The sequence below is a fragment of the Actinomycetospora flava genome, assembly GCF_037400335.1.
GTDB classification, from domain to species: Bacteria; Actinomycetota; Actinomycetes; order Mycobacteriales; family Pseudonocardiaceae; genus Actinomycetospora; species Actinomycetospora flava.
On record NZ_JBBEGM010000016.1, the window covers coordinates 55,937 to 111,347 of the forward strand.

The window sequence follows — 55,411 nt, forward strand, 5'->3', positions numbered from 1 at the left end:
GACGACGACCGGCCAGTGCCCGCCCGACAACTCCATGATCGCTCCCCGCGTCGCTCGGCTTCCTCCTCACGATGGGCGGGGAGCGTTGCGGGGTGATTGCCTCCGGACTGCGCCGTTGTTGCCGCGTGTAACGGGTGCGGACGGATCAGGACGCCGCGGTCAGCGGCTCCTTCCGGAGCTCCGGGATGACCTCGCTCGCGAAGATGTCGGTGTTGCGCCGGACCATCTCGGCGGGCATCGCACCGATCGTCAGCATGGTCATGAGCTGGCCGAAGCCGAGCTCGTCGCGCAGCTCGCCGAGGCGGTTGCGGACCTGCTCGGGACCGCCGACCACGACGTAGCCGAGGTCGAGCAGCTCCTCGTACGACAGCTCGGGGAACGCCTTCATGTTGGCCTTGAGCAGCCCCTTCATCGCGGCGGGGCTCATGTACCCGGGCGGGAAGACGATCTCGAGTCCCTGGCGCAGCCCGCGGTGGAACAGCCATTCGACGTACGGGCGCGCCTCGCGGTGCGCCGACGCGTCGTCCTCGCCGACGAACACCGGCAGCGCCATCCCGATCTTCTCGGGCTCCGGGACGTAGCCCAGGTCGGCGGCCGCGGCGCGGTAGCCGTCGAACCACCCCTTCACGACGCGGGTCGGGGCGTACACCGAGACGTAGGTGTAGTGGTTCTCGGCGACCCACCGCATCGTCTCCGGGCTCCCGGCGCCGGGCACCGCGATCGGCGGGTGCGGCTGCTGCAGCGGGCGGGGCCAGATGTTGACGTAGCGGTACTCGTAGTGCTCGCCGTACCAGCTGAACGGTCCCGGCTCGGTCCACGCCTTCTTGATCAGGTCGTGGGCCTCGTTGAAGCGGGTCCGGGAGTCGGCGGGGTTGATGCTGTGCCCGAAGTGCTCCCAGCCGATCCCGCGCACGAACCCGGAGAGCAGCCGGCCCTTCGTCAGGTGGTCGAGCATCGCGATCTCCTCGGCCACCCGCAGCGGGTTGCCGCGCAGGGGGATCGCGTTGCCCAGCACCATGATCGTCGCCCGGCTCGTCCGGCGGGCCAGCGCCGCGGCCATGATGTTGGGCGAGGGCATCGTCCCGTAGGCCGACTGGTGGTGCTCGTTCACGACGACGCCGTCGAAGCCGACGGTCTCCGCGTACTCGAGCTCGTCGAGGTAGCGGTGGTAGAGGTCGACGCCGACCGCCGGGTCGAAGTGCGCGTTGGAGAACGTCAGCGACGGCGAGGGGTACTTCTCGACGTCGTCGAAGTCGTCGGGCAGGTACGGGTAGGGCATCAGGTGGAAGAAGTTGACCTTCATGTCTCAGCTCCCGTCTCCAGGTCGAGCTCCGCTTCGCTTCGTCTCCCGCCCAGGTGCTCGACGATCGCGGCGGTGACCTCGGCGGGCCTCTCGCCGTGCAGGGCGTGGCCGCAGTCCGGGATGTCTCTCAGCTCGGCGTCCGGGATGCGTGCCGCGTAGCGCTCGGCGTGCGCGCGGGGGACGAGGCGGTCCTCGCCCGCCGCGAGCACGAGGGTCGGCGCGGTGATGCGGTGCAGGCGGCGCTCGAGCTTCGGGTCGTTGAGGAACGGGTGCCAGCCGAAGCGGGCCAGCGCGCCCAGGTCGCGGTAGGTGGCGAGGATCCCCTCGGTCGTCGGCACCGCCGAGAGCGCCGCCGACACCAGGGCCTCGTCGTGGAAGAGCGCGCGCATCAGCTGCGGCGGGGTCATGAGGAACAGGTCCGCGATCGGCGCCTCGGGGATGCGCAGGCCGACCGCGGCGCCGAGGACGAGCCGGCGCACGCGCTCGGGGGAGTGCATCGCGAGCTCGGCCGCGACCCAGCCGCCGAACGACAGCCCCACGACGTCCACCTGCGGCAGGCCGAGGGCGTCGAGCAGGTCGAGGTAGTGGTAGACGAGGTCGTCGACGGTGTGCAGCTCGGGCAGGTCGTCCGACAGGCCGAAGCCGGGGTGGTCGGGCGCGATCAGGTCGGCGACGCCGGCGAGCCCCAGCTGCAGCGGGCCCCACTCGTTCGCGCCGCCCGCGGAGTGCAGGAGCAGCACCGGCCGGCCCGTGCCGACGCGGCGGTAGGCGACGGTGCCGCTGCCGGCGTCGTGCCGCTGCACCGCCGGTGTGGAGGGATCGAGATCGGTGACGGTCACGGGTCCTCCTGTCAGGATGTGATGGCGGACACTAGGAAGTGCGCCGCGCCCGGCACGATCCGCTGACCGCCGCCGTCGGCCGCTTCCTGCAGCGGATCCCTTCTCCTCGAGGGGGACATCGATGTCGCTGGCCTTCACCGAGGACCTGGCGCGCCCGGATCTGGGCGCCGACACCGTCGACATCCGCACCTCGCGCCCCGCGCTGGCGCGCTCGCGGACGATCGAGTTCCTCGGCTGCGGCCACGCGATGACCGTCGACGACGACCCCGAGGACTTCGACGCCGCGGTGTCGTGGCGGCGGGTCGGCGGGGTGGGGGTGCTGCGGTCGCGCTACCGGTCGCCCGTCACGGTCACCTGCACGCCGCCGATCCCGTGGGTGACGATCAGCTTCATCCCGCGCGGGGCGGTGTCCTTCTTGGCGGGCGGCGCCAGCACCGTCGGCGACCGGGGCCGCGGCGTCGTCCTCGACTACGGCGAGCGCGTCGACATGCGCTGGGGCCCGGGCACCGAGCAGTTCATGGTCGCGATCGACCGCGACCGGCTCGAGCGCGGGCTGCGCTCGCTGGTCGAGGACGTGCCCGACGCGCCGCTGGCGTTCGAGCCGGGGCTGGAGGTCGACAGCACCGGGCGCGCCGTGGTCGGGGCCGTGACGAGCCTGCGCGCCCTGCTCGCGCTGTCGCCCGGGCAGGTGCCGGCGGTGCTCGCGGGCGAGGTCGAGCACGCCGTCGTCACCGCGCTGCTGCTGGGGACGCGGCACAACCACCGGGAGCGGATCTTCCGGCGCTCGCCGCCCGCGCCGCGGCGGGTGCTGCGCCGGGTGCTCGAGCTCGTCGACTCCGCCCACGACCGGACGCTGACCGTCGCGGACCTCGCGGCGTGCGCCGGCGTCAGCGAGCGGGCGCTGCACGCGGCCTTCCGTCGCGAGCTGGGGACGACGCCGATGGCCTACCTGCGGACCCGGCGCCTCGAGGCGGCGCGGGAGGACCTGCTCACCGCGGAGCCGGGCGACGGCGTCACGGAGATCGCCCTGCGGCACGGGTTCTCGCACCTGGGACGGTTCGCGGCGGCGTACCGGGTGCGGTTCGGGGAGGCGCCGTCTACGACGCTCCGTCGCTGAGCTGCTTGCGGCAGATCACCTCGCCGTGCGGGATGCTGAACCACCCGTCGGGGTGGGCGGCCCAGGCGCGCCAGGCGTCGGCGATGTCGTGGAGCTCGTCGCGGGTGGCGAACCCGCCGTCGACGGCGCGCTCGGCGATCGTGGACGCGACGATGCGCTCGGCCCACTGCCCGCCCCACCAGGCACGTTCCCCCGGGGTCGCGAAGGACCAGATCGAGGCGCTCGGCGTCACGTCCGTCGCGCCGGCGGCGTGGGCCCAGGCCAGGAGGCGACGGCCGGCGTCGGGCTCCGTGCCGTGGGCGTGCGCGACGGCGCGGTAGATCTCCAGCCAGCGGTCCAGGCGCGGGTCGTGGGGCCAGAGGGCGATGGCGGCGTAGTCGCACTCCCGGACGGCGACGATCCCCCGGCTCACGCGCAGCATCTCGCGCAGCGCGGCCACCGGGTCGGTGAGGTGGAGCAGGACCTGGTGGGCGTGGACGACGTCGAAGGGCCCGTCGGGCAGGGCGTACGCCGTGCCGGTGCGGAAGTCGACGTTCCCGACGCCGTCCGCGTTCGCGCGGGCCTTCTCGAGCGTCGCCTCGTCGGGCTCGATGCCGGTCACCGCGCCGGGGGCCACCCGCCGCGCTAGATCCACCGTGATCGTCCCCGGGCCGCAGCCGACGTCGAGCACGCGCGCCCCGGCCGCGAGGTGGGGCGCGAGGTGGGCGGCCGAGTTGTCGACCGTCCGCCAGGTCTGCGACGCCAGCACGCTCGCGGCGTGCCCTTGACTGTAGGCAGTCATTGTTTCTCACATTCTGGGAATTCATCTCATCATCCGGTCCGACTCTAGCGTCAGAGGTCGACGAGCACGATCCCCACCACGACCACCGCGGCCGAGATCGCGCGACCCCGGCCGAAGCGCTCGCCGAGGAAGACCGAGCCGATGACGGCCCCGATGACGATGCTCGTCTCGCGCAGTGCGGCGATCGCCGCGGTGGCCCCGCTGGTCTGCGCGACGAGCACCAGCCCGTACGCGGCGAGGGACACGACGCCACCGCCGAGGCCGGCGAGGACGACGCCGCGGCTGAGCGTCCTGAGCCGTCGTCCCCGGCGCGCCAGGGCGACCAGCGGCATCACGGGGCCCTGGAGCAGGAACATCCACGCCGCGTAGACCGCCACCGGGGTCGTGCTCACGGCCGTCGCGTCGACGACGGTGTAGCCGGCGATGCTGACGCCGGTGGCCAGCGCGGCGCCCAGCGCCGGCAGCGAGGCGCGCGTGAGCCGTCCGCCGTCGAGGGCGAGGCTGATCAGGCCCAGCGAGATCACGCCGATCCCGAGGAGCTGCAGGGTCGGCACGTCCTCGCCGCGGGCGATCTCCACCAGCGCGACCACCCACGGCGCGGTCCCGCGCGCGACCGGGTAGACCTGGCTGAACTCGCCGAGCTGGTAGCTCCACCAGAGCAGCAGCGTGTAGATCACGTGGATGAGGGCTGAGGTCAGGATCGCCGGCCAGGCCGGCGCGGGCGGCAGACCGAGCACCAGCGCGGCGCCGCCGCCGATCACGACGTAGGTCGTGCCGATGAGCGCGAACCCCACCAGACGGTCGGGGACGCCGTGCGCGACGGCGTTCCACGTCGCGTGCAGGACGGCGGCGAGGAGGGTGAGGACTGTGATGGCGGGGGTCACCGAGGTGGCTCCTTGGCGTCGGTGCCCGCCGGGAGCGGGCACGTCGAACAGGAGCCCTCGGGGCTTCTCTCCCGTCAGGTGTCGGCCGGCCCGGACCGTGGGTCGGGGGCGGCCGTGGCGCCGCTCGGTCCAGACCCCGGCCGGCCCTGGTTGTGGGCTGGAAGGCGGGCGGCGGGCGGAACCCTAGGCGCAACCACGTGCTGTCCGGACCCTAACCCCGTCCGGCGCGCTCTGCCGAGGTTCGTGGGCTCCGGAGGGCGTCGCGACGCGGCTGATCATGGTGTCGGGCGTGGTCATCCTGCCGAGGACCGGCCGGCAGTCGGGCCCGCCGAAGCCGCGTCGATCGAGGCGCCGCCACCAACAGGGGCGGGACGATCTCTGGCACGGCCTGCGGAGTCTCGTCGATCGAGGCGGTTCCCCCGGTGCATCGCTCGTGCTCTCCAGCGGGCCGCCGCGGCGATCGCGATCAGCTGCGAGGTCGCCGCCGCCTACCGAGCCGAATCGATCATCCACCCGGTCCGTGAACCGACAGGGTGACCACCGAGCCGAACGGCGACTTCCAGCCCTTCACCGCCTCGACGGCGGCTCCAGCGAGGTCTGCGATCCGGGCGAGGACGAGTATCCGATCGCGAGGGGATGCGACTGTAATGCCCACAGCGGCGGTTTACCTGGTACACTCGAACACATGTTCGACAGCGGGTGGGCGGCGGTGGCCGAGGAGCCACAGTCCTCGGCCTCGCCGTGCTGGTCGCGGTGGGCGCCGGGTCCCGAGCTCGCCTCCGCTCTCGAGGCCTCCGAGCCGGTTGATCTCGCCGACGACGAGGGCTACGACGCCGCCGAGCGCCTTGCCGGGTGGGAGGCGCTGGTCAACTGGGCCACCGGGCGGCTCTACCGCGAGACCGCCGACTACCTGAAGGCGCGCCAGGCCCGCGCCCGCGGCGCCGGGCGCGGCGAGCTCGTCTCGGAGTCGGTGGCCATGGAGGTCGCGACCCTCGCCCGGGTCGCCCCGCGCACCGGCGAGATCCGCATCTTCCAGGCCGAGACGCTGGTCGACTGCCTGCCCCTCACCCTCGCCGCCCTCGAGGACGGCCGCATCTCCCTCGGCCACGCCCGGGTGCTGCTCGAACAGACCGAGGACTGCGACCCGGGCACCGCCCGCGCGCTCGACGCGGAGCTGTGGTCTCGGCCCTTCCGCGACCGGACGCCCACCCAGCTGCGCGACCTCGTGCGCCGCATCATCGCCCGCCTCGCGCCGGACATGCTGCGCCGTCGCCCCGAGCAGGCCCAGAAGAAGCGCGGGCTGCGCTACTGGTCCGACGACCACGGCGCCACCGGCGTCCTGCAGCTGCGCCTGCCCGCCGACCAGGCCCGCGGGGTCTACAGCGTCGTCGACGCCGTCGCCCGCCAGGCCGGCGACGATCCCGAGGGCCCGCAGCGCGACATGGAGCAGAAGCGCGGCGACACCACTCGCGACCTCATCCTCGACGGCGCCACGGCCTACGGCGAGCACTGCGACGGCGACTGCTGCCGGGAGGACGACCCGGCGGCGCCTGCTCCCGGCGACGTGACTGACGACGACGCGACTACCGGCGACGTGACCGGCGGCGACGTGACCGGCGGCGACGTGACCGGCGGCGACGTGACCGGCGACGAGCGCCCCGATGACGCCGACGACGACGGAGCTGCCGACGAGCGTCCTGCTGACGAGCGGCCCGCCGACGAGGGGGCCGCGAAGGGCGCCACCGATGACGCGCGCGACCCGGCGCGGGGCGTGCGGCGGGGGAGGCGTTCGCCGGTGCGGACCGAGGTGCGGGTGACCATCGCGTGGGACGTGCTGGCCGGGTTCTCCGACCGCCCCGGCGAGCTGGAGGGCCACGGCCCGATCCCCGCCGAGATGGCCCGGCGCCTCGCCGGCGACCCGCAGGCCTGGTGGCGCCGGTTGCTCACCGACCCGGTCACCGGCACCGCCGCCCACCTCGACGCCCGCCGCTATCGACCACCCGCCCAGATGGCCGATTTCGTGCGCTCCCGGGACATGACGTGTGCGGCACCCGGCTGTCGCGTGGCCGCCTCGCGCTGCGACCTCGACCACGTGGCGCCCTTCGAGCACCACCGCCCCGGTGGCGGCGCCGGACCCACCCGGGCCGACAAGCTCAAGCCCGCCTGCCGACGGCACCATCTGGTCAAGACGCACGGGGAGTGGTCAGCCGAGCTCGGGCCCGACCCCGAGGGCGGCACTGCACCGGTGATCGTCTGGACCTCGCCGTCGGGGCACCGCTGGTTCGTGCGCTCACCCGAACTCGATCCACCCTGGTGGGAGCGCGAGGGCCAACCTGACACGGGCCGTCATGATCATGACTCCGCGGACGGTCCACCCGCGGACGACACGGGGTCGCGGAACGCCGACGGCTGGCCCCGCGACATCGACTCCTGGCGACGCCGTGAGGCGCACCCGGCACCCGGTGATCCCTGGAAGCGTCGTGCCGTCTAGCCCGACACCCCGACTCGCCGAGGTCTCCGTGGCCCCGCCCGCCGACCCGGCCGCCTCCCCGCGAGCGATCTCCTTCCCGTTCGCCGGGAGTCGCGCTGCGGGCCGACCGCGCCGGGGGCGAGGGTGGCACCGTGCGGACGGACGTGGTCATCGTGGGCGCCGGGCCGGCGGGGTTGATCCTCGCGTGGATGCTGCAGCGGGCGGGCGTGGCGACCACGGTGATCGAGTCCCAGCCGCGCGAGGAGCTCGGGACGCTGCCCAAGGCCGGCATCGTCGAGTACCGCACCGTGCAGCTCCTGACGAAGGAGGGCCTCGGCGGCACGGTCCTGGACTTCGCCGCGGAGAACCACCGCTGCGAGTTCCGGACCGCCGACGAGTCGGTGCTCGTCGACTACGCCGCGCTGACCGGGGGCCGCCCGCACTACGTGTTCCCGCAGCACGCCCTGGTCGCCCGGGTGGCGACGTCGCTGCTCGAGGAGGGCGGCGAGGTGCTGTTCTCCCACCGCGTCACCGGGGTCGAGCAGGACGCGGACGGTGCGCGGGTGACGGCCACGGGACCCGACGGCACCCGCGAGCTGGAGGCGGAGATCGTCGTCGGGTGCGACGGCGCGGGCAGCGCGGTGGCGCGGTCGCTGGCCGGCCGGCTCACGCAGCACGACCGCCGCCACCCCCAGCGCTTCCTCGTGATCAGTGCCGCCATGCCGCCGTTGGTCGACCACACGATCTACGCCGCCCACCCCCGTGGCTACGCCGCCCACATGCGCCGGCTGCCGGAGGTCACGCGGCTGTACATGGAGATCCCCGGCGACCAGTCGCCCGCCGACTGGCCGCACGACGCGATCCGCGACGAGGTCGGCCGGCGTCTCGGGGTCGGATCCGCGCTCGACGGGGTCGAGCTGCCCGAGGTCGACGTGCTCGACCTGCGGACCCGGGTCACGACGCCCATGCAGCACGGGCGGGTGTTCCTCGTCGGCGACGCGGCGCACCTGATCACGCCGGCGGGCGGCAAGGGCATGAACCTCGCGATCTTCGACGCCGTGGAGCTCGCGCACGGGCTGATCGAGCGCTTCGGGCCCGAGCAGGACGGCGCCAGAGCGGCGAGCTACAGCGACACCCGTCTCCCCGCGATCTGGCGGACCCAGGCGTTCTCCGACTGGTTCCTGCGCATCATGACCGCCCCGCCGGGCGCCGGTGACGCGCGCGACGGGTTCGGGCTCGGCCTGCGCGAGGGCTGGGTGTCGTCGCTGCACCGCGACCCGCTGCTGCGCACGTGGTTCGCGCACGCCTACGCCGGGGTCGATCCCGACTGACCCGCACACGCCGGGCCGACCAGAGCACGGCGACCCCCGACCCGGAGGACCCGGGCCGGGGGTCGGTGCGCGTCGGCGCCTCGGGGGTCAGGCGCCGTGCGTCGTGGCCGACCGGTAGTCGGTGTAGGTGTACGGGTTGTCGAGGACCTTGGTCTCCGGGATGTCGGGGTTCATCCCCTGGCGCCAGGCGTCCTCGCCGAGCTCGCCGCGCAGGTGCTCGACGGTCTGCTCGACGGTGCGGCGGGCGGCCGCGAGGTCGACGCCGACGAGGCGGTGGTCGCGCTTGACGAGGCGTCCGTCGACGAGCACGGCCTCGACGTCGCCGCGCTGCGCCTGGAACACGATGTGGCCGTAGGGGTTGAGGATCGGGAACCCGACCGGCGAGTGCTCGTTGCGGATCAGCACCAGGTCGGCCTTCTTGCCCACCTCGATGCTGCCGAGGTCCGACGCGCGACCCAGGGCGCGGGCGCCGCCCATCGTCGCCATGTCGACGACGTGCTCGGCGCGCAGGGCGTGGTGGGTGACGGTCTCGCCCTTGGCGTGCGCCTCGAGGTGCTCGCGGGAGCGGTCGGCGCTGAGCGTGGAGCGCATGGCCGAGAACAGGTCGCCGCTCCACCACATCGACGTGTCCATCGACAGCGACATCGGGACGGCGTGGGTCCGCAGCACCCAGGAGGGCGGGTAGCCCTGGCCGGCGCTCTGCTCGCTCTCGGTGGACACCGACACCGAGCCGCCGGTGGCCGCCATCCGGTGGTACGAGTCGGCCGAGAGCGTCGCGGCGTGCACGTAGACCGTCTCCGGGCCCATGAACCCGTGCTCGTGCATGAGGCGGATGCCGTCGTCGTTGGTCGCGCCCCACACCCCGGCGTGGGTGGTGACCGGCAGGTCGAGCTCACGGGCGACCTCGAACGCGGCCTTCTCCGGGAAGGTCGGGTCGCCGGTGACGTCGAACGCGAGCTGGAACCCGTCGACGTCGCCGCGGCGGCGCGCGAGGACGTCGCGGAACCCGGGGTCCGCCGTCCAGTTCGCGGGCGCGTCCTGGATGTTGCCGTAGGCGAGGACGAACCGGCCGGGGACGGCGGCGAGGGCGTCGATCGCGGCGTCGGCGTGCTGCGGGGTCTGCAGGTTGTGCGACCAGTCCACGCAGGTGGTGACGCCGGCCTCGATCGCCTCGAGGGCCGCGAGCAGGTCGCCGGCGTGGATGTCCTCGGGCCGGAACTTCCGGCCGTGGTCGAGGTAGTTCCAGACGAAGTACTGGGTCAGCGTCCAGTCGGCGCCGTAGCCGCGCATCGCCGTCTGCCACATGTGCCGATGGGTGTCGATCATGCCGGGCATGACGACGCCGCCGCGGGCGTCGATCTCGTCGGTGCCCGCCGGGACCTCGAGGTCGACGCCGATCGCGGCGATGCGGTCGTCGACGACGAGGACGTCGTGCCCCTCGAGCACGGTGTGGGCGTTGTCGACGGTGATGACCGTGCCCCCGCGCAGGACGACGGGCTGGCTCATGGAGACGCTCCTTGCTGCGGAACAGTGGCCGAACGGTGGCGACACGATTACGGACAGTCGTCCGTCTGGCGGTCAGATGGTGTGGGTCACTGTCATGGAGGACTGGTGCAGTTGTCAACGACCACGCAGTGCGCCGGGCGTGACCGCGGATGACGCATGCTGTCCGCCCAGCGGTCAGGCGGCTACGCTCCGGCCAGCCGCGCCTCGAGGAGGGACGCTCATGCCGCGAGACGGAGCGGGGCCCGACTTCATCGAGGCCCTGGCCCGCGGGCTCGACGTGCTCACCGCGTTCGGGGCCGAGCGCCCGGTGATGAGCCTGGCCGAGGTGGCCGCCGCGACGGGGCTCGCCCGCCCGACGGCGCGGCGCATCCTGCTCACGCTCGCCGAGCTCGGCTACGTCCGCGCCGGCGAGCGGGGCTTCACGCTCACGCCCCGGGTGCTCGACCTCGGCGTCGCCTACGTCGACGCGATGGGTCTCTGGGACGTGGCGCGCCCGCACCTCGAGCGCCTGGTCGCGCGCACCGGCGAGTCCTGCTCGATCGCGCAGCTCGACGGGTCGGACATCGTCTACGTGGCGCGCGTGGCCGTGCCGAAGATCGTGGCGCTGACCGTGCAGATCGGGACGCGGTTCCCGGCGCTGCCCACCTCGCTGGGCAAGGTCCAGCTCGCCGCGATGCCACCCGACGAGCTCGAGCGCGTGCTCGCCGAGCCGACGCGCTCGGGCTTGACGCCGCGCTGGCGCCCCGACGCCGGCGAGCGCGACGCGGTGCTGCGCGAGGTGCGGGCCCGCGGCTGGGCGCTGACCGACGAGCAGCTGGCGCCGGGCATCCGCTCGGTCGCCGCCCCGCTGCGCGACGGCGAGGGTCGGGTGATCGCCGGCGTGAACGTCAACTGCCACGCCGCCGAGACGTCCGTGGACCACCTCCTCGAGCACCACCTGCCGCTGCTGCTGCAGGCCGCGGGCGACATCTCCGCCGACTTCGCCCGGCGCGAGGCCCTGCCGCGGGTGACCGCGCCGGCGTCGTGAGCCTCGTGATCACGGGTTGACACCGGGGCGTCCGAAGGATTCGATCGACTCAGCGGACGGATGTCCGCTAGACGGACAAGGAGGCTGGATGGTCGACGTCGCGGAGGGCTCGGGTGGTCCGCTGAGCGGGCTGCTCGTCGCCGACTTCTCGCGCGTGCTCGCCGGGCCCTACGCCACGATGCTGCTGGCGGACCTCGGCGCCGAGGTGATCAAGGTCGAGTCGCCGCAGGGTGACGAGACGCGCACCTGGATGCCGCCGACGCGCGGCGAGACGTCGACCTACTACCTCGGGATCAACCGCGGGAAGCGCTCCATCGCGCTCGACCTGCGCGACGAGGCCGACGTGGCGGTGGCCAGGGAGCTGGCCCGGCGCGCGGACATCCTCATCGAGAACCTGCGCCCCGGCGGCATGGGCAAGTACGGGCTCGACTACGCGTCGGTCTCCGCCGACAACCCCGGCCTGGTCTACGCCTCGATCTCCGGCTTCGGGTCCACCGGCGGCGGCCACGTGCCCGGCTACGACCTCATGGTCCAGGCGGTGTCGGGGCTCATGAGCCTCACCGGCGCCCCCGACGGCCCGCCGTTCCGTGCCGGCATCTCGATCTTCGACGTGATGGCGGGCAAGGACGCGCTGATCGGCATCCTCGCCGCCCTGCGCCACCGCGACGCCACCGGCCGCGGGCAGCACGTCGAGCTCTCGCTGCTCGCGTCGGCGATGTCGGGCATGGTCAACCAGAGCTCGGCGTACGCCGCGGGCGGCGTCGTCCCGACCCGCATGGGCAACGCCCACCCCAGCGTCGTGCCCTACGAGCCGCTGCCCACGGCCGACAACGACCTCATCGTCGCGGCCGCCAACGACGGCCAGTTCCGCAAGCTGTGCGGCGTCCTCGGCATGCCCGAGCTCGCCGACGACCCGCGCTTCGTGCGCAACGCCGACCGCACCGAGCACCGCGACGAGCTCAAGCCGATCCTCATCGAGGCGCTGTCGGCCAAGGGCGCCGACGAGTGGTTCGACCTGCTCGTCGCCGCCGGCGTCCCGGCCGGTCCGATCAACAGCGTCGCCGGGGGCTTCGCCATCGCCGAGCGCTTCGGCCTCGACCCGGTGGTGCCGGTCGGCGAGGGCGACCGCGAGGTGCCGACCACGCGCAACCCGATCCGCTTCTCCGACACCCCGGTGAGCTACGAGCTGCCGCCCCCCGAGCTCGACGAGCACGGCGACGAGATCCGGAAGTGGCTGAGTACCGATGCCTGAGTATCCGACGGCTCTGGGTGCGTCGTCCAAGGACACGATCACCCTGCTCGGCCACGACCTCGCGAACGACGTCATGGGCGAGGTCGGGTTCGGCGAGCTGGCGTTCTGGCTCGCCACGCAGCGCCGGCCCACGCCGGGGGAGACCCGGGTGTTCGAGGCGGTCCTCGCGGCGCTCGCCGACCACGGCTACACGCCGACGGCGATCATCAGCCGCCTCGCGCACCTCTCGGCGCCGGACTCCGTGCAGGGCGCGCTCGCCGCGGGCCTGCTCGCCGGCGGGTCGCGGTTCCTCGGCGTCACCGAGGACTGCGGGCGGTTCCTGCACGACGTGCTCGAAGCGCAGGACCAGCTGCCCACCGACGACGCCGGCTGGGACGAGCTGGCTCGCGCCACCGTCCGGCGGCAGCGCGAGGCGAAGAAGTTCGTCCCCGGCCTCGGGCACCACGTCCACAAGGACGGCGACCCCCGCACGCCGCGGCTCATGGCGATCGCCGCCGAGGAGGGGGTCACCGGCCCGCACCTCGCGCTCTTCGCCGCGATCGGGCGCGTGCACCCCGAGATCCTCGGCAGGACCCTGCCGCTCAACGGCGCCGGCGTCTGCGGGGCGGCTCTGGCCGACCTCGGGCTGCCGCTGGAGCTGCTGCGCGCGTTCGCGCTGCTCGCCCGCACCGCGGGGCTCATCGGTCAGCTCGCCGAGGAGCTGCGCCACCCCGTCGCGAACGACATCTTCCTGTCGGTGGACCTGAACAACCGGCCGGTCGATCCTGATCCGTACGTCCCGGAAAGCCTCTAGCCACCACAGGAGGGCGCGATGGCGCACCCCGTCACCCCCACCGTCGTCACCGAGGACACGATCACCGACGTCGCGGCGGAACGCTGGGGCACGGCGCACGACCCGCGGACCGCGGAGCTGCTGACCTCGCTCGTCCGTCACCTCCACGCCTTCGCGCGCGAGACGCAGCTGACCGAGGCGGAGTGGATGGCCGCGGTGCGCTGGCTGACCGAGGTCGGCCAGATCAGCGACGACAAGCGCGAGGAGTTCATCCTGACCTCCGACGTGCTGGGCCTGTCGATGCTGGTCGTGCAGCAGAACCACCGGTTCGCCGAGGGCGCGACGCCCGCGACGGTGCTCGGCCCGTTCCACATCGAGGGCTCGCCGGAGCTCGGGTACGGCGCGGACATGTCCGAGGGGCTGCCGGGCACGCCGCTCTACGTCCACGGCACCGTGCGCTCGCTGGACGGGTCGCCGATCCCCGGCGCGGTGCTCGACGTCTGGCAGGCGGACAGCGACGGCGCCTACGAGTCGCAGCTCGACGTCGACGAGGCGCGCCTGCGCGGCAAGTACACGGCGCGCGAGGACGGCACCTACTGCGTACGCACCATCGCGCCGCTCGGCTACGCGATCCCCATGGACGGGCCCGTCGGGCGCCTCATCAGCCAGACCGAGATCAGCCACTACCGCCCCGCGCACGTGCACTTCCTGCTCAACGTGCCGGGCTTCGAACCGCTGATCACGCACCTGTTCCGCGAGGGCGCCCAGTACCTCGACAGCGACGTGGTGTTCGGCGTCAAGCGCGAGCTGGTCGTCACCTTCACCGAGCGGGAGCCGGGTCCGACGCCCGACGGCGGGCACAGCGACGTGCCGTGGTGCGAGGCCGCCTACGACTTCGTGCTGCAGCCCGCATGACCGCGCCGACCCGGCCGATCCTGCCGACGTCGCTCGTCGGCAGCTACGCCCAGCCCGACTGGCTCATCGACCGCGCCCGCCTCGCCGACCGCTTCCCGCCCCGGGTGCGGGCGAAGGAGCTGTGGCGGGTGGCGCCGGAGCTCCTCCCGCAGGCGCAGGACGACGCGACGCTGCTGGCGGTCCGCGCGCAGGAGCGTGCGGGGCTCGACATCCTCACCGACGGGGAGATCCGCCGGGAGAGCTACTCGAACCACTTCGCCACCGCGCTCGAGGGCGTCGACGTCGACAACCCCGGCACGGCGCTCGACCGCAGCGGGCACCCCAACCCGGTCCCGCGCATCACCGGGCCGATCAGCAGGCCGGCCCCGATCCAGGTCGACGACCTGCACTTCCTGCGCTCGGCGACCGACCGCACGATCAAGATGACCGTGCCGGGCCCGTTCACCATGTCCCAGCAGGCCCAGGACGACCACTACGGCGACCCGGGCGCCGCGGCGATGGCGTACGCCGCGGCCGTCAACGCCGAGATCCGCGACCTGTTCGCCGCGGGCGCGGACATCGTCCAGATCGACGAGCCCTACATGCAGGCCCGGCCCGACGCCGCGCGCGCCTACGGGCTGGAGGCGCTCAACGCCGCGCTCGACGGCGTCACCGGCACCACCGCGGTGCACATCTGCTTCGGCTACGCGGCGATCATCCACGAGCGACCCGAGGGCTACTCGTTCCTGCCCGAGCTCGCCGGCTCGCCGGTCAAGCAGATCTCCATCGAGTCGGCGCAGTCGGACCTGGACCTCGGCGTGCTGAGTGACCTCACCGACAAGACGATCATCCTCGGCGTGCTCGACCTGTCGGACCCGGCGGTCGAGAGCCCCGGCGTCGTCGCGGGCCGCGCCCGCCGGGCGTTCGAGCGGATCCCGCCCGAGCAGCTCGTCCTCGCCCCCGACTGCGGGTTGAAGTACCTGCCGCGGGAGTCGGCGTTCGGCAAGATGCGCGCGCTCGCCGACGCGGCGAAGCGTCTCCGGGCGGAGATTCGCTCCGGCGGGGAGGGCGTGCCGACGGAACGGTGATCACACGGCGGGCGGAGCGGGTACCAGGTCGACCTCAGACGTACGGAGCCGTACGAGGAGGCATCGATGGCGGATCCCGGCGAGTCCAGCAAGGCGACGCGCGCGGGTCAGCGCGTCGCAGGCGCCGTCAAGCAGGCGGCGGGCGCGATCACCGACAACCAGGACCTGCGGGCCGAGGGCGAGCTGCAGCAGGAGAAGGCCGACGCGGCCAAGCAGGCCAAGCGCGCCGACGAGTTCGCGCAGCAGAAGCGCGAGGAGGCCGAGGCGCGGGCCCAGGAGGAGGAGCTGGCGGTCGAGCGCGAGCGGCTGGCGGCGCAGGACGCCACGGCCGCGCGCGAGGAGCGGGCCGAACGCGACCGCCGCGCCGAGGAGCAGCAGGCGGCCCACGACACCGCGCAGCGGAAGCAGGCGACCGAGCAGGTGGCCCAGGCGCGCGAGCAGGAGCTGCGCCGCGACGAGGCCGACGCCGTGCGCGAGCGCGCGGCCGCGGAGGGGCGCGCGCAGGACGAGGAGGTCCGCGCCGAGCAGGCCCGTCGCGAGGCCCGCACGATCGAGAACGTGGAGGAGAGCTGATGGCCCCGCTCGCGGGAGTGCACCGCACGGTCGTGTCGCTCGGGTTCGGCGTGGCCCGGGTGCCGGTCGACCTGCTCGCACAGGTCACCGGGAACGGCGGCAACCGGGAGTGGGGGCCGACCCTGGCCTTCGACAGCGTCGAGGCGACGGTCCGCGGCGTGCTCGGCTCGGTGCTGGGCGACCCGGAGCTCGCCGCGCAGGGACGCCTGCAGGAGGCCCGCGTCGACCGGCGCGGCACGGCCGCGGAGCGCGAGCAGGCCGCCGACGCCCGGCGCGAGGTCGCCGACGACCGCCTGCAGCAGCGCCGCGGGCGCGACCAGCAGCAGCGCGAGCAGGTTCGCGAGCAGACCGCCGAGCAGAAGCAGCGCCTCGAGCAGGAGCGGAAGCAGCGCGAGCAGCAGGCGCAGGAGCGGGAGCAGCAGCGCAAGGAGCAGGCCGAGCGCGACGAGGCGAAGGCCCACGAGCGCATCGACGAGGACGCGAAGGAAGCGCATCGGACCCGCGTCGCCGAGGAGTCCGAGGCGGTCGCGGCCGAGCGCGAGGCGGCGGAGAAGAAGGCCGAGGCCCTCGAGCTGGCCGAGGCGGCCGACGAGGCGAAGCGGCGGCGCTGACCCCGGTGGCCGTGCGCCCGCCGAGGGCGAACCGATCACCGGGATTCGTCCCGGCGGGACATGCGCGGCTCCGGGCCGGGGATCCACACTCGGTGTGACAGGCGCCACACCGACCGTGGTGTCGCGATCCCGGAGGGCGTCATGACCAGCACGGATCGGACCGCCGACCAGACCGTGGACGCGGTCGTCGTGGGCGCCGGGTTCTCGGGGCTCTACATGCTGCACCGGCTGCGCGACGGCCTCGGCCTCTCGACGCAGGTGTTCGAGGCCGGCGACGACGTGGGCGGCACCTGGTACTGGAACCGTTATCCGGGCGCGCGCTGCGACTCCGAGAGCTACTTCTACAGCTTCTCCGACCGGCTCTCCACCGACCTGCTCGAGGAGTGGACGTGGAGCGAGCGCTTCGCGGGCCAGCCGGAGATCCTCCGCTACCTGCAGCACGTCGCCGACCGGTTCGACCTGCGGCGCGACATCCGGTTCGGCACCCGCGTCGTGGGGGCCGCGTGGGACGACGACGCCGGGCGCTGGACCGTCGAGACCGACGACGGCGGGCGGGTCACGGCGCGCTTCCTCATCACCGCCGTCGGGTGCCTGTCCACCACGAACCTGCCCGACTTCCCCGGGCGCGACAGCTTCCGCGGCGACTCCCACCACACGGGCACCTGGCCGCACGAGGGGGTCGACTTCACCGGCAAGCGGGTCGCCGTCATCGGTACCGGGGCGACCGGGGTGCAGCTCATCCCGGAGGTGGCCCAGCAGGCCGCGCACGTGACCGTCTTCCAGCGCACGCCGAACTACGACATCGCCGGCGGCAACCACGCGGTCACCCCGGAGTTCGACCGCCGGATCAAGGACGACTACCGGGCGATCTGGGCGCGCACCCGCGAGACGGCCTTCGGCTTCCCGTACGACGTCGCCGACCGCACCGCGCTGTCCGTCCCGGACGACGAGCGTCGCGAGATCTTCGAGGCGGCCTGGGCGCAGGGCGGGTTCCGGCTGGGGACGACGTTCAACGACCTGCTCCTGGACGAGGACGCCAACGAGACCGCCGCCGAGTTCCTCCGCGGCAAGATCCGCGAACGGGTCGACGACCCGGGCATCGCCGAGATGCTCGCCCCGAGCGACCACCCGTTCTTCACCAAGCGCCCGCCGCTGGAGAACGGTTACTACGAGACCTTCAACCGCGAGAACGTGACGCTGATCGACGCGCGCCGCACCCCGATCGAGGCGATCACGCCCGCGGGGGTGCGCACCGCGGACGGCGAGTACGAGGTCGACAGCATCGTCTACGCGACCGGGTTCGACGCCATGACGGGCACCCTGTTCCGGCTCGGCATCACCGGCCGGGACGGCGTGGCGCTGACCGAGAAGTGGGCCGAGGGGCCGCGCAGTTACCTCGGGATCGCGACGCACGACTTCCCGAACCTCTTCATGCTCACCGGCCCGCAGAGCCCGTCGGTGATGAGCAACATGGTCGTGTCCATCGAGCAGCACGTCGACTGGGTGGCGGACTGTCTGCGCCACCTCGGCGAGCAGGGCGTCGAGCGCATCGAGGCGACCGTCGAGGCCGAGGACGCCTGGATCGCCCACCACGACGAGGTCTCGGCCGCGACCCTGCTGCCGCGGGCGAACTCCTGGTGGGTCGGGGCGAACATCCCGGGCAAGCCGCGGAGCCTCTACCCGTACGTCGGCGGGGTCGGGACCTACCGTGGGATCTGCGACGACGTCGCGGCGAAGGGCTACGAGGGCTTCGCGCTCACCCGGTCCGGGGTCCGCTCGGGGGTCTGAGGGGCGCCGACTGGGCGCCGAGCACAGGATGTGACGTGGACCGCAGGGCTCCGCGCACGGCATGCTGCGCCGATGGTGGCGCCCGCCGGGACGGCCCGGGACTCGCTGACGGTGCTGTGCCGGGCGCTGCTCGAGGAGGTCGACGACCTCGCCGACTGCCTCACCGCCCGCATCCTCGAGCGCGAGGACGTCTACGGCGTGCTGGGCGTCCCCGTGCACGACGACCTGCGCACGACGTGCCGGGCGAGCCTGGAGCGCCTGCTCACCCAGCTCGCCGGTGACCTCCCGCCCGACGTCGACGCCGGCGCGCTCACCGTCGACACCGGGCGTCGGCGGGCGCGCCAGGGCGTGCCGCTCGAGGTGATGCTGCGCGCCTACCGCCAGTGCGGGCGGCTGGTGTGGGAGCGGATGCGCGCGGTGTCGCGCGAGCGGTTCGCCGGGGAGCACGACGGCGCCCTGCTCGTCGTCGCCGACGACGTGTGGCGCATCCTCGACGCCAGCTCCGACCGCCTCGTCGACGCCTACCGCCGCGAGGAGACGCGCCTGCGCGGGCTCGAGATCGGCCGGCGCTGGGCGGTGCTCGAGGGCCTGCTCGCCGGGCGCGGGCACGAGCCGGCGTGGGCCCACGACGCCGCCCGCCAGCTCGACGTCGACCCCGAGGCGCCCGTCGTCTGCGTGGTGGCGCCGGCGGGGGACGACGACCCCTTGCCCGTCGCCTCGTTCTGGCACGTGCGGTCCGCGGAGGTCGTCGGGGTGGTGGTCGGCTGGCAGGTCGAGGAGGTCGTCGCCGCGCTGCGCCCGCACGCGACCGGGCCGGTCGGCGTCTCCCCGGCCGTGCCCGGTCTCGGCCAGCTCGACGTCGCGTACCGGTGGGCGCGCCTGGCCGCGCGGACGCTCCCGGCGGGCGCCGGCGCGGTCGCCGACCTGGACGACCGGCTGCCCGAGGCCCTGCTCGCCGAGGCCGCCGACCTCGTGCCCCGCCTGCGCCGCGCCGCCCTCGGCGACCTGCTGGACCTGCCCGCCCCCGAGCGCGCGACCCTGCTGGCGACGCTGCGCGCGGTGCTCGACGCCGACGGCTCGCCCTCGCACGCCGCCGGCGCGCTGTACTGCCACCGCAACACGGTGATGTACCGGCTCTCGCGGCTCGAGGCGCTCACCGGCCGCCGGCTCGCCGACGCCCGCGACCGCCTGCTGCTGGGGCTCGCGCTCGTCGCCGCGGACGACGACGGGTAGACCTCGTCGGCCTCCCGGCATCCGGGAACGGGGTGCCTCGCCGATCGCTCGGGTGCTCGGATGGCGGGATGCAGCTCGACGTCGACCCGTTCGCCCTCGACGTCCTCGCCGACCCGATTTCCGCCGACACCGCGATCCGCGAGGCCGCGCCGGTGGTGTGGCTGCCCGCGCACGGGGTGTGGGCCGCGGGGCGGCACGAGGAGGTCGCGGCGATCTTCCGCGACTGGGGGACGTGGTCGTCGGCGGCGGGCACGGGGCTCGCCGACATCCGGCGCGGCGAGGGCTGGCGCCCGCCCAGCGTGCTGCTCGACGCGGACCCGCCCGCGCACACCGCCGCGCGCCGGGTGATGAACCGGGTGCTCTCGCCGCGGGCGCTGGCGGACCTGGCGTCGCGGTTCGCGGTCGTCGCGTCCGGAGTGGTCGACGACGCCGTCGACGCCGGCGAGGTGGACGCCGCGGTCGCGCTGGCCGAGCGCTTCCCGATGACCGTGCTGCCCGACGCGGTCGGCATGGCGCCCGAGGGCCGCGAGCACCTGCTGCCGTACGCGGCGCTGAACTTCGAGTCGATGGGGCCGCACAACGAGCTGCGCGCGGACGCGGAGCGGCGGGCCGGCCGGGCGCGCGAGTACGTGACCTGGCAGATGCGGCGCGAGGCGCTGACCGACGACGGGATCGGCGCGGCGATCTACGCCTACGCCGAGGCGGGGGACATCGGCGTCGACGACGCCGCGCTGCTCGTGCGCTCGTTCCTGTCCGCCGGGATCGACACGACGATCCTCGCGCTCGGCTCCGTGGTGCACGAGCTCGCCCGCCGTCCCGACCAGTGGGCCGCCCTGCACGCCGACCCCGGCCTCGCGCGGGCGGCGTTCGAGGAGGGGCTGCGCCTCCACACCCCGAGCCCGGTGATCGGACGGACGGCGACGCGCGAGGTGACGGTCGGCGGGACGACGATCGCCCCCGAGGAGAAGCTGCTCATGATGCTCGGCGCCGCCAACCGCGACCCGCGCCGCTGGGCCGACCCCGACGACTTCGACCTGCACCGGCGCACCGCGGGCCACACCTCCTTCGGCGCGGGCGTGCACAACTGCGTCGGGCAGGTGATCGCGCGCATGGAGGCCGAGGCGCTCCTCGGCGCCCTGGCGCGCCGCGTGGCCCGCATCGAACCCACCGGGGAGTCCCGGCCGCGCCTGTCGAACTGGCTGCGCGGCTTCGCCACCGTCCCCGTGCGCCTGGTCCCCGCGTAGTCCGGAGTGTCAGCGACGTGGCGTCGCTGACACTGAACGTCCGTAGCGCCACGCGCTCGATTCCCGGCATCCGGGCTTCCGGCATCCGGAAACCGGCGTTGGGCACGGGGCGTGACGAGCCGCACACTCCGGCGATCCGTGTCGCCGACGTCACCGGAGGGCCCATGACGGTCACGCATGCCGTCGACCGCTCGGAACGGGTGTCGACGGGCCCGGTCGTGGCCCGCGCGCTGCGCCTGCTCGAGGCGTTCTCCGACGACCGGCCGACGCTGACCCTCAGCGAGATCTCCCGCCGGTCCGGGGTCCCGCTCTCGACCGCGCACCGCCTCGTCGCCGAGCTCGAGGCCTGGGGCGCCGTGGAACGCGACGGGAACGGCCGCTACCAGGTCGGCCTGCGGCTCTGGGAGGTCGGCGCGCTGGCGCCGCGCGGGCCGGGCCTGCGCGAGCGGGCGCTGCCCTACCTCGAGGACCTGTGCGCGGTCACCCGCGAGAACGTGCAGCTCGCGGTCCGCGAGGACGACGAGATCGTCTACGTCGAGCGTCTCGCCGGCACCCGCGCGGTCGGCGTCCTGACCCGCGTCGGCGGCCGGTGGGCGATGACGGCGACCGGGGTCGGGCTGGTCCTCCTCGCGCACGCGCCGGCGGCCGTGGTCGAGCGCGTCCTCGAGGGCCCGTTCACCCGCCACACGCCCTACACGCTCACCGACCCCGTCCGGATCCGGGAGATGCTCGCCGCCATCCGGACCCGCGGCTACGCGGTGAGCGAGCGCCAGATCACCGACGACGCCACCTCCGTCGCCGCCCCGGTCCGCGACGCCTCGGGCGAGGTCGTGGCCGCGCTGTCGGTCGTCGCCCACCACGGCAACCCGCCGGTCTCGGTGCTCGCCCCGCTCGTGCGCACGAGCGCCGCGGGCGTCTCGCACGCCCTGGCGGCGGGGCGCCGTCGCCGGACCCTGCCGAACCCCTGACGGGAGATCCCATGTCCGAGCAGACCCGCTCCGGTCGGGAGGTCCGCAAGGTCGCCCTCGCGAGCCTCGTCGGCACGTCGATCGAGTGGTACGACTTCTACATCTACGGCCTGGCGGCCGTGACGGTGTTCGCGCCGCAGTTCTTCCCCCAGGTCTCCACGCTCACCGGCACGCTCGCGGCGTTCGCGACCTTCGCGGTCGGGTTCATCGCGCGGCCCATCGGCGGCGTCGTGTTCGGGCACCTCGGCGACCGGATCGGGCGCAAGGCCACGCTCGTGACGACGCTGGTGACGATGGGTGTCGCGACGACCCTCATCGGCCTGCTCCCGACCTACGCCGCCGTCGGGGCCCTCGCCCCGATCCTGCTCGTCGTGCTGCGCCTCGTGCAGGGCTTCGCGGTCGGCGGCGAGTGGGGCGGCGCCGTGCTGATCTCCGTGGAGCACGCGCCGGAGTCGAAGCGCGCCTTCTACGGCAGCTTCCCGCAGCTCGGGGTGCCGATCGGGCTGATCGCCTCGAACGCGATGTTCCTCGTGCTCGCGGCGGCGATGCCCGCCGAGGCGTTCTCGGCGTGGGGCTGGCGCGTCCCGTTCCTGCTCAGCGCGGTGCTCGTGCTCGTCGGGCTCTGGGTGCGGCTGCGCATCGAGGAGAGCTCGGAGTTCGTGGCCGTCCGCCGCGCCGGGTCGATGGCGCTGCCGCTGGCGTCGGTGCTGCGCCACCACTTCCCGCAGGTGCTGTGCGGCATCGCGATGTTCACCGGCATCACGGGCATCGGCTACATGGCTGCGACGTACACGATCCAGTACGGCACCAGCACCCTCGGCCTGCCACGCGCGCCGCTGATCGCGATCGTGCTGGTCGTCGCGGTCCTCGAGGTGCCGCTGATCCTGTGGGTCTCCGCCGGCGCGGACCGTTGGGGGCTCGCGCGCACGATCGTCGCGGGCAGCCTCGCGACGGCCGTCGTCGCCGCGGTGTTCCTGCCGCTGCTGGCGACGGGGTCGCTGCTGCTCATCGCGCTGGCCGTGGCCGCGGCGCGCTGGGCCTCGGCGCCGATGTGGGGGCCGTCCGCCGCGCTCGCCGCCGAGTGCTACCCCACCGAGGTGCGCTACAGCGGCGCGTCCGTCGGCTACCAGCTCGGCTCGATCGTCGGCGGAGCGCTCGCCCCGATCTTCACGACGCTGCTGCTCGCCTCGCCGCTGGGCATCACCGGGGCGGCGGGCTACCTCGTCCTCATCACCCTGATCTCGGGCCTCGGCGCCCTGGCCGCCGACCGGATCGTGCGGCGCTCGGGGACACGGGAGGCCGTCGCCGCCTGACCCGCACCCTGGCCGCGCCAAATCCCATAGGATATGGTCCGACGCTGTGAGTGGTTCCGACACGGCGCTGCTCGGCGACGCCCCGGCGCTGCCCGAGCAGGTGGCGCTGCAGCTGCGGGAGAAGATCCTGTCGGGCGACCTGCGCCCCGGCACCTTCCTGCGGCCGGACCGCCTCGCGGTCGAGCTCGGGGTCAGCCCGACGCCGGTCCGCGAGGCGCTGCAGGCGTTGCGGGCCGACGACATGGTGCGCGCGCTGCCCCGGCGCGGCTTCGTCGTGGCGCCGCTGGACCGCGACGACGTCCTCGACCTGTTCGCCGTGCAGGCCCGGCTCACCGGCGAGCTGGCGGCCCGGGCGGCAGGGGCGCTCGACGTCGACGGGCTCGGGGCGCTGCGGGAGAAGGCCGCCCAGGTCGACGCCCTCATCGAGACCGGTGATCCCGGCGACCTCGCCCTCGCCGAGGGCCGCTTCCACGCCGCGCTCAACCGCGCCGCCGGCGCCCGCAAGCTGGCCTGGCTCGTGGGCCGCGCCGCCCACTACCTGCCGCCGCGCTTCTACACCGACCGCCGCGACTGGCGCACCGCCACCGTCGCGGCCCACCGCACGCTGCTCGACGCGCTCGCGTCGGGCGACGCCGACACCGCCCGAGCGGCGATGGAGGGTCACGTCCTCGACGGGCGTGACCTGCTGGTCGCCCACCTCGAGGCGGTCGGCTTCTGGGACGACGCACGCTGATCAGGAGGAGCCGACGATGCCCGTCACCCTGACCGAGGAACAGCAGGACTTCGCGAACGCCATCGGCGAGTTCGGCCGCCGCGAGGTGCCCGACAAGGCGCGCCGCGACGAGCTGACCGCCGAGGGCCCGCACTCGATGGAGATCTACCGCAAGATGGCCGACCAGGGCTGGCTCGGCATCGCGCTGCCCGAGGCGTACGGCGGGTCGGGCGGGTCGATGACCGACCTGCTCGTCTTCCTCGAGGAGACCTCGTACCACCAGATCCCCATCGGCGGCTTCGGCACGACGATCATCACCGCGGCCGCCATCGAGCGGAACGGCTCCGAGGAGCAGAAGCAGGAGCTGCTCGGCGGCGTCGTGAACGGCGAGCTGCTGGCGATCTCGATGTCCGAGCCCGGCGCCGGCTCGGACGTCGGCGGGCTGACCTGCAAGGCGGAGAAGACCGAGAACGGCTGGGTGATCAACGGCCAGAAGACGTGGTGCTCCAACGCCCACATCTCGAAGACGATCCTGCTGGTCGCGCGCACGTCGACCGAGGGCGGCAAGCACGAGGGCCTGACCATGTTCGTCGTCCCCACCGACGCCGAGGGCCTCGAGATCCATGGCATCGAGACCATGGGCGGCAAGGAGGTCAACGACCTCTACTTCACCGACTGCCACCTGCCCGCCGACGCCGTGGTGGGCGCCGAGGGGCAGGGCTGGCGCCAGCTCATGGCCGGGCTGAACCTCGAGCGCATGATCCTCGCCGGGCTCATGCTCGGGCTCGCGCGCCGGGCGTTCGACGACACCGTCGCCTACGTCAAGGAGCGCCACCAGTTCGGCCGGCCGGTCGGCAGCTTCCAGGCCATGCGTCACCGCATCGCCGACAACGCCACCGACCTCGCCGCCACGAAGCTCCTGGTGCACGACACCGCGCGCACCATCGACGCCAACCCGGGCGCGCTGTTCCCGCGCGAGGCGTCGATGGCGAAGCTCAAGGCCACCGAGATCGCCAAGCACCTCTCGCTCGAGGGCATGCAGATGCTCGGCGGCTACGGCTACGCCACCGAGTACGGCATGGAGCGCCTGCTGCGCCAGAGCGTCGTCTCGACCGTCTACGGCGGCACCAGCGAGATCCAGCGCGACATCATCGGCAAGTCGTACGGCCTGTGATCCCCGCGGCGGCCGAGGACCTCGTCCTCGGCCCGGTGGTGCTCTCGGCGACCGCGAACGTGATCATGGAACTGTCGTGGCCGGGCGTCGGCCACGGGGTCGCCGAGAGCCGGGTCGACTCCGGCAACGTCATGCTCCACCCGCTGCACCGCTTCCGGACGACCAACGCCTACCTCGCCGTCGCCCTGCTCGGCACCGACGAGGAGCGCGCGGACTACCGGCGGGCGGTCGGCCGGTCGCACGCCCACGTACACGCGACCGCCGAGAGCCCCGTCGCCTACGACGCGTTCGACCCGGAGCTCCAGCGCTGGGTGGCGCTGTGCCTGTACCGGGCGTTCGAGGACACGTGGGGCCTGCTCGCCGGCGAGCCGGGGATGCGCCTGCCCGACGGGGTGTACCGGGAGTGCGCGACGCTCGGCACCACGCTGCAGATGCGCCCCGAGCAGTGGCCGCCCGACCGTGCCGCGTTCGACGACGCGTGGGACGACGGGCTCGCGCACGTGCGGATCGACGACGCGGTGCGGGCCTACTTCACCCGCCTGATCCGCGGCGACTTCCTGCCCGAGCCCGTCCGCCGGGCCACCGCGTCCCCGCGGACGTTCCTCACCACCGGCTTCCTGCACGAGCCGTTCCGCGGGCTCCTGGGTCTCGAGTGGTCGCGCGACGACCAGCGCCGCTTCGAGACGCACCTGCGCCGGCTCGGTGCCGTCCTCCACCGGCTCCCGGACGTCGTGAAGCAGGCGCCCTACAGCACGACGCTCACCGACCTCCGCGTGCGCCGGGCGCTCGGGCGGCCGCTGGTCTGATCAGGCCAGCTCCTGCCGCAGCGTGTCCTTGAGGATCTTGCCGGTGGCGGTCCGCGGCAGGGGCTCCCCGCGCCAGATCACCGTCGCCGGCACCGCGAACCCCGGCAGCGTCGCGCCGAGGGCGGCCTGCAGCGCGGCCGTGTCCGGGCTGGTCCCGGGCGCGGCGACGAGCACGGCGGCGACGTCCTCGCCGAGCCGCGGGTGCGGGACGCCGACCACGGCGGCCTCGAGGACGCCGGGCTGCGCGAGCAGCGCGGCCTCGACCTCGCCGCAGTAGACGTTCTCGCCGCCGCGCACCACGACGTCCTTGGCGCGGTCGACCACGTGCACCCAGCCGTCGCGGCGCAGCCCGAGGTCGCCGCTGCGCAGCCAGCCGTCGTGCAGGACGGCGGCGGTGGCCTCGTCGTTGCGCCAGTACCCGCGCATGATCTGCGGGCCGCGGAAGCACAGCTCGCCGACCTCGCCGTCGGGCACCTCGTCGCCCGTCACGGGGTCGGTGATCCGCAGCTCGGTGCCGGGGACGGGCCGGCCGACGCTGTCGGGGTGCGCGGCGTAGTCGGCGCCGGTGTTGGCGCAGACCGCCGACGTCGTCTCGGTGGCGCCGTAGCCGTTGGCCGCGGACGCGCGCCCGGCGAGCTCGGTGGCGACGCGGCGCACCAGCGACGGCGGGATCGGCGCGCCGCCCATCGCGACGCGGGTCAGCGAGGCGGTCTGCTCCGGGTGCTCGATCGCCAGCTCGACCACGTCGCGCAGCACCGAGGGGACGCCCGAGGCGCCCGTCAGCCGCTCGGTCGCGATGAGGCGCAGGGCCTCGTCGGGGTCCCAGTGGTGGAGCAGCGCCAGCGTCGCGCCGGAGAGCACGGCCCCGTAGAGCCCGTTGAGTCCGGCGATGTGGAACATCGGGTAGGCGAGCAGCGTGCCGGGCCGCGACGGGGCGGCCCGGGCCGTGAGCAGCGCGTTCGCCCGGCCCAGGCACGCGACGTTGAGCGCGTTCGCGACGTGGTTGCGGTGGGTGCCGACGACGCCCTTGGGCGCGCCGGTGGTGCCCGAGGTGTAGATGATCGTCGCCACGTCGTCCGGGGCGACCTCGACATCGGGGAGGCCTGTGTCGCCGAGCACGACCTCGTCCCACGCGACCACCCCGCGCGGTGTCGGTCCCTCGCCCCGCACCCGGACCAGGGGAGGGGTCGACCGGCCGGCGAGCGACGCCACCCGCTCGGGGTCGGCCACGACCACGCGGGCGTCGGCGTGGGCGATCGCGCCGGCGAGCTGCTCACCCGTCCACCACGCGTTGAGCGGCACCACGACCAGGCCGGAGACCATCGCCGCCCAGAACACGACCGTCCACTCCGGGACGTTGCGCATGGCCACCCCGACGCGGTCGCCGGGGCGCAGGCGCTGCTCGGCGAGCCAGGACGCCAGGGCCGCGACCAGGCGCCGGTGCTCGCCGTACGTGACGCGCTCGTGGCCGTAGACCGTGAACACGCGGTCGTCCGGGGCCGGTGTCGCCAGGTACAGCTCCCGCAGCGTGTGCGGCCCGCGCTCGTGGACGCGCATCGGCACGCCGTCGACCACCGTGTCGACCAGGGCGAACTCGCCGCCCGGCGCGGTGAGCGCGGCGAGGACCGGGCCGAGGCCGACCTCGTCGGCGTCCGCCATCTAGGCCGGCTTCCAGCCGAGCGCCGGGCCGAGCTTGGTGGCCATGTCGGTGAGGATCTGCACGTAGTCCTCGTGCTCGAAGGTGAACGGCAGCGCGAACACCACCTCGCGGACCTCGCGGAACGCGGCGTCGGCGTACAGCTTCTCGGCGACCTCGTCCGAGGTGCCCAGCACGTCCGGCGCCGCGAGCAGCCCCGGCCCGGGCGGGCCCATCGGTGCCGCGGTGCGCGGGGTGCGCTTCTCGACGTACGCCTCGTACTTGGCGCGCTGCTCGGGGGTGGCCGAGTCGGTCGGGATCACGACGAGGCCCTGCGAGACGCGCGCCGCGTCGCCGTCGGGGTGGTGCGCCTTGAACAGCGCGATCTGGCGCTGCTGGATGGCGGCGAAGTCCCACTTGCCGTCGGTCTCGAGGTCCGAGTCCTCGGGCTTGATGATGTTGCTGGTCAGCAGGTTGAGCCCCTGCTCGGCGGCCCACTGCGTCGAGCGCTTGCTGCCGGCGCCGTACCAGATGCGGTCGCCGAGGCCGGGGGAGTGCGGCTCGACCCGGGCGGAGAACTCCTCGAAGCCCGCGGTGCCCGAGAACGTGCTGACCGCCTCGCCGCGGATCATCCGCAGGAGCCGGGCGACCCGCTCGTAGGTGAGGTCCTCGCGGTCGGCGGTGTCAGGGTAGAGCGCGCCCTTGACGTCGTCCCAGTGGATCGGCGGGCCGACGCTGAAGCCGGGCTCGAGCCGCCCGCCGGACAGGATGTCGACGGTGGCGAGGTCCTCCGCCATGCGCAGCGGGTTCTCCCAGCCCAGCGGCGTGACCGCGGTGCCCATCGCGATCTTCGACGTGCGCTGCGAGGCGGCCGCCATGATCGCGATCGGCGACGAGATGCCGGTCTGGAAGTGCCGGTGGCGCAGGTAGGCGCTGTCGAAGCCGAGCTGCTCGCCCAGCTCGATGACCTCCAGCGTGCTCTCCATGCCGGGACCGGGATCGTCGCCGTCGAACAGTCCGAGCGTCAGGAATCCCAGCTTCTCGAGCGGGACGTCGGGCGTGGGCACGGCAGCTCCTCTCCGGTGGATCCGGTGCCTCGCGCAACGACCGCCCGTCGCGCGGTGTTCCCCTCAGAGGGCGGCGGCCGCCGCGGAGGCCACCGCCTGGTCCTGCTCCCCGGTGCCGCCGCTGACGCCCACGGCTCCCACGACCGTGTCGCCGGACATCAGCGGCTCACCACCGGCGAAGATCATGACACGGCCGTGGTTCGAGTCCTGGATGCCGAAGAACTGCCCGCCGGGCTGGGCGTTCTCGCCGAGCCCCGCGGTGGCGACGTCGAACGCGCGGGCGCTGTACGCCTTGTTGATCGCCACGTCCACGCTCCCGATCCAGGCGCCGTCCTGGCGGATGTGGGCGACGAGCACGCCGCCCGCGTCGACGACGGCGATGTTCATCGGCTGGCCCTGGTTCGCCGCCTCCTGCTCGCCGGCGGCGATGACGCGGCGGGCGTCCTCCAGGGTCACGGTCTCGATCGTGCGCATGGCGGGTCCTCTCCGGACGACGGGCGGTCCGCACGCCGGACGGGTCGACGCCCCGCCCATCGTGGCGGTGTCGCCGGGCTCCCGTCGATCCCCGCGGCGTCATCGGACTCACGATGCGCTGGGCCGTCGGAGGGACGTCGCCGGGGCCACGACCGGTTAGTGTCGACGGGGAGTGACGCGAGGACGGAGTGATCATCGTGGCGACCACGCGCGGGTTCCTCGGGCGGCGGCGGGAGCGCGATCCGCGCCTGCCCCCCGGGCAGTACGACGTCGGGGCGGGGTGGCCCGTGCTCACCGCCGAGGCGACGCCGCGCGTCGACGCGGACCGGTGGAGCGTCACCGTCGACGGGCTGGTCGACAAGCCGACCACCTGGACGCTGCGGGAGCTGCGGCTGCTGCCCCCGTCGGTCTACGCCGGCGACATCCACTGCGTGACGACGTGGTCGAAGCTCGACACCAACTTCACCGGCATCTCGTTCGACACGCTGCTCGACGCGGTCGGGGTCAAGCCGGAGGCCACGTTCGTCGTCGAGACCTCGACCACGGGCTACACCACCAACCTGCCGCTGGACGACGTGCGCGGCGGCAAGGCGTGGCTGGTGTGGGAGCACGAGGGCAAGCCGCTGACGCGCGACCACGGCGGACCGGTCCGGATGCTCGTGCCGCACCTCTACTTCTGGAAGTCCGCGAAGTGGATCGAGAGGATCACCCTGCTCGACCACGACGAGCCCGGCTTCTGGGAGGTGAACGGCTATCACGAGCGAGGCGACCCCTGGCGTGAGCAGCGCTTCGACGGGGACTGACGACTTCGCGGTCCCCGACGACCGCGCCGGCGGCCCCAACGACCGCCGGGCCGCGGCGAAGTGGCGCGACGCCCGCGTCGTCGAGGTCGCGCACCCGGGCGCCGACGCGGTCGTGCTGCGCCTCGCCGTCCCGGAGCGCGTCCAGCACCACCCCGGCCAGCACTACGTCGTGCGCCTGCGCGCGCCCGACGGCTACACCGCGCAGCGGTCCTACTCGGTCGCCTCGGCGCCCGGCGACGACCTCGTCGAGCTGTTCGTCGAGCGCATCGACGACGGCGAGGTGTCGACGTTCCTCGCCGACGTCGTCGAGCCCGGTGACGACCTCGAGGTGCGCGGACCCATCGGGCGCTGGTTCGTCTGGAACGGGCGCACCCCGGCGGTCGCGATCGGCGGCGGCAGCGGCGTGGCCCCGCTGCGCGGCATGCTGCGCCACGCCGTCGACCTCGGGCACCCCGAGCGGCTGCGGATGGCGGTCAGCGCGACGACCCGGGCCCGCCTGCCCTACGCCGACGAGCTCGAGGCCGCCGGCGCCCGCATCGCCCTGACCCGCGAGCCGGGCGGCGGGCGCCTCGACCCCGCCACGATCGCCGGGTTCGTCGACCCCGAGGCGACCGTCTACCTCTGCGGCTCCGCGCGCTTCACCGGCGCCATGGAGACGCTGCTCATGGACGCCGGCCAGCCGTCGAGGACGATCCGCGTGGAGCGCTTCGGCCCCACGGGCTGACAACTCAGTGGAGGCGGCGCTGCCAGTCCTTCGGGACCCGCGCCGTCGGCCCCGGGACGCCCTGGTCCTCGGGGTGGTTCTGCGCACCGGCCAGGACGGGACCGTGCCCGACGGAGCCGTCGCGGTCGTCGAAGAACCAGTCCTCGCCGGGCTCGAAGCTGGTGAGGATCGGGTGCCCCTGCTCGCGGGCGTGGCGGGTGGCGTGCTGGCTCGGTGACGAGTCGCAGCAGCCGATGTGCCCGCAGGCGGCGCACCGGCGCAGGTGGAACCACCAGCCGCCGTTCGCGTCGCACTCGAGACAGCCGGTGCCCGACGGCTCCGCGTGCGGGTCGATCTCGGTCGTCATGACGCCTCCTCGCGGTGCGGTTCGTCCAGCCCGAGCTCCTGGCGGTCGTGCGCGGGCACGTCGGCCAGGTAGTCGGGGTGCTTGCCCAGCCACTGCTGCGCGTAGGGACAGCGGGGCACGAGCACGACGCCCTCGGCCCGCGCGGCGTCGAACACCGCGCGCACCAGCCGTCCCGCGAGCCCGCGGCCGGCGTAGGCGTCGTCGACCTCGGTGTGGATCAGGACGATCGCCGCCGGCACGTCGCCGCCGCCCTGTCGCCGGTGGTAGACGACCCGCCCGGCCTCGGCGCCGTCGACGCGCAGCACGAACGCCCGGCGGTCCGGCTCCTCCCGCACGTCGATCTCGCTGTTCTCGTCCATCTCCTCATCCTGCTCCCGCCGCACCCCGCGGCGCCGGTGAAGTGGAGCACCCGGCGTTGACGTCGTCCAGGGGGAGGCGAAGTATTCGGACCGATCGGTCCGGGACCGGTCGGTCCACATCGAGGAGGAGCCATGAGGGACGCGGTCATCGTGGACGCGGTGCGCACCCCGCTCGCCAAGGGCAAGCCCGGTGGCGCGTACGCCGGGGTGCACCCGGTGGAGCTGCACGCGCACGTGCTGCGGGCGCTCGTCGACCGGACGGGTCTCGACCCGGCCGAGGTCGACGACGTCGTCGGCGGCGCGGTCGGGCAGGTCGGCGAGCAGAGCGGCAACACGACGCGCTTCGCGGCGCTCGCCGCCGGTTTCCCCGAGTCGGTGCCCGGGGTGACCGTCGACCGGCAGTGCGGGTCGAGCCAGCAGGCCCTGTCGTTCGCCGCCCAGGGTGTGATGGCCGGGGCCTACGACATCGCGATCGCCTCGGGCGTGGAGTCGATGTCGCGCATCCCGATCGGCAGCCAGACGCTGGTCGACGGCGTGCGCCAGGACGTCCCGGGCCCGTCGGTGGGCGCCCGCTACGCGCCGGGCCTCATCCCCCAGGGCGTGAGCGCCGAGCTGATCGCGCGGCGCTGGGGGCTCTCGCGGGCGCAGCAGGACGAGTTCGCGCTGGCCAGCCACCGCAAGGCGGCCGTCGCCTGGGCGGAGGGCCGCTTCGCGGGCGAGGTCGCCCCGCTGAAGGCGCCGCGGGCGGACGGGTCGGTCGCGCAGCTCGAGACCGACGAGACGATCCGCCCCGGCACCACCCTCGAGGCGCTCACCGGCCTGCGGCCCGCCTTCGCCGCCGAGCACTGGACCGAGCGCTTCGGCGCCCTCGACTGGAGCGTCACCGCGGGCAACGCGAGCCCCGTCAACGACGGCGCCGCGGCGCTGCTCGTGACGACCTCCGAGGTGGCGGCCGCGCACGGCTGGACGCCCCGGGCGCGCGTGCACACGGCGACCGTCACCGGCGACGACCCGGTGCTCATGCTCACCGGGATCATCCCGGCCACGGCGAAGGTCCTCGCCCGCGCCGGGCTCGCGCTCGACGACGTCGACGCGTTCGAGGTCAACGAGGCGTTCGCGTCCGTGGTGCTGGCCTGGCTCGCCGAGACCGGCGCCGACCCGTCGCGCGTGAACGTCCACGGCGGCGCCATCGCGATCGGCCACCCGCTGGGCGCGAGCGGCGCCCGGCTCGCGACGACCCTGCTCGGCGTCCTCGAGCAGACCGGCGGGCGCTACGGCCTGCAGACCATGTGCGAGGCCGGCGGCACGGCCAACGCCACCATCGTGGAGAGGCTCGACCGATGATCATCTCGGGAACGAACGCGCTGGTCACCGGCGCCAACCGCGGCCTCGGCGCCGCGCTCGTCGAGGAGCTGCTCGCCCGCGGCGCGGGCACCGTCTACGCGGGAGCCCGCGACCCCCGCACCGCGGCGCACAAGGACCCCCGCGTCGTGCCGCTGCGCCTCGACGTCACCGACCTCGCGACCGTCCGCGCCGCCGCCGAGCGCGCGGGCGACGTCGACATCCTGGTCAACAACGCCGGCGTCGGCGGCGCCGGCTCCCTGCTGACGGCCGACCCCGAGCGTGCCCGCGCCGAGATGGAGACCAACTTCTGGGGACCCGTCGCGCTCCTGCGGGCGTTCGCCCCGGTCCTCGCGCGGCGGGGCGGCGGCGCGGCGGTCACCGTGCTGTCCGCGCTGTCGTGGGCGGCGATGCCCGGCGCAGGCTCCTACTCGGCCACCAAGGCGGCGGCGTGGTCGTTCACCAACACCGCGCGCGCCGAGCTGCGCGACCAGGGGACGCAGGTCGTCGGGGTGCACCTCGGCTTCATGGACACCGACATGGTCGCCCACCTCGACGTCCCGAAGATCGCCGCACCGACGGTCGCGCGGCTGATCGTCGACGCGCTGGAGTCGGGCGCCGAGGAGGTGCTCGCCGACGGCCCGAGCCGCGCGCTCAAGGAGGCGCTGGCGGGGCCGCCGAAGGGGCTGGAGATCTAGCCGCTCTCCGTGGCCTCCTCGCGGACCAGCGGCGTGATCCGCACCCGCGAGACCCGGTGCCCGTCGACGGCGGTGACGACGAAGCGGTGCTCGAGCTCCTCGACGGCGTCGCCGACCTGCGGGGTGCGCCCGAGCAGCTGCAGGACGAAGCCGCCCAGGGTGTCGAAGGACCCCTCGGGGAGCTCGATGCCGGTCTGCTCGGCCACCTCGCTGCGGTGCAGCAGCCCGTCCAGCTCGTGCGCGCCGTCGGACGCCGGGCGGACGGCGTGGGCCGGGTCGTACTCGTCGCGGATCTCGCCGACGATCTCCTCGACGAGGTCCTCGACGGTCACGATCCCGTCGGTGCCGCCGTACTCGTCGATGACGAGCGCGAGGTGCCCGCCGCCGCGCCGCAGCAGCGAGAGGGTGTCGATCACCGGCTTGCTGCCGGGCAGGACGGTGATGGTGCGGGCGATCTCGCGCAGCGTCGGCGACGCGCCCTCGGCCGTGACGTGGGCGGTGAGCACGTCGCGGACGTGCACGAAGCCCACGACGTCGTCGACCGACTCGCCGATCACGGGGTAGCGCGAGTGCGGCCGGTCGGAGATCTGCGCGACGGCCTCGGCGGCGGTGAGGTCGGCGTCGAGGAAGTCGACCTCGGTGCGCGGGATCATCACCTCGGACAGCACCCGGTCGGTCGCCTCGAAGGCGTCGGTCAGCAGGCGGCGCTCGTCGTCGGTCAGCGTGCTGGTGGTGCGCACCATGTCGCGCAGCTCGTCCTCGCTGACCTCGTCCTCGGTGTGCTTCGGGTCGACGCCGAGCAGGCGCACGACGGCGTTCGTCGACACCGAGAGCAGCCAGATCAGCGGGCGGGTCAGCGAGGCGAGGCGGTCGAGCACCGGGGCGGTGGTCAGCGACACGCCCTCCGGGTTCTGCAGGGCCAGCCGCTTGGGCACGAGCTCGCCCGCCACGAGCGACAGGTACGACACGAGCGCGGTGACCAGCACGAGGGCGACGGTCGCGGCGAGCGCCACGGGCAGGCCGATCCCGGTGAGCCCCGGCTCGAGGCGGCCCGCGAGCGTGGCGCCGCCGTAGCTCGAGGCGAAGAACCCGGTGAACGTCACGCCGATCTGCACCGCGGACAGGAAGCGGTTGGAGTCCCCGCGCAGGCGGGCCACGGCGCGGCCGCGCGACCCCCGCTCGGCGAGGGCGGACACCTGGCCGGAGCGCAGCGACACCAGCGCGATCTCGGCGGCGGCGAAGAACCCGCCGATCAGCACGAAGACCAGTACCAGCCCGAGCTCGAGCACGACGTCCACCACGTGATCCTGACAGTCGTGAGGTATCGGTCTCGTCGGGTGGTGATCAGCGGGGCCTTGCCCTCGTCCGATCGGCCGATCACAGTGGCGCGATGCTGGCGGAGACCCTGCGGGACCCCGTGGTCGTGGCGGCGCCGTTCTTCGTCGTCTTCATCGTGCTCGAGGCCGTGTCCTTCCACGTCTTCTCCGACGACGACCTGCGCGGCTACGAACGCCGGGACGCAGCGACCAGCATCACCATGGGGCTCGGCTCGCTGGTGTTCACCGCGATCGCGCGCGGGCTCGCGCTGATCGGCTACGCGGCGCTCTACGAGCTGACGCCGCTGCGGGTGGACCCGTCGCACTGGACGACCTGGGTCGGTGTCCTGCTCGCCGTCGACCTGCTCTGGTACGCCTACCACCGCAGCTCGCACCGCATCCGGCTCCTGTGGGCCGCGCACCAGGCGCACCACAACAGCACCTACTTCAACTACTCGACCGCGGTGCGCCAGAAGTGGAACCCGTGGTTCGAGGTGCTGTTCTGGACGCCGCTGCCGCTGCTCGGCGTGCCGCCCTGGATGATCTTCACGGCGTTCTCGGTGAACCTCGTCTACCAGTTCCTGGTGCACACCGAGAGGGTCGGCCGGCTGCCGCGTCCCATCGAGCTCGTGTTCAACACGCCCTCGCACCACCGCGTGCACCACGCCAGCGATCCGGAGTACCTCGACAGGAACTACGGCGGCATCCTCATCGTCTGGGACCGCCTGTTCGGCACGTTCGCCGAGGAGGTGCGCCGCCCGACCTACGGGCTCACCCACCCCGTGGAGACCCGCTCGATCCTCGGGCTGCAGTACCGCGAGTTCGGGGCGATCGGCCGGGATCTGCGCCGGGCGACGGGGTGGCGCGAGCGCCTGGGCTACGTCTTCCGCCCGCCGGGGTGGCGACCGTCGTAGCGGTGTCGAGAACGCCGGGCCGGCTCCGTCCCCGGGACCGACCCCACCGCCCGCTCGCCGACCATCCCGACGCGTGACCGGTCAGGCGGCCGCCCGCAGCGGCGAGCAGGACGCGGTGGGCGCCGCGATCACCTCCACACCCTGCAGCGTCCGCCAGCGACCGCAGTGGCAGCGCTGGTAGCGCACCACGCCCTCGGCGGTGCGGTGGGTGGAGACGGTGGACCACTCGTGTTCTCTCATGGCGTCCACCGTGGTGTCATGGGCTTGTGCACCTCAACCCTTACGGGCGTGATGCGGTTCTCCTGGCCGCGGACCTCGTGAACCGCCCGCCGGCGACCGCCGCGGCGCTCGACGAGCGCTGTCGAGCCGCCGGGCTCGACGTCGACCGGCCCGCGGTGGACCGCGACCTGGAGGCGGTCGGTGAGTACCTCGCACGCTGGGTGGAGGTCGTGGACGCCGACACCCCTTACCGACGCGCCGACCTGCTCAACACCCTGCTGGCCACGTCCACCGCGCACCCCCGCCTCACCGACCACGCCGGCTCCGGCTGGCACATCCACTACCGCGACGACGACATGACGCTCGCCGCGCTGCTGCGCTCGCTCGTGAGCGTCGGGACCGCGCTGCACCTCACCGCGCGCGGCATGCACCGGCTCGCGCGGTGCGCCGCGGACGGCTGCGAGCAGGTCTTCGCCGACGTCTCGCGCACCGGCCGCCAGCGCTACTGCACGCCGGCCTGCGCGAACCGGGACGCCGTGCGTCGCCACCGCGCCGGAGCGCGGGCGGTCGCGGGCGCGTAACGTGGGTCACAGCGGTCCGGCGGCCGCCGGTGCCGCGGCACAGCGGTGACAACGGTGTCACCGATGGGTCATCGGAGGTACTCGCATGACCGACGCGAAGCGCGAACCCACCGCTCCCCGCGAGCGTCACGACGCCGACGAGCCCGTTCCCGCGGGCAATCGTTCCGGCCTCGTCGAAGCCGCACGGATGTGGGCACGCCAGAAGGGCCTGGCCGTCCCGGCCACCGGCCCGCTCCCGCAGGAGATCATGGCGGAGTACAAGCGCCGGCAGACCTGGGAGTAAGGGGTATCAGCCCTCGCGGAGGACGGCCCGCTCGTCCTCGGTGAACACGACCCGGCCGGCGAGGACGTCGTCGAGCGTGATCCCCGAGGCGGCGGGCTCGTCCCAGCGCTTCGTCGTGTCCGCGAGCTGCAGCAGGGTGCCGAAGGCCGAGCGCGGGCGGACGAACGCCTCGCGCCAGTAGCGGCTGCCCAGATCCACGTCGACGACCTCGTAGTCGAGGCCCGTCAGGCGCGCCACCGCCACCTCGACGTCCTCGACCAGCAGCGTGAGGTGGTGGACGCCCTCGCCGCGGCGCTCGAGGAACCGGGCGACCGGGGCGTCGTCGCGCAGCGGGGAGATCAGCTCGATCTTCATGCCGCCCGGGAGGGCGAACTGGGCGATGCGGATGCCCTGGTGGTCGTTGTCGCCGCCGAAGAGGAACCGCCCGCCCAGCGCGATCCCGAACAGGGCGGCGGCGGCGCCGACGTCGCGGACGGCCACGGCGACGTGGTCGACGCACCGCACGCCGGCGTCAGCGGGGATGTCGGCCGGGATCACGCTCGCACCTCCGCCGCCATGCGCTCGATCGTCGCCGCCGGACCGTCGGGATCGCCGGGGACCGCGCCGGGCGTCAGCGCGATGGGCAGGTCCACGCCGGCGGCGCGCATCACCTCGACGCGGCGGGCCACGTCGGCGCCGGTCCCGAGCGCGCACATGGCGTCGACGGCGTGGTCGTCGACGGCCTTCAGCGCCGCCTTGCGGTCGCCGTTCGCCCACGCCTCGGCGGCCTCGTCGAGACGGGCGAAGCTGCCGCGGAACGAGGGCCGGTGCGTCGGGACCATCGCGTACTGCAGCACGAACCGGCGCAGGCGCTCCGAGGCCTCGTCGACCCGGTCGCCGGCGTAGGCCCAGAACGACGCGGCGATCCCGACCTCGTCCGGGTCGCGGCCCGCGGCCTCGGCGCCCTCGCGGACCAGGGCGATCTTCGGGCCGTACTCGTCGGGCGGGGTCCAGGTCAGGAACGCGACGTCGGCGATCGCTCCGGCGACCCGCAGCATCCGGGGGTTCATCGCCGCGACGAGGACGGGGACGTCGACGGGCGCCATCGCGGCGCGGAAGCCGTGCGAGCGGACGTGGTCGCCCTCGAGGGCGGTGCGCTCGCCGCGGAACACCGCGCGCAGCGCGGCCACGTACTCCTCGACGCGGCCGCGGGGGGCGTCGAACGCGAGCCCGTGCCACTGCTCGACGATGATCGGGCTCGAGGCGCCGAGCCCCGCGAGCACCCGTCCCGGCGCCAGCGAGGCCAGCGTCGTGAAGCCCATCGCGGTGAGCACCGCGGTGCGCGGGTAGACGCCGACGATGCCGCTGCCGAGGCGGATGCGGCTCGTCGAGGCGGCGATCATGCCGAGCATCGCGAAGACCTCGGGTCCGGCGACCTCGCCGACCAGCACGTCCGTGCAGCCGGCGTCCTCGGCGAGCCGTGCGAGGTCGAGGTACTGCCCGGCGGACAGGCCCTCGTCGACGGGCAGGGTGACGCCGAGGCCTTCCAGGACGGTCACGGTCGTACCTGACGGGCCACCGCCGCGGTGTCGTACCAGGTGGAGAGCCGCTCGATCGTCGTGCCGTCACCCGCGAGGTCGAAGACGTCGACGGCGTCGAACTCGACGGGCGCGCCGGCGCTCGTGCGTCCGGAGAAGTGGATCTCGACGGTGACGACGGCGCCCGCCACGACGACGCGCGTCGGCTCGTCGTGGTGCACGGGCAGCGCGGCGAGGACCTTCGGGAAGTGGGCGGCGATCTCGTCGCGTCCCGTCCGCGTCGGCGCGCCCACGCTGACCAGCACCGCGTCGGGCGCGAAGACCTCGCGGATCGCCGCCCAGTCCTCGGCGTTGACGGCGGCGAAGTAGCGCTCCACGGCCGGGGGCGTCACCGGCCGAGCCGTTTCCGCAGCTCCGACATCGCCCCGAACGACCAGCGCGCGAGGCCCGGGTCGCCGAATGCGGTGATGTTCCACATGACGAGGTGGCGCAGGCCCTTCTCCGCGTACTCCTCGACCTGCTCGGCGACCTCGTCGGGCGTGCCGCAGAACGCGTAGTGGCGCACCACGGCGGGCGGGATGGCGTCGATGATCCGCAGGGACTCGGCGCGGTCGATGGCGGTCGGGATGAAGTCGTGGAACCCGGAGCCGTCGGGGTAGGGGCCCTCGACCCCGAGGTCGCGGAACACCTGCGCGGGCAGCAGCACACACAGCGCGCGCACCAGCGGCGCCTCGGTGAGCCGCTGCACGGTCTCGGCGTCGGGACCCATGAGGACGTAGCCGAGCATGCCGGGGGTGATGGCGTCGGGGTCTCTTCCTTCGTCCTCCGCCGACCGCCGGATCGTGGCGAGCGCGTCCCCGTACTCCGCCGGGCCCAGCTTGGTCGGCAGCCAGCCGTCGGCCTTGCGCCCGGTCAGGCGCAGCATCCGCGGGCCGTGGGCGGCGGTCCAGATCTCGGGGGGCCGCTCGCCGTAGGGCCGGAGGCCGAGCACGGCCCTGTCGAGGCGGTGGAAGCGGCCCTTGTGGTCGACGGGGCCGTCGGCGGTCATGAGCAGGCGCATCACGTCGATGCCCTCCTCGAGGCGCGCGACCGGCTTGTCGAACGGCATCCCGTAGGGCGTCGCGTTGAGCTGCTCGCCGCTGCCGAGCCCGATGATCGCGCGGCCCCGGGTGACGTGGTCGAGCGTGAGCGCGGTCTGCGCGGCCATCGCGGGGTGGCGGCGGATGAGGTCGGTGACGCAGACGCCGACCCTGATCCGCTCGGTGGCCGCGCCGACGACGCCCATCATCACGGCGGGGTCGAAGTAGACGTGCGGGTTGGCCTGGTGCTCCGCGAGCGGGGTCAGGTCCGGCGTCCACATGGTGTCGGGGTGCCAGCCCATGAGGTGGTCGGGCCACCACACGGCGTCGAAGCCCTCGTCCTCGCTGCGCTTCGCGAACTTCACCGCGGCCGCCGCCGGCGGCATGATCTGGCCGGGGACGCCGAGTTCGATCTTCTTCTGGGCTCCGATGCCCGGCATCAGTAGCGCCACCCGTCCCCGAAGGTCGCCAGGCGGCGGCCCAGGTACTCCTCGACGACGGTGAGCGCGGCGCGTGCGGCCCGGTCGGTGCCGACCCCGCGGCTGCGGAACGTCTCGCCGGCGAACCACAGGCCCTCGGGGCGCGGCGGGCGCCAGTGCGGCCGGTACTGCCCGACCAGCCCGGGCTTCTGGATGACCCCGAAGCTGGGTTCGAAGACGAGGTGGCGGCGGCGCCAGACCGTCTTCCCGAACCCGGGCCACATCGTCACGACGTCCGCCTCGAAGCGTTCCATCTCGCGGCGCAGCCAGGCCCGGTCCCGGCCCTTCTCGCCGGGGAACACCCCGCCCATCACGTGCAGCTGGGTGCCCTCGGGCGAGCACGTCGGGTCCATCGCGGTCTGGTTGAACATGAAGCCGCCGAGCTCGGTGTTCGGCGTCCTCAGCCACGTCGAGAGCTCGCGCGGGTCGTACTGGTGCACGGGCTCCTCGGTCGCCAGGTAGAGCCCGAGCCAGGCGATGCGGAACTTGTCCTGGGCGAGGAACTTGATCTGCTCGGCGTACCAGTCGGGCAGGTCGCCCTCGTCGACGACGTTCAGCACGTGCCAGACCGGCAGGGTGCAGATGACGTGGTCGGCCTCGAGGATCTCCTCCTCGAAGAACTCGTTGGGCAGCACCCGGGGCTGCCGGGCGATCGCGACGCCCTTCGTGACGCCGTCCTCGATGACGACGCGTTCGACGGGGGTGGACAGGCGCAGGTCGCCGCCGGCGTGCCGGAACGCGTCGGCGAGGTCGGCCCACATGCCGTCCCAGCCCTGCCCGGGCCAGCACGAGTAGGCGGCGGTGTTCCGCTCGGCGAAGTGCATCTTGCGGGGGAAGAGGTTGTCGCTGGCGGAGTGGTCCCACCAGTTGTCGGTCATGCACTCGAGGACGGTGATGAACTCGAAGAGGTCGATCACGCCCTGGTCGTCGGTGTACTGGTGCAGCCACTGGCGCAGCGGCTTGTCGTCCCAGCGGTCGAGCTCGTCCCACTCGGTCTCGAGCAGCGCCCTGATGACCTTCTTCAGCTCGCCCTTGCTGCCCGAGTAGCGGTCGCGGATCGAGCCCCAGCGGTTCTTCTCGTGGTCCCAGACGGGCATCTCCGCGGAGACCTCGCCGTGGTGCAGCGTCTTGCCGACGTGCTCGAAGACCTTGGTCAGCCCGGACCCGGGGTCCTCGATGAGGTGGCCACCGACGTTGACCGTGAACCCCTCGTCGGGCACCGCCATGCCCCGGCCTCCGAGGTACGGCGAGCGCTCGAGCAGGCAGACGCTCTTGCCCTCGACGGCGAGCAGCGACGCCGCCGTCAGCCCCGCGGCACCGGCTCCGATGACCACGACGTCGTACTTCGCCATCCGCGACTCCCGTCTACCAAACGACCGTTCGACAGCGTGGCAAGGCGGCGCGGTCCGGGTCAAGGAGGGCATGATGCGCGCGTGGCGACCACTCCCAAGTTCGGCTGGCTCTCCCCGGTGATCGGGAACCGGTGGAGCGACCACCGCCCCATCGCCGCCGACCAGGACACCGCGATCCTGCCGACGGCGCTCCCGCACTTCGACTCGCTGTGGATCGCCGACCACTTCTACGGCTTCGACCGGAAGACCGACCCCTTCCTCGAGGCGTGGACGACGCTGACGTGGCTCGCGGCGCGCCACCCCGACGTCGAGCTGTGCCACCACGTGCTCGGCGTCGGCTACCGCCACCCGCCGCTGCTCGCGAAGATGGCCGCGACGCTGCAGTACCTGTCCGGCGGCCGCTTCGTCCTGGGGATCGGCGCCGGCTGGCGCGAGCCCGAGTACGAGGCCTACGGCTACGACTTCCCCCGGCCCGCGGTGCGCTTCGCCCAGCTCGAGGAGGCGATCACCATCTGCCGGCTGATGTGGACCGAGGCCGACCCGTCGTTCGAGGGCCGGCACTACCGCATCGACGGCGCCGCCGCCCCGCCGCTGACCGACCCGCCGCCGCGCGTGTGCATCGGCGCCGCGGGCGAGAAGGTCGGCCTGCCTCTCGTCGGTCGGCTCGCGGACATGTGGAACGGCCCGTTCAAGGGGGAACCGGAGGACTTCGTCCGGCGCCGCGACATCGTGCGCCGTACCGCCGAGGAGGCCGGCCGGGACCCGGGACGGATCGAGGTGTCGGTGACGCTCGAACGCGCCCTCCCCGAGAGCGACGAGGACTCCGCGCGCCTGGTCGAGGAGCTCGCGGCGAAGCGTGACGTCGGCGTCGACCACTTCGTCATGGACTTCGGCAACCCGGCCTCGACCGAACCGGTCCTGCGCTTCGCGGAACAGGTCATCGCGCCGCTCCGGGCCTGACCGCTCCCGGGGCCCGTCCGGTGATCACGAGCGCCTCATGCACCTCGGGTGGGCGTTCCGGGTGCACAGCGCGCCCCTGATCTCCGGGGGTCTCGCGCGGGCTCCTTGCTCCGGTGATCAAGAGTGTCTGGTGCACCTCCGACCGGCGGTTGAGGTGCATGACGCGCTCCTGATCTCCGAAAGCAAGTCGGAGGGAACCGCTCGCGCGCTGCGGCACTCCAACCCGGTATGGACCTCGCGAGACCCTTCCGCGGCAGCGCCGCCGTGCGCGCCGGAGCGACCACCCGGCGCCGCCTCGACGGCCCCGGCTTCGACCGCCTGGGCTACGACACCTACGTCGCCGCCGGCACGAGGCTCGACCTGCGCGGACGTGCGACGGCGGCGGCGCTCGGGGCGTCCGGTGCCGTCGTCGGCGGGCTCGCGGCCGCCCACATCCACGGGGCGGACTGCGCGTCGCCCGCCGCGATCGAGCTCGTCGTCGGGCGTCGACGGATCCAGCCCTGGCCCGGCGTGCGCATCCGGCAGGACGTCCTCACGGAGGATGAGGTCATGCCGCTCGACGGCGTGCTGGTCACCTCACCGTTGCGCACGATGTTCGACCTGGCGTGCACGCTCCCGCACGACGAGGCGGTCGTCGCCGTGGACGCGCTCGCGCGCCTGTACCGGCTCGATCCCCGGCAGTTGCTCGCCTACCCGGCCGCCCGCGACAACCCGCGGGGTGTCCTGAGCATCCCGGCTGTCGTCGCCGACGCCGACCCGCGGGCCGAGTCGCGGCCGGAGACCCTCGCTCGCCTGATCATGCACCGTGCCGGGCTGACGCCGACGCCGCAGCTCCCGGTGTACGACGAGCACGGAGTGTTCGTCGGTCGCCTGGACTTCGCCTGGGAGGAGTGCAAGCTCGGCGGGGAGTACCAGGGGGACCACCACCGCGTCGACCGCGACCAGTGGCTGCGCGACGCCTCCCGCACCGCGGAGTTCGCGTCGTGCGGCTGGTCGATCCTCCCGATCACCTCGGACGACGTCTTCCGCCGGCCGGCCGAGTTCGTCCGACGCACCAGGGCCGCCGTCGCCGCCCGCCGGCGCGAGTTCGCGGCCCGGTTTCGATGATCAGGAGCGTGCTGCGCACCTCGGGGCGCCGATCGAGGTGCATGAGGCGCTCGTGATCATCATGGGGCCGGTGGGCGCCCGCACCTGCCGGGGATCACGAGCGCGCTGTGCACCTCGGAGCGCCCTGCGAGGTGCATGAAGCGCTCGTGATCTCCGACGCCGCGCTCACCGCGGAACACCCCGCACCCCCGCCGCGAGCGCCCTTGACCCGACCGGGTGTGATGCTAGTCTCGCCACGCGTACCAAACGATCGGTAGGTGCGTCGACAACGACGTCTTCGCAGGTCGGGGGACCCATGACGGCCACGCTCGAACCGCCGGACATCCTCTCGGCGGAGTTCGCCCGGGATCCGTACAGCGCGTACCGGCTGCTCCGCGACGAGTTCCCGCTCGTGTGGCACGAGGGCATGCAGACGTACGTGATCAGCCGCTACGAGGACGTCCAGCGCGCCTTCAAGGACCCGGTCTTCACGAGCGAGAACTACGCCTGGCAGCTCGAGCCCGTGCACGGGCGCACGATCCTGCAGATGGAGGGCCGCGAGCACTCCACGCACCGCTCGCTCGTCGCCCCCGCGTTCCGCGGCAAGGCGCTCACCGAGCGCTTCGGCCCGACGATCCGGCGCAACTCCCGCGATCTGGTCGACGCGTTCCGCGCCGACGGCCAGGTCGACCTCGTCGACGCCTACGCGACGCGGTTCCCGATCAACGTCATCGTCGACATGCTCGGGCTGCCGCGCACCGACCACGACCGCTTCCACGGCTGGTACACGTCGATCATGGGGTTCCTCGGGAACCTCGCCGGCGACGAGGCCGTCGCCGCGGAGGGCCTGCGCACGAAGGCCGAGTTCGAGGACTACATGATCCCGCGCATCCGGGAGCGCCGCGCGCACCCGGGGGACGACCTCCTTTCCACGCTCTGCGCCGCGGAGATCGACGGCGAGTCGATGACCGACGAGGAGATCAAGGCGTTCTGCAGCCTGCTGCTCACCGCGGGCGGCGAGACCACGGACAAGGCGATCACCAGCCTGATGGCCGACCTCGTCGCGCACCCCGAGCAGCTGGAAGCGGTCAGACAGGACCGCACCCTCATCCCCGCCGCCTTCGCCGAGACGCTCCGGTGGTCGCCGCCCGTCCACATGATCATGCGCCAGCCCGCCGAGGATGTGGCGCTCTCGGGCGGGATCGTGCAGGCCGGGCGCACGGTCACCTGCCTCATCGGCGCCGCCAACCGCGACGACCGCCGCTTCGACCGCCCCGACACCTTCGACGTCCTGCGCGCCGACCTCGACCATTCGCGCGCCTTCTCCGCCGCCGCCGACCACCTCGCCTTCTGCCTCGGCCGGCACTTCTGCGTCGGCGCGCTGCTGTCGCTGTTCGAGATCGAGGTCGGCGTGAACGACCTCCTCGACGCGATGACCGACATCCGCTTCGCCGGCGGCGAGCCGCCGCCCGAGACCGGGGTGTTCACCCGAGCCCCCGGCCGCCTGCTCCTCGAGTTCACCCCCAGCTAGGAGGCCCGCCGTGCCCGTCCGCCCCCACATCGAGAACCTCCTCGGCAAGGCCTCCTGGGGCTACGACGAGGCCGACCCGGACCTCATCGCGTCCTGCTTCACCTCCGACGCCCGCATGAGCCTGCGCATCGGCCGCGACGGCCAGTTGATCGGCCCGTTCGAGGGGCGCGAGGCCATCCGCAAGCTGCACGCCGACTCGATGGCCGCCCAGAACGACCAGCGCCGGCACAACCTCTCCAACCTGTGGTTCGAGAAGGAGAGCGACGACGAGGCGATCGCGACCACCAACCTGACGCTGCTCTCGATCGAGAACGGCTCGGTGCGGGTGCTCTCCAGCGGCTGGTACCGCGACCAGCTCGTGCACCAGAACGGCACGTGGCTGATCGCCGACCGGTACGTCTACCTCGACCTCCCGTACTGAGCCATGGTCAACATCGGGCGCATCCCCGAGAAGTGGGCGGCCCTGACCCCGCGCGGGGACGCCGTCGTCGACACCACCACCGAGCGCCGCACGAGCTGGGCCGAGCTCGACGAGCGCGTGCGCCGGCTGGCCAACGGGCTGCGCGCCCCGCGCCCCGACGGCCTCGCCCTGCAGCGCGGCGACCGCGTCGCCGTGCTCGCGAAGAACTCCACGGAGTTCCAGGAGATCTACTTCGCCGCGGGGCGGGCGGGGCTCGTCGTGCAGCCGCTGAACTGGCGCCTCGGCGCCGGCGAGCTCGCGCGGATCGTCGCCGACGGCGGGCCGCGCGCGATTGTCGTCGCGGGGGAGTGGGCCGAGGTCGGGCGCGAGCTCGGCGGGCTGGTCGACGTCGAGCACTGGCTCTCCTACGGCCCGGGCGGCGACGGCAGCTACGAGGACCTGCTGGCCGCGGCGTCCGACGCCGAGCCCGCGGACAGCGCCACCGTCGGGGACGACGACCCGTTCTTCATCCTCTACACGGGCGGCACGACCGGGGCGTCCAAGGGCGCGCTGCACACCCACCGCAGCGCGTCGTTCGGGATGCTCAACCAGACCGTCGCCGAGCGCATCGTCCCGACCGACGTCTACATGCTGACCGGGCAGATGTACCACATCCCGGTCGTCCTCTCGATGAACTACCTGCGCCACGGCTGCCCGCTGGTGCTGATGAACTTCGAGGCCACGCGCTCGCTGGAGATCATCGAGGCGGAGCGGGTCTCGGCGTTCCTCGGCATCACGACGATGCTCAACTGGATGATGGCGGTGCCCGGCTTCGACCGGTACGACATCGCCAGCCTGCGCAACATCCAGTACGGCGGCGGGCCCATGCCGTCGGCCGTGGTCAAGAACGCGCTGCAGGCCTTCCCGTGCACGCTCATCCAGGGCTACGGGCAGACCGAGGGCACGACGATGTGCTTCCTCTCCCAGGAGGACCACCACGCCGCGGTCAACGGCGTGCACCCCGAGCGGCTGCGGTCGTGCGGGCGCGAGGGGTTCGTGACCTCGGTGCGGATCGTCGACGTCGACGGCAACCCGGTGCCGACCGACGGGGCCACGGTCGGGCAGATCGTCGTGCGCTCCGAGGCCAACATGGCGGGCTACTGGAACCGCCCCGATCTCACCGCCGACACCCTGCGCGACGGCTGGATGTGGACCGGCGACCTCGCCACCTGGGACGCCGACCGCTACGTGTTCATCGTCGACCGCGCCAAGGACATGATCATCTCGGGCGGCGAGAACATCTACTCGGTCCAGGTCGAGGAGGCCGTCAACCACCACCCCTCGGTGCTGGAGTGCGCGGTGATCGGCGTGCCCGACGAGGAGTGGGGCGAGAGCGTCAAGGCGTTCGTCGTGCTCAAGCCGGACACGACCGCCACCGAGGCCGACATCGTCGAGACCGCCCGGGCGCACCTCGCGTCGTACCAGAAGCCGCGATCGGTCGAGTTCGTCGACGCCCTGCCCAAAGCGCCCACCGGGAAGATCCTCAAGCGCGAGCTGCGGGCGCCGTTCTGGACCGACGCCGAGAGGAGCGTCTGAGATGACCGGACGCATGGAGGGCAAGGTCGTCCTCGTCACCGGGGCCGCCCGCGGGCAGGGCCGGAGCCACGCGGTCCGCCTCGCGCAGGAGGGCGCCGACGTCGTCGCCGTCGACCTGTGCGCGGGCATCGACACCGTCGTCGGCAAGTACCCGCCCGCGACGCGCGAGGACCTCGACGAGACCGTCGCGCTGGTCGAGAAGCTGGACCGGCGGGTCGTCGCCCGCGTCGCCGACGTGCGCGATCAGGCGGCGCTCGACGGGGCGGTCGCCGACGGGATCGCGGAGCTGGGGCGCCTCGACGGCGTCGTCGCCAACGCCGGCATCGCGAGCTACGGGCGCGCGTGGGAGCTCGACGAGACCACGTGGCAGGACATGCTCGACGTCAACCTCACCGGCGTCTGGCACACCGCGAAGGCCGCGATCCCGCACCTGATCGAGGGGGAGCGGGGCGGGGCGATGGTGTTCACCAGCTCCATCGGCGGGTTCAAGGGCATCCAGCGGGTCGGCCACTACGTCTCGGCGAAGCACGGCGTCGTCGGGCTGATGCGCAACCTCGCCAACGAGCTCGCGCCCTACCGCGTGCGCGTCAACACGGTGCACCCGACCAACGTCGACACGCACATGATCCAGAACCCGGGCACCTGGGGGATGTTCGCCCCCGGCGACCCGGAGCCGACGCAGGAGAAGGCGATCCCCGGCTTCACCTCGCTGAACGCGCTCGAGATCCCGTGGATCGAGTCGGTCGACGTCTCGAACGCGGTGCTGTTCCTGCTCTCCGACGAGGCCCGCTACATCACCGGCGCGACGCTGCCCGTCGACGCCGGTGCCGCCGTCAAGTGACCCCTGGGAGACGACCATGAAGACACGAGGCGCGCTGCTCTGGGAGCCCGGCACGCGGTCGGGCTGGAGCGTCGAGGAGATCGAGCTCGACCCCCCGAAGGAGCACGAGGCGCTGATCAAGCTGGCGGCGTCGGGGGTGTGCCACTCCGACGACCACCTCGACACCGGCGACATCCCGCTGCCGTGGGCACCGGTGCTCGGCGGCCACGAGGGCGCCGGGGTCGTCGAGGAGATCGGCCCGGGCGTCACGGCGGTGAAGCCGGGCGACCACGTCGTCCTCTCGTTCCTGCCGTCGTGCGGGCGCTGCCGCATGTGCGTCAAGGGCAGGTCGAACATGTGCGAGCTCGGCGCGGGCGTGCTCGCCGGCGTCGCGCCCGACGGCACGCACCGCGTGCACGCGCAGGGTCGGGGCGTCGGCTGCATGTCCTACCTCGGGACGTTCGCGCCGTACGTCGTCGCGCCCCTCGACGCGGTCATCCCGATCCCCGAGGACATGCCGCTGGACAAGGCGGCGCTGATCGGCTGCGGCGTCCCGACGGGCTGGGGCTCGGCGGTGTACGCGGCGGAGATCGACCTGGGCGACACCGTCGTCGTGGTCGGCACGGGCGGTGTCGGCATGAACGCCGTGCAGGGCGCGCGGCACAAGGGTGCCCGGAACGTCGTCGCCGTCGATCCGGCGCCGTTCAAGCGCGAGAAGGCGGTCGAGTTCGGCGCGACGCACGTCGCGAAGGACTTCGAGGAGGCCGGGCAGGTCGTCGAGGGGCTCACCAACGGGCAGGGCGCCGACCGCGTGATCATCACGGCCGGCGTCGTCACCGGCGACCTCATGAACCCGGCCCAGGAGATGACCCGCCGCGGCGGCACGATGGTGCTCACCGGCGCCGCCCCCGTGCTGCAGCGCGACGTGCCGTTCGACCTGTTCACGTTCGCCATGTCCGGCAAGCGGCTGCAGGGCTCCCTCTACGGCACGACCACGAGCCGCACCGACGTGCCGCTGCTCGCCGACCTGTACCAGCGCGGCGAGCTCAAGCTCGACGAGCTGATCACCCGCACCTACTCGCTCGACGACATCAACCAGGCGTTCCGCGACATGCACGACGGCAAGAACGTGCGTGGCGTGATCATCTACGACTGAGGGCCCGAGCCATGCCGAACGCGGACGACCGCGCCGAGATCATCCAGGCCACCCATCTCTACGCCCGGGGCCTCGACCGCTTCGACCCCAAGGAGGCCCTCTCCGCCTACACCGACGACGCCGTCTGGGACGCGACCGGCGTCGGGCTGGAGCGCTACGAGGGCCGCGAGCAGGTCCTCGCGTTCTTCGAGCGCGACGCCGGCTCGATGGCCGAGCAGTTCCACCTCATGACCAACCACGTCGTCGAGTTCGACGACGACGACCACGCCCACGGCACGAACTACGTGCTGGCCGAGGGGAGGACGACCACCGGCGCGTCGATCAAGGCGGCGGCGTTCAACGAGGACACCTACCGGCGCACGGCGGCCGGCTGGAAGATCGCCAGTCGTGTGATCACGCCCTTGACGACACCGCAGATGGAGGGGTTCGAGGCGTGAAGGACGCGAAGCGGGGCGGGAGCCGGACCATGAACGCGGATCCCGAGGAGGTCGTCCGCGACTATCTCGACGCGGTCGGCGGGCTGGACCTCGACGCGCTGGCGGACACCTTCGCCGACGAGGTCGTCATGGACCTGCCCTACGCCCCGCCCGGCTTCCCGCGGCGGGTCGAGGGCAAGGCCGACGTGACCGCCTTCTTCGGCGGGCTGCCGGCGATCATCACGCCGCTGCGCTTCCACGACTACCGGCTCGACACCCTGGCCGACGACCCGGGATCGATCGTCGCGCACTACGCCAGCGACGCCCGCATCCTCGCCACCGACCGGCCCTACCGGAACTCCTACGTTTCGCGGTTCCAGGTCCGCGGGGGCGCGATCACGTGGTTCGCGGAGTACTTCGACCCGATCACGCTGGTCGAGGCCCTCGGCGGCACGGTGACGATGCCGGGCCAGGAGGTCCCGACGTGAGGGTGCTGCGCACCCTGCCCGGGCTGCTGGACGACGCGGCGGCGCGGTCGCCGACGCGGGAGGTGGCGTTCCCGTCCGAGCGGGCGTCGTGGCCGGCGGTCCGCGACGCCGCCCGTGCCTGGGCGGCCGGTCTGCACGCGCGCGGGGTGGGACCGGGCGACCGCGTGCTGCTCGTGCTGCCGGGCGGGCTCGACGTCGTCGTCGGCATCGTCGCGGCGACGATGCTCGGGGCGATCCCGACGCCGCTGAACCCCCGCGGCACGGCGGACGAGACGGCGTGGCTGCGCGGCGACGCCGACCCGGCCGTGGTGGTGGCCTCGCCGGAGCTGCTGGCGCTCGCCGGGCCGGGGGCCGTCACGCCGGCGGAGGTGGCCGGCGACCCGTCGCGGGCGCCCGAGGTCGAGGTTGGGCCGGACGACCCCATGATCCTGCTCTACACCTCGGGCACCACGTCGCGCCCGCGCGGCTGCGTGCACACCCACGGTGCGTACGCCGCGCTCGGCGAGAACCTCGTCGAGCGCCTCCGGCTGACCCCCGACGACCGCTTCTGGACGCCGCTGCCGATGCACCACTGCGGCGGGATCGACCTGCTCATGGGCTCGCTCGCGGCCGGCTGCACGCTCGTGCACGTCGGGGCGTTCACGGCGGACACGGCGTGGCGCCAGCTGGTCGACGAGCGCGCGAGCGTGGCGTTCCCGGCGTTCGACACGATCTGGCTGCCGGTGCTCGACCACCCTGCCTACGACCCGGCGCTCGTGCCCGACCTGCGCACGGTCATCAACGTCGGGCCCGCGGAGCGGATGGCGGCGATGCAGGCGCGCATGCCCGGGTCGACGCAGATCTCGTGCCTCGGGGGCACGGAGGCGGCCGGGTTCTGCTGCGTGGGGTCGGTCGACGACCCGCCCGAGGCGCGCGCGGGCACGAGCGGGGTGCCGCTGCGGGACATGGAGGCGGCGGTCCGCGACCCGGAGACGGGCCGCGAGTGCGGTCCGGGCGAGATCGGGGAGTTCCTGCACCGGGGCGTCTCGCGCATGGCGTATTACCACGGCGACCCGGAGACGACCGCCGAGCGGATCGACGCCGAGGGCTGGTTCCACACCGGGGACCTGGTGCGCCGTGACGCCGCCGGCCGGTTCACGTTCGTCAGCCGGCTCAAGGACATGCTCAAGGTCGGCGGGGAGAACGTCGCCGCCGCGGAGGTCGAGGGCCGTCTCGCGGAGCACCCGGCGGTCGGCGTGGTGGCGGTCGTCGGCGCGCCGGACGCCCGCCTCGGCGAGGTGGCCGCGGCGTACGTCGAGCTGACGCCGGCGTTCCGCGGCGCCGACCGGGAGGAGCTGGGACGCGAGCTCGTCGACCACTGCCTGGCGGCGCTCGCGACGTTCAAGGCGCCGCGCTACGTCGAGTTCGTCGAGGACTGGCCGATGTCGGGCACCAAGGTGCAGAAGGGGGTGCTGCGCGAGCGGATCGCCGCCGACCTCGCCGCGCGGGGGATCGCCGAGGCGCCGCGGCTGTCGCGGCGTCACCTGACGGCGGGGTGAGCCGCACGACGCACGTCTACCGACCGTATGGTGGACGGTCGCGAGCGAACACCGGGAGCAGAGCACATGGCACAGGACCGCCGCCCGGCCGGGCGCAGTGAGCGCCGGGCCGCCGGGGAGCGCAAGCCCCGGGAGGAACGCTGGGCGCAGCTCCTCGAGGTGGCCACCCAGATGTTCTACGAGAAGGGCTACGACGGCGCCTCCCTGCAGGACATCGCCGACCGTCTCGGCATGCTCAAGGGCAGCCTGTACTACTACATCCAGTCCAAGGAGAACCTGCTCTTCGAGGTGATCAGCGAGGTCCACCGCGAGGGCTTCGCCGTGGTGTCGTCCGCGTCGCAGGGCCCCGGCGACCCGCTGGACCGCCTCGAGCGCACCATCCGCGCCCACGTCGAGCACGCGTGCCGCAACCTCGTGCCGACCGCGGTGTTCCTCCACGAGCTCGAGTCGCTGCCCACCGCCCGCCGCGAGGAGATCCTCGGCACCGGCCACGCCTACCAGGGCGTGTTCCGGGACCTCGTCGCCGAGGCCCAGCGCGCGGGCCTGGCCCGCCCCGACGTCGACCCCCGCGTCGCCGGGCTCTCGATCCTCGGGTCGACGAACTGGGTGTACCGCTGGTTCCGCGCCGACGGCCCCTCGACGCCCGAGGAGATCGGCGTCCAGCTCGCGGCCATGGCCGTGCACGGTGTCGCGACCGCCGACGCCCTCGCCGCCCGGGGGGCCGCGGTCGGCGCGTAGGGGTCCGTGGTGATCAGGGCGAGCCCAGCACCACCAGCGCGCCGCCGGCCGTCACGCGGTCGCCCGGGGCGACGTGCACGGCGTCGACGCGCGCCGCGTGCGGCGCCCGCACGGGCAGCTCCATCTTCATCGCCTCGAGCACGACGAGCACCGCGCCGGCGGCCACGTCGTCGCCGGCCTTCACCGCGACGTCGACGACCGTGGCGTCCATCGGCGCGACGGGGTCACCGGTCGCCGCGACGGCCGTCGTGGGCCCCGTCGTGGGGGCGGCGGTCACCTCGACCTCGGCCTCGCCCCGGTGCCGCGGCACGCGCAGGGCCAGCGGGCCGCGGTCGGTGGCGAGGAGGAGGCGCCGCGGCCCGGTCGTCGCGGTCGCGGCGGAGGCCTCGGGCGCCCAGTCCCGCTCGACGCTGCCGGTGTCGTGCGCCATCGCGGCGTGGTCGGGACGGTCGAGCACCGTGCGCAGGTAGGACGCCGTGGTGGGCACGCCCGTGACGGCGAGGTCGTCGAGCGCCCCGGCGAGGCGGGTCGCCGCAGTGGCGCGGTCGGGGCCCCAGGCCAGGATCTTGCCGACCAGCGAGTCGTACTCGCCGGGCACGGCGTCGCCGGCCTCCGCACCGAGGTCGGCGCGCACCCAGGGGCCGGTGGGCACGCTGAGCGCGGTGATGCGTCCCGGCGACGGGCGGAAGCCCGCGCCCGGGTCCTCGGCGGCGATGCGGGCCTGGATCGCGTGGCCGCGGACCTCGATCTCCCCGACGACGTCCTGCAGGTGCTCCCCGGCGGCCAGCCGCAGCTGCGCGACGACGAGGTCGACGCCGGTGACCATCTCGGTGACGCCGTGCTCGACCTGCAGGCGGGTGTTCATCTCCAGGAAGGCGGGCGCGCCCGTGTCGCGGTCGAGCAGGAACTCGACGGTGCCTGCGCCCCGGTAGCCGACCGCCGCCGCGAGCCGGAGCGACGCCTCGTGCAGCTCGTCGCGGACGGGCAGGTCTGGCGCCGGCGCCTCCTCGAGCAGCTTCTGGTGGCGGCGCTGCACGGTGCAGTCGCGGTCGCCGAGGACGGCCACGGCGCCGTGGTGGTCGGCGAGCACCTGCACCTCGACGTGGCGCGCGCGGGCGACGTGGCGCTCGAGGAAGACCTCGCCGCGCCCGAACGCGGCGGCGGCCTCGCGCTCGGCGGCGACCAGGGCGGCGTCGAGGTCGTCGGGGCCGGCGACCACCCGCATGCCCCGCCCGCCCCCGCCGTGCGCGGCCTTCACCAGCAGCGGGTAGCCGATCGCCGCCGCGGCCTCGCGGGCGTGTCCCGAGGACACGGGTCCGTCGGTCCCCTCCAGCACCGGCACCCCGGACTCCCGGGCCAGCGCCCGCGCGCGCACCTTGTCGCCCATCGCCGCGACGACCCCGGCGGGCGGGCCGACGAACACCAGCCCGGCGTCGACGACGGCCCGCGCGAACCCGGCGTCCTCGGCGAGCAGGCCGTAGCCGGGGTGCACGGCCCACGCCCCGTGGGCGGTCGCTGCGGCCACCAGCGCGTCGGCGTCGAGGTAGGACGTCACGGGGACGGCGACGTCGGCGACCCGCGTCACCAGCGATCCCGCGTCGACCTCGGTGTGGACCGCGATGGAGCGCAGGCCCAGCTCACGGCAGGCCCGCACGATGCGCACGGCGACCTCACCGCGGTTGGCGACGAGGACCGAGCCGAGCATGGCGACCTCCCGAGAACCCATCTACCAAACGGCCGGATGGTAGATTACCGTCGCCGCGAGAGCCACGTCACGTCATGCGGGAGGCGCCGTGCCAGTCGAGAACGCCGCGCAGGCGGAGCTCGACCGCCGCCGCGCGGCCGCCGAGGCCATGGGCGGCGAGGCGGCGATCGCGAAGCACCGGGCGTCGGGCCGGATGCCGGTGCGCGAGCGGGTCGCGCTGCTGGTGGACGCCGGGAGCTGGTTCGAGATCGGCGCGCTGGCCGAGCCGGAGATCCGCCGCGAGAAGCCGGTGCCCGGCGACGCCGTCGTCACCGGGTTCGGCACGCTGGACGGGCGCCGGGTCGGCGTGATCGGCATCGACGCGACCGCGGTGGCCGGCACGACGGCGCCGATCAGCATGCGCAAGCAGGGGCGTCTCATCGAGCACGCGCAGCGCGGCGGTTTCCCGCTCGTGCTGCTCTGCGACGCCGACGGCGGCCGGATGCCCGACGTCATGGGCTGGCGGTTCTCGGGCCTGCCGCTGGACTTCACGAGCTTCCTCGGCGCCACCGACGGCTCGCCCGCCGTTCCCCGCGCGGCCGCGGTGCTCGGCCCCAGCTACGGCGACTCGGCCCTGCACGCCGCCACCGCGCACTACGTCGTCATGACCCGCGGCTCCTCGGTGGCGCTGTCCGGGCCGTCGGTGGTGGAGCCCGCCATCGGCGAGCGGCTCACCGACGACGAGCTCGGCGGGCCCGAGGCCGCGACCGCGGCCGGCAACGCGCACCTCGTCGTCGACACCGAGGCCGACGCCCTGGCCGCGCTCGGCGCCTTCCTGTCGTACCTGCCGTCGAACGCCGCGCTGCCGGCCCCGGTCAGCGAGCCCGTGGCGCCGGCCCGCAGCGACATCGCCGCCGTCGTGCCCACCGGCGCCCGCGCGGGCTACGACATGCGCGAGGTGCTCGCCGCCGTCGCCGACGCCGAGTCGGTGCTGCCGTGGGCCGACGGGTGGGGCCCGAGCCTGCTGTGCGCGCTCGCGCGCATCGAGGGCCGGCCCGTGGGCATCGTCGCCAACCAGCCCCTGGTGCGCGCCGGCGCGCTCGACCCGGAGTCGCTGGCCAAGGAGCACGACTTCGTCGACCTCTGCGACACCTTCGGGCTCCCGCTGGTGTTCCTGCACGACGTGCCGGGCCTGATGATCGGCAGCCACGCCGAGCGCGCCGGCATCCTGCACGCCTACGAGCGCACCGTCGCGCGCATCGCCCGCGCCGCGGTGCCGCGCGTCGGGGTGGTACTGCGCAAGGCGTACGGGGGCGGGCACTTCGCCATGGGCGGGCGCCCCACCCGGCCGGACTTCCTCTACGCCTGGCCGGGAGCGGAGATGGGGTTCATGGCGCCGGAGACCGGCATCCGCACCGTCCACCGCCGCGCGCTCGACCGCCTGCTCGAGGAGGAGGGTCCCGAGGCCCGCGACGCCCGCGCGGCGGAGCTGACCGCCGAGTGGGTCGCCGAGTCCGAGCCGTGGGAGGCCGCCGCGCACCTCTCGCTCGACGACGTCATCGCTCCCGCGGCCACCCGGCACGTCATCGCCACCAGCATCGAGATCGCCTGGGGCGACCGGCCGCACCGGACGGGAGGTGGGAGATGACCGAGTACACCGAGATCACCGTCAAGGACGACGGCCCCGTCGCGGTCGTCCACCTCGACCGTCCCGAGAAGCTCAACGCGCTCACCGAGGCGTTCTGGCCGCAGATGCGCGACGCGCTCGCACGCCTCGAGGCGGCCGGCACGCGCGCGGTGGTGCTCACCGGGTCCGGCGACAAGGCGTTCTCCGCAGGCGGCGACATCGCCGGGTTCGGCGAGCTGGAGGGCACCGCGGCCAAGCGCGCGTTCCAGGCCGAGTGCCTGCGCACGTTCGCCGCGATCGAGGAGTCGCCGCTGCCGGTGATCGCCGCCGTCAACGGCTACGCGTTCGGCGGCGGCTGCGAGCTGGCGCTGGCGTGCGACCTGGTCCTCGCCTCCGAGCGCGCGGCGTTCGCCATGCCCGAGAGCGGGATCGGCCTCGTCCCGGGCTTCGGCGTCCTGCGCGGGCCGGCGGTGATGGGCCGGCACTGGACGAAGTGG

At 73.7% G+C, this 55,411-nt stretch carries 57 protein-coding genes (2 of these 57 cut by a window edge); 38 read left to right on the forward strand and 19 right to left on the reverse strand.

Annotated elements, in window-relative coordinates:
- The 3 genes from WCD58_RS29010 to WCD58_RS29020 form a co-directional block, all read right to left on the reverse strand.
- A protein-coding gene (locus WCD58_RS29010; protein ID WP_337706607.1) for an MSMEG_0569 family flavin-dependent oxidoreductase crosses the window boundary here: on the reverse strand, positions 1-36 show its 5' portion. The gene continues 1,257 nt to the left of window position 1, outside the view; the window shows 36 of its 1,293 coding nt (coding positions 1-36); the start codon lies at positions 34-36; its stop codon lies off the left edge, out of view.
- A gap of 109 nt (positions 37-145) precedes the next feature.
- Positions 146-1,303, reverse strand: a complete 1,158-nt coding sequence (locus WCD58_RS29015) for an LLM class flavin-dependent oxidoreductase (RefSeq protein ID WP_337706608.1) — start codon at positions 1,301-1,303, stop codon at positions 146-148.
- On the reverse strand, positions 1,300-2,142 hold the full coding sequence (locus tag WCD58_RS29020) for an alpha/beta fold hydrolase (RefSeq protein ID WP_337706609.1): 843 nt from the start codon (positions 2,140-2,142) through the stop codon (positions 1,300-1,302). Before WCD58_RS29020 ends, WCD58_RS29015 begins: the two co-directional genes overlap by 4 nt.
- Before the next feature lie 121 nt (positions 2,143-2,263).
- On the opposite strand from WCD58_RS29020, the gene WCD58_RS29025 reads away from it, so the two are divergent.
- Positions 2,264-3,259: an AraC family transcriptional regulator gene (locus tag WCD58_RS29025; protein WP_337706610.1), complete on the forward strand. Its 996-nt coding sequence runs from the start codon at positions 2,264-2,266 to the stop codon at positions 3,257-3,259.
- Here WCD58_RS29025 and WCD58_RS29030 read toward each other — a convergent pair.
- Positions 3,240-4,040, reverse strand: a complete 801-nt coding sequence (locus WCD58_RS29030; protein ID WP_337706611.1) for a methyltransferase domain-containing protein — start codon at positions 4,038-4,040, stop codon at positions 3,240-3,242. The genes WCD58_RS29025 and WCD58_RS29030 overlap by 20 nt on opposite strands.
- A 50-nt stretch (positions 4,041-4,090) precedes the next feature.
- Positions 4,091-4,924 (reverse strand): EamA family transporter, encoded by an 834-nt coding sequence (locus tag WCD58_RS29035; protein ID WP_337706612.1) that lies wholly within the window; start codon positions 4,922-4,924, stop codon positions 4,091-4,093.
- 685 nt (positions 4,925-5,609) lie between these two features.
- On the opposite strand from WCD58_RS29035, the gene WCD58_RS29040 reads away from it, so the two are divergent.
- Together WCD58_RS29040 and WCD58_RS29045 are read left to right on the forward strand one after the other, a co-directional pair.
- Positions 5,610-7,415: an HNH endonuclease signature motif containing protein gene (locus WCD58_RS29040; RefSeq protein ID WP_337706613.1), complete on the forward strand. Its 1,806-nt coding sequence runs from the start codon at positions 5,610-5,612 to the stop codon at positions 7,413-7,415.
- A 131-nt stretch (positions 7,416-7,546) separates the two neighbouring features.
- Positions 7,547-8,725: an FAD-dependent monooxygenase gene (locus tag WCD58_RS29045; protein WP_337706614.1), complete on the forward strand. Its 1,179-nt coding sequence runs from the start codon at positions 7,547-7,549 to the stop codon at positions 8,723-8,725.
- A gap of 87 nt (positions 8,726-8,812) precedes the next feature.
- On the opposite strand, the gene WCD58_RS29050 is transcribed toward WCD58_RS29045, so the two are convergent.
- Positions 8,813-10,231, reverse strand: a complete 1,419-nt coding sequence (locus WCD58_RS29050) for an amidohydrolase family protein (RefSeq protein ID WP_337706615.1) — start codon at positions 10,229-10,231, stop codon at positions 8,813-8,815.
- 220 nt (positions 10,232-10,451) lie between these two features.
- On the opposite strand from WCD58_RS29050, the gene WCD58_RS29055 reads away from it, so the two are divergent.
- The 15 genes from WCD58_RS29055 (at position 10,452) to WCD58_RS29125 (ending at position 25,686) form a co-directional block, all read left to right on the forward strand.
- Positions 10,452-11,258, forward strand: coding sequence for an IclR family transcriptional regulator domain-containing protein (locus tag WCD58_RS29055; RefSeq protein ID WP_337706616.1), 807 nt, complete (start codon positions 10,452-10,454; stop codon positions 11,256-11,258).
- Positions 11,259-11,346: 88 nt separating this feature from the next.
- Positions 11,347-12,510, forward strand: coding sequence for a CaiB/BaiF CoA transferase family protein (locus WCD58_RS29060; protein ID WP_337706617.1), 1,164 nt, complete (start codon positions 11,347-11,349; stop codon positions 12,508-12,510).
- Positions 12,503-13,303: a citryl-CoA lyase gene (locus tag WCD58_RS29065; protein WP_337706618.1), complete on the forward strand. Its 801-nt coding sequence runs from the start codon at positions 12,503-12,505 to the stop codon at positions 13,301-13,303. Before WCD58_RS29060 ends, WCD58_RS29065 begins: the two co-directional genes overlap by 8 nt.
- Positions 13,304-13,321: 18 nt before the next feature.
- A complete protein-coding gene (locus tag WCD58_RS29070; RefSeq protein WP_337706619.1) occupies positions 13,322-14,197 on the forward strand; it encodes a dioxygenase family protein in 876 nt (291 codons plus the stop codon).
- Positions 14,194-15,264: a uroporphyrinogen decarboxylase family protein gene (locus WCD58_RS29075; RefSeq protein ID WP_337706620.1), complete on the forward strand. Its 1,071-nt coding sequence runs from the start codon at positions 14,194-14,196 to the stop codon at positions 15,262-15,264. The genes WCD58_RS29070 and WCD58_RS29075 overlap by 4 nt, the downstream gene beginning before the upstream one ends.
- A 66-nt stretch (positions 15,265-15,330) precedes the next feature.
- Positions 15,331-15,837, forward strand: a complete 507-nt coding sequence (locus tag WCD58_RS29080) for a hypothetical protein (RefSeq protein ID WP_337706621.1) — start codon at positions 15,331-15,333, stop codon at positions 15,835-15,837.
- A complete protein-coding gene (locus WCD58_RS29085) occupies positions 15,837-16,448 on the forward strand; it encodes a hypothetical protein (protein ID WP_337706622.1) in 612 nt (203 codons plus the stop codon). The genes WCD58_RS29080 and WCD58_RS29085 overlap by 1 nt, the downstream gene beginning before the upstream one ends.
- A gap of 141 nt (positions 16,449-16,589) precedes the next feature.
- Positions 16,590-18,236: a flavin-containing monooxygenase gene (locus WCD58_RS29090; RefSeq protein ID WP_337706623.1), complete on the forward strand. Its 1,647-nt coding sequence runs from the start codon at positions 16,590-16,592 to the stop codon at positions 18,234-18,236.
- A 72-nt stretch (positions 18,237-18,308) separates the two neighbouring features.
- Entirely contained in the window at positions 18,309-19,469 is a 1,161-nt protein-coding gene (locus tag WCD58_RS29095) for a PucR family transcriptional regulator (protein WP_337706624.1), read from the forward strand.
- A gap of 68 nt (positions 19,470-19,537) precedes the next feature.
- On the forward strand, positions 19,538-20,713 hold the full coding sequence (locus WCD58_RS29100; protein ID WP_337706625.1) for a cytochrome P450: 1,176 nt from the start codon (positions 19,538-19,540) through the stop codon (positions 20,711-20,713).
- Positions 20,714-20,877: 164 nt separating this feature from the next.
- Positions 20,878-21,681, forward strand: coding sequence for an IclR family transcriptional regulator (locus WCD58_RS29105; RefSeq protein ID WP_337706626.1), 804 nt, complete (start codon positions 20,878-20,880; stop codon positions 21,679-21,681).
- A gap of 11 nt (positions 21,682-21,692) precedes the next feature.
- Positions 21,693-22,994, forward strand: a complete 1,302-nt coding sequence (locus tag WCD58_RS29110; protein ID WP_337706627.1) for an MFS transporter — start codon at positions 21,693-21,695, stop codon at positions 22,992-22,994.
- Positions 22,995-23,040: 46 nt separating this feature from the next.
- A complete protein-coding gene (locus WCD58_RS29115) occupies positions 23,041-23,727 on the forward strand; it encodes a GntR family transcriptional regulator (RefSeq protein ID WP_337706628.1) in 687 nt (228 codons plus the stop codon).
- A 16-nt stretch (positions 23,728-23,743) separates the two neighbouring features.
- Positions 23,744-24,880: an acyl-CoA dehydrogenase family protein gene (locus tag WCD58_RS29120; protein ID WP_337706629.1), complete on the forward strand. Its 1,137-nt coding sequence runs from the start codon at positions 23,744-23,746 to the stop codon at positions 24,878-24,880.
- Entirely contained in the window at positions 24,877-25,686 is an 810-nt protein-coding gene (locus tag WCD58_RS29125; protein WP_337706630.1) for an oxygenase MpaB family protein, read from the forward strand. The genes WCD58_RS29120 and WCD58_RS29125 overlap by 4 nt, the downstream gene beginning before the upstream one ends.
- Here WCD58_RS29125 and WCD58_RS29130 read toward each other — a convergent pair whose 3' ends face one another.
- From WCD58_RS29130 to WCD58_RS29140, 3 genes are all read right to left on the reverse strand, one after another.
- A complete protein-coding gene (locus WCD58_RS29130) occupies positions 25,687-27,345 on the reverse strand; it encodes a class I adenylate-forming enzyme family protein (RefSeq protein ID WP_337706631.1) in 1,659 nt (552 codons plus the stop codon).
- A complete protein-coding gene (locus WCD58_RS29135) occupies positions 27,346-28,389 on the reverse strand; it encodes an LLM class flavin-dependent oxidoreductase (protein WP_337706632.1) in 1,044 nt (347 codons plus the stop codon).
- 63 nt (positions 28,390-28,452) lie between these two features.
- Positions 28,453-28,863: a GlcG/HbpS family heme-binding protein gene (locus WCD58_RS29140; protein ID WP_337706633.1), complete on the reverse strand. Its 411-nt coding sequence runs from the start codon at positions 28,861-28,863 to the stop codon at positions 28,453-28,455.
- A gap of 194 nt (positions 28,864-29,057) precedes the next feature.
- On the opposite strand from WCD58_RS29140, the gene WCD58_RS29145 reads away from it, so the two are divergent.
- Both WCD58_RS29145 and WCD58_RS29150 read left to right on the forward strand, forming a co-directional pair.
- Positions 29,058-29,666 (forward strand): sulfite oxidase-like oxidoreductase, encoded by a 609-nt coding sequence (locus WCD58_RS29145; protein ID WP_337706671.1) that lies wholly within the window; start codon positions 29,058-29,060, stop codon positions 29,664-29,666.
- Positions 29,641-30,390, forward strand: coding sequence for an FAD-binding oxidoreductase (locus WCD58_RS29150; protein ID WP_337706634.1), 750 nt, complete (start codon positions 29,641-29,643; stop codon positions 30,388-30,390). The genes WCD58_RS29145 and WCD58_RS29150 overlap by 26 nt, the downstream gene beginning before the upstream one ends.
- Before the next feature lie 4 nt (positions 30,391-30,394).
- Here the strand turns inward: WCD58_RS29150 and WCD58_RS29155 are convergent, their stop codons facing one another.
- Both WCD58_RS29155 and WCD58_RS29160 read right to left on the reverse strand, forming a co-directional pair.
- Positions 30,395-30,736 (reverse strand): UBP-type zinc finger domain-containing protein, encoded by a 342-nt coding sequence (locus WCD58_RS29155; RefSeq protein ID WP_337706635.1) that lies wholly within the window; start codon positions 30,734-30,736, stop codon positions 30,395-30,397.
- Positions 30,733-31,215, reverse strand: coding sequence for a GNAT family N-acetyltransferase (locus WCD58_RS29160; protein WP_337706636.1), 483 nt, complete (start codon positions 31,213-31,215; stop codon positions 30,733-30,735). Before WCD58_RS29160 ends, WCD58_RS29155 begins: the two co-directional genes overlap by 4 nt.
- Before the next feature lie 12 nt (positions 31,216-31,227).
- Between WCD58_RS29160 and WCD58_RS29165 the strand changes: the two genes are divergently transcribed.
- The gene (locus WCD58_RS29165) at positions 31,228-32,439 is read left to right on the forward strand and encodes a thiolase family protein (RefSeq protein WP_337706637.1); all 1,212 of its coding nucleotides are present in this window, start codon (positions 31,228-31,230) and stop codon (positions 32,437-32,439) included.
- Positions 32,436-33,134, forward strand: coding sequence for an SDR family oxidoreductase (locus tag WCD58_RS29170; RefSeq protein WP_337706638.1), 699 nt, complete (start codon positions 32,436-32,438; stop codon positions 33,132-33,134). Before WCD58_RS29165 ends, WCD58_RS29170 begins: the two co-directional genes overlap by 4 nt.
- Here WCD58_RS29170 and WCD58_RS29175 read toward each other — a convergent pair.
- The gene (locus tag WCD58_RS29175; protein WP_337706639.1) at positions 33,131-34,432 is read right to left on the reverse strand and encodes a hemolysin family protein; all 1,302 of its coding nucleotides are present in this window, start codon (positions 34,430-34,432) and stop codon (positions 33,131-33,133) included. The genes WCD58_RS29170 and WCD58_RS29175 overlap by 4 nt on opposite strands.
- 92 nt (positions 34,433-34,524) lie before the next feature.
- Here WCD58_RS29175 and WCD58_RS29180 point away from each other — a divergent pair, with 92 nt between their 5' ends.
- Positions 34,525-35,364 carry a sterol desaturase family protein gene (locus WCD58_RS29180; protein ID WP_337706640.1) on the forward strand — a complete coding sequence of 280 codons (840 nt, stop codon included), beginning with the start codon at positions 34,525-34,527 and terminating at the stop codon, positions 35,362-35,364.
- An 81-nt stretch (positions 35,365-35,445) separates the two neighbouring features.
- Here the strand turns inward: WCD58_RS29180 and WCD58_RS29185 are convergent, their stop codons facing one another.
- Positions 35,446-35,604 carry a hypothetical protein gene (locus tag WCD58_RS29185; protein ID WP_337706641.1) on the reverse strand — a complete coding sequence of 53 codons (159 nt, stop codon included), beginning with the start codon at positions 35,602-35,604 and terminating at the stop codon, positions 35,446-35,448.
- A gap of 77 nt (positions 35,605-35,681) precedes the next feature.
- Between WCD58_RS29185 and WCD58_RS29190 the strand changes: the two genes are divergently transcribed.
- Together WCD58_RS29190 and WCD58_RS29195 are read left to right on the forward strand one after the other, a co-directional pair.
- Positions 35,682-36,164 carry a CGNR zinc finger domain-containing protein gene (locus WCD58_RS29190; RefSeq protein ID WP_337706642.1) on the forward strand — a complete coding sequence of 161 codons (483 nt, stop codon included), beginning with the start codon at positions 35,682-35,684 and terminating at the stop codon, positions 36,162-36,164.
- An 85-nt stretch (positions 36,165-36,249) separates the two neighbouring features.
- Positions 36,250-36,447 carry an Lsr2 family DNA-binding protein gene (locus tag WCD58_RS29195; RefSeq protein WP_337706643.1) on the forward strand — a complete coding sequence of 66 codons (198 nt, stop codon included), beginning with the start codon at positions 36,250-36,252 and terminating at the stop codon, positions 36,445-36,447.
- Between the two features lie 6 nt (positions 36,448-36,453).
- On the opposite strand, the gene WCD58_RS29200 is transcribed toward WCD58_RS29195, so the two are convergent.
- From WCD58_RS29200 to WCD58_RS29220, 5 genes are read right to left on the reverse strand one after another with little or no spacing between them, the layout of a single operon-like run.
- Complete coding sequence (locus WCD58_RS29200) at positions 36,454-36,984, reverse strand: VOC family protein (RefSeq protein ID WP_337706644.1); 531 nt, start codon at positions 36,982-36,984, stop codon at positions 36,454-36,456.
- Entirely contained in the window at positions 36,981-37,985 is a 1,005-nt protein-coding gene (locus tag WCD58_RS29205; RefSeq protein WP_337706645.1) for an LLM class flavin-dependent oxidoreductase, read from the reverse strand. The genes WCD58_RS29200 and WCD58_RS29205 overlap by 4 nt, the downstream gene beginning before the upstream one ends.
- The gene (locus WCD58_RS29210) at positions 37,982-38,356 is read right to left on the reverse strand and encodes a nuclear transport factor 2 family protein (RefSeq protein ID WP_337706646.1); all 375 of its coding nucleotides are present in this window, start codon (positions 38,354-38,356) and stop codon (positions 37,982-37,984) included. Before WCD58_RS29210 ends, WCD58_RS29205 begins: the two co-directional genes overlap by 4 nt.
- Positions 38,353-39,483: an LLM class flavin-dependent oxidoreductase gene (locus WCD58_RS29215; protein ID WP_337706647.1), complete on the reverse strand. Its 1,131-nt coding sequence runs from the start codon at positions 39,481-39,483 to the stop codon at positions 38,353-38,355. Before WCD58_RS29215 ends, WCD58_RS29210 begins: the two co-directional genes overlap by 4 nt.
- On the reverse strand, positions 39,483-40,874 hold the full coding sequence (locus tag WCD58_RS29220) for a phytoene desaturase family protein (protein ID WP_337706648.1): 1,392 nt from the start codon (positions 40,872-40,874) through the stop codon (positions 39,483-39,485). Before WCD58_RS29220 ends, WCD58_RS29215 begins: the two co-directional genes overlap by 1 nt.
- Positions 40,875-40,955: 81 nt before the next feature.
- On the opposite strand from WCD58_RS29220, the gene WCD58_RS29225 reads away from it, so the two are divergent.
- The 11 genes from WCD58_RS29225 to WCD58_RS29275 all read left to right on the forward strand — a co-directional run bounded on the left by WCD58_RS29225 (position 40,956) and on the right by WCD58_RS29275 (position 51,603).
- A complete protein-coding gene (locus tag WCD58_RS29225; protein ID WP_337706649.1) occupies positions 40,956-41,834 on the forward strand; it encodes an LLM class flavin-dependent oxidoreductase in 879 nt (292 codons plus the stop codon).
- 228 nt (positions 41,835-42,062) lie between these two features.
- Positions 42,063-42,941 (forward strand): type IV toxin-antitoxin system AbiEi family antitoxin, encoded by an 879-nt coding sequence (locus WCD58_RS29230; protein ID WP_337706650.1) that lies wholly within the window; start codon positions 42,063-42,065, stop codon positions 42,939-42,941.
- Between the two features lie 295 nt (positions 42,942-43,236).
- The gene (locus tag WCD58_RS29235) at positions 43,237-44,451 is read left to right on the forward strand and encodes a cytochrome P450 (RefSeq protein WP_337706651.1); all 1,215 of its coding nucleotides are present in this window, start codon (positions 43,237-43,239) and stop codon (positions 44,449-44,451) included.
- 10 nt (positions 44,452-44,461) lie between these two features.
- Positions 44,462-44,872 carry a nuclear transport factor 2 family protein gene (locus WCD58_RS29240; RefSeq protein ID WP_337706652.1) on the forward strand — a complete coding sequence of 137 codons (411 nt, stop codon included), beginning with the start codon at positions 44,462-44,464 and terminating at the stop codon, positions 44,870-44,872.
- A gap of 3 nt (positions 44,873-44,875) precedes the next feature.
- Positions 44,876-46,447 (forward strand): AMP-binding protein, encoded by a 1,572-nt coding sequence (locus tag WCD58_RS29245; RefSeq protein ID WP_337706653.1) that lies wholly within the window; start codon positions 44,876-44,878, stop codon positions 46,445-46,447.
- A 1-nt stretch (position 46,448) separates the two neighbouring features.
- Positions 46,449-47,288: a mycofactocin-coupled SDR family oxidoreductase gene (locus WCD58_RS29250; RefSeq protein ID WP_337706654.1), complete on the forward strand. Its 840-nt coding sequence runs from the start codon at positions 46,449-46,451 to the stop codon at positions 47,286-47,288.
- Between the two features lie 16 nt (positions 47,289-47,304).
- Positions 47,305-48,423, forward strand: a complete 1,119-nt coding sequence (locus WCD58_RS29255; protein WP_337706655.1) for an NDMA-dependent alcohol dehydrogenase — start codon at positions 47,305-47,307, stop codon at positions 48,421-48,423.
- Between the two features lie 11 nt (positions 48,424-48,434).
- The gene (locus tag WCD58_RS29260) at positions 48,435-48,860 is read left to right on the forward strand and encodes a nuclear transport factor 2 family protein (RefSeq protein WP_337706656.1); all 426 of its coding nucleotides are present in this window, start codon (positions 48,435-48,437) and stop codon (positions 48,858-48,860) included.
- Between the two features lie 29 nt (positions 48,861-48,889).
- Positions 48,890-49,327, forward strand: coding sequence for a nuclear transport factor 2 family protein (locus tag WCD58_RS29265; protein ID WP_337706657.1), 438 nt, complete (start codon positions 48,890-48,892; stop codon positions 49,325-49,327).
- On the forward strand, positions 49,324-50,865 hold the full coding sequence (locus WCD58_RS29270) for a class I adenylate-forming enzyme family protein (RefSeq protein ID WP_337706658.1): 1,542 nt from the start codon (positions 49,324-49,326) through the stop codon (positions 50,863-50,865). Before WCD58_RS29265 ends, WCD58_RS29270 begins: the two co-directional genes overlap by 4 nt.
- Before the next feature lie 66 nt (positions 50,866-50,931).
- The gene (locus tag WCD58_RS29275; RefSeq protein ID WP_337706659.1) at positions 50,932-51,603 is read left to right on the forward strand and encodes a TetR/AcrR family transcriptional regulator; all 672 of its coding nucleotides are present in this window, start codon (positions 50,932-50,934) and stop codon (positions 51,601-51,603) included.
- 13 nt (positions 51,604-51,616) lie between these two features.
- Here WCD58_RS29275 and WCD58_RS29280 read toward each other — a convergent pair whose 3' ends face one another.
- Positions 51,617-53,308, reverse strand: a complete 1,692-nt coding sequence (locus WCD58_RS29280) for an acetyl/propionyl/methylcrotonyl-CoA carboxylase subunit alpha (RefSeq protein ID WP_337706660.1) — start codon at positions 53,306-53,308, stop codon at positions 51,617-51,619.
- A gap of 88 nt (positions 53,309-53,396) precedes the next feature.
- Here WCD58_RS29280 and WCD58_RS29285 point away from each other — a divergent pair, with 88 nt between their 5' ends.
- Positions 53,397-54,935, forward strand: coding sequence for an acyl-CoA carboxylase subunit beta (locus tag WCD58_RS29285; protein WP_337706661.1), 1,539 nt, complete (start codon positions 53,397-53,399; stop codon positions 54,933-54,935).
- Positions 54,932-55,411: the 5' portion of an enoyl-CoA hydratase/isomerase family protein gene (locus tag WCD58_RS29290; RefSeq protein ID WP_337706662.1), read on the forward strand. Its footprint extends 294 nt past the window's final position; 480 of the gene's 774 nt are visible here — the first part of the coding sequence; it begins with the start codon at positions 54,932-54,934; its stop codon lies beyond the right edge, outside the window. Before WCD58_RS29285 ends, WCD58_RS29290 begins: the two co-directional genes overlap by 4 nt.

Coding starts and splice junctions, on each gene's coding strand:
- WCD58_RS29060 (WP_337706617.1), top strand. CDS start 11,347: ATGGTCGACGTCGCGGAGGGCTCGGGTGGTCCGCTGAGCGGGCTGCTC.
- WCD58_RS29050 (WP_337706615.1), bottom strand. CDS start 10,231: ATGAGCCAGCCCGTCGTCCTGCGCGGGGGCACGGTCATCACCGTCGAC.
- WCD58_RS29120 (WP_337706629.1), top strand. CDS start 23,744: ATGCCCGTCACCCTGACCGAGGAACAGCAGGACTTCGCGAACGCCATC.
- WCD58_RS29180 (WP_337706640.1), top strand. CDS start 34,525: ATGCTGGCGGAGACCCTGCGGGACCCCGTGGTCGTGGCGGCGCCGTTC.
- WCD58_RS29230 (WP_337706650.1), top strand. CDS start 42,063: ATGGACCTCGCGAGACCCTTCCGCGGCAGCGCCGCCGTGCGCGCCGGA.
- WCD58_RS29220 (WP_337706648.1), bottom strand. CDS start 40,874: ATGGCGAAGTACGACGTCGTGGTCATCGGAGCCGGTGCCGCGGGGCTG.
- WCD58_RS29055 (WP_337706616.1), top strand. CDS start 10,452: ATGCCGCGAGACGGAGCGGGGCCCGACTTCATCGAGGCCCTGGCCCGC.
- WCD58_RS29040 (WP_337706613.1), top strand. CDS start 5,610: ATGTTCGACAGCGGGTGGGCGGCGGTGGCCGAGGAGCCACAGTCCTCG.
- WCD58_RS29250 (WP_337706654.1), top strand. CDS start 46,449: ATGACCGGACGCATGGAGGGCAAGGTCGTCCTCGTCACCGGGGCCGCC.
- WCD58_RS29085 (WP_337706622.1), top strand. CDS start 15,837: ATGGCCCCGCTCGCGGGAGTGCACCGCACGGTCGTGTCGCTCGGGTTC.
- WCD58_RS29265 (WP_337706657.1), top strand. CDS start 48,890: ATGAACGCGGATCCCGAGGAGGTCGTCCGCGACTATCTCGACGCGGTC.
- WCD58_RS29070 (WP_337706619.1), top strand. CDS start 13,322: ATGGCGCACCCCGTCACCCCCACCGTCGTCACCGAGGACACGATCACC.
- WCD58_RS29235 (WP_337706651.1), top strand. CDS start 43,237: ATGACGGCCACGCTCGAACCGCCGGACATCCTCTCGGCGGAGTTCGCC.
- WCD58_RS29030 (WP_337706611.1), bottom strand. CDS start 4,040: ATGACTGCCTACAGTCAAGGGCACGCCGCGAGCGTGCTGGCGTCGCAG.
- WCD58_RS29260 (WP_337706656.1), top strand. CDS start 48,435: ATGCCGAACGCGGACGACCGCGCCGAGATCATCCAGGCCACCCATCTC.
- WCD58_RS29160 (WP_337706636.1), bottom strand. CDS start 31,215: ATGTGGACCGACCGGTCCCGGACCGATCGGTCCGAATACTTCGCCTCC.
- WCD58_RS29130 (WP_337706631.1), bottom strand. CDS start 27,345: ATGGCGGACGCCGACGAGGTCGGCCTCGGCCCGGTCCTCGCCGCGCTC.
- WCD58_RS29095 (WP_337706624.1), top strand. CDS start 18,309: ATGGTGGCGCCCGCCGGGACGGCCCGGGACTCGCTGACGGTGCTGTGC.
- WCD58_RS29100 (WP_337706625.1), top strand. CDS start 19,538: ATGCAGCTCGACGTCGACCCGTTCGCCCTCGACGTCCTCGCCGACCCG.
- WCD58_RS29245 (WP_337706653.1), top strand. CDS start 44,876: ATGGTCAACATCGGGCGCATCCCCGAGAAGTGGGCGGCCCTGACCCCG.
- WCD58_RS29025 (WP_337706610.1), top strand. CDS start 2,264: ATGTCGCTGGCCTTCACCGAGGACCTGGCGCGCCCGGATCTGGGCGCC.
- WCD58_RS29280 (WP_337706660.1), bottom strand. CDS start 53,308: ATGCTCGGCTCGGTCCTCGTCGCCAACCGCGGTGAGGTCGCCGTGCGC.
- WCD58_RS29090 (WP_337706623.1), top strand. CDS start 16,590: ATGACCAGCACGGATCGGACCGCCGACCAGACCGTGGACGCGGTCGTC.
- WCD58_RS29075 (WP_337706620.1), top strand. CDS start 14,194: ATGACCGCGCCGACCCGGCCGATCCTGCCGACGTCGCTCGTCGGCAGC.
- WCD58_RS29155 (WP_337706635.1), bottom strand. CDS start 30,736: ATGACGACCGAGATCGACCCGCACGCGGAGCCGTCGGGCACCGGCTGT.
- WCD58_RS29215 (WP_337706647.1), bottom strand. CDS start 39,483: ATGCCGGGCATCGGAGCCCAGAAGAAGATCGAACTCGGCGTCCCCGGC.
- WCD58_RS29140 (WP_337706633.1), bottom strand. CDS start 28,863: ATGCGCACGATCGAGACCGTGACCCTGGAGGACGCCCGCCGCGTCATC.
- WCD58_RS29080 (WP_337706621.1), top strand. CDS start 15,331: ATGGCGGATCCCGGCGAGTCCAGCAAGGCGACGCGCGCGGGTCAGCGC.
- WCD58_RS29170 (WP_337706638.1), top strand. CDS start 32,436: ATGATCATCTCGGGAACGAACGCGCTGGTCACCGGCGCCAACCGCGGC.
- WCD58_RS29195 (WP_337706643.1), top strand. CDS start 36,250: ATGACCGACGCGAAGCGCGAACCCACCGCTCCCCGCGAGCGTCACGAC.
- WCD58_RS29255 (WP_337706655.1), top strand. CDS start 47,305: ATGAAGACACGAGGCGCGCTGCTCTGGGAGCCCGGCACGCGGTCGGGC.
- WCD58_RS29105 (WP_337706626.1), top strand. CDS start 20,878: ATGACGGTCACGCATGCCGTCGACCGCTCGGAACGGGTGTCGACGGGC.
- WCD58_RS29110 (WP_337706627.1), top strand. CDS start 21,693: ATGTCCGAGCAGACCCGCTCCGGTCGGGAGGTCCGCAAGGTCGCCCTC.
- WCD58_RS29065 (WP_337706618.1), top strand. CDS start 12,503: ATGCCTGAGTATCCGACGGCTCTGGGTGCGTCGTCCAAGGACACGATC.
- WCD58_RS29015 (WP_337706608.1), bottom strand. CDS start 1,303: ATGAAGGTCAACTTCTTCCACCTGATGCCCTACCCGTACCTGCCCGAC.
- WCD58_RS29275 (WP_337706659.1), top strand. CDS start 50,932: ATGGCACAGGACCGCCGCCCGGCCGGGCGCAGTGAGCGCCGGGCCGCC.
- WCD58_RS29185 (WP_337706641.1), bottom strand. CDS start 35,604: ATGAGAGAACACGAGTGGTCCACCGTCTCCACCCACCGCACCGCCGAG.
- WCD58_RS29165 (WP_337706637.1), top strand. CDS start 31,228: ATGAGGGACGCGGTCATCGTGGACGCGGTGCGCACCCCGCTCGCCAAG.